Source organism: Enterobacter sp. 342 (genome assembly GCF_036663495.1).
GTDB lineage: Bacteria > Pseudomonadota > Gammaproteobacteria > Enterobacterales > Enterobacteriaceae > Enterobacter.
On record NZ_JAWUEI010000032.1, the window covers coordinates 1 to 57671 of the forward strand.

Genomic DNA, 57671 nt, shown 5'->3' on the forward strand with positions numbered 1-57671 from the left:
GGAACGGTCTGCGTTGTCGGGAAGATGCGTGATCTGATCCTTCAACTCAGCAAAAGTTCGATTTATTCAACAAAGCCTCATAGAAGTAAAACTCAGTTAAATGAAGATCGTTTTCTTTCACGTATGCCGCCAATTTGCGGATACGCTGTTCAAGCATTGTATCTATCCGTAAGGAAACACTCTGCGGAACGTCACTTGCAAATTCATTGATACAATCAACGGTAGAAACTATGAATTTATTGGTCATGGCAGGCTCCAGGCCACCGGGGAAACCGGTGGCTACGGTAATTGGCAGGCTTAAGCGCCGCAAAGGGTGTCAAGGGAAGGGAGAAGCTTGCTCAGCTTGTCGTAATCGAGCGGAGACAGTTCTGTAACGAGTTCGACCGAAAGACTAGTGTTGTCTTCTTCACACAGAATATAGATTCCGTCTTCTGGCTCTTTTCCGGCACATGCCTTCAGTCGTTTGTTAACGACCTCCTGGGCTGAATCCGCTACGTCGCAGCTCAGGACATAGCTTGCCACATAGCTGCTCTCACCGTGGTAATGCGTCACTTTACACAGAGCATACTGGATACCGGCTTTGTGAGCCTCATTCATGAGACGAGAAAACTGACAGCCATCCTGGTAATAGTGGGTATCCTTTGTGACCAGAATAGTCATACCCCCAAATTCATCTGTCCGGCTTTTACTGCATGTAAATGCAGCAGTAATTGTTACCATTTCCGAGAGGTCGAATACCGACAGCACGGCAGTTGTGAGGCAAATTGCATGGTCAAGATCAATGGTCTCTCCATGAAAAACTGCCAGCCCACTGCTGGTAACTTCTGTTGCGAACAACAGTTCATAATTGCAGTCTGGGCAGGATGGTTGCCCAAAGCTCGGCTCAGAAGGGTCATACTCAGGGTGGTTCTCGATAATACTGAGGATCAGCTTCTCAGTCAGAGAACAATCTGTCAGTGGCTTATCAAGCAAACGCTCACCTTCTGCAATTTCTGCTTCGGTAACGAATGTGATTGCTTCTTGTGCCATTTTTGCCTGCTCCTGAGTGCAGGGAATAATAAACGACGCCTGAGTATAATTATCTGCCACAGTTGACTCCTTGATTATTTAATTAATGTATTTGATGAGAAGATCATAACAAATACACTAATACCAACTAATAACCTGAAGGCGTTTTTTTAGAAAAAATATTAAGAAGAAGAATATGAACACTACCTCATCTTAAATTAATATCATTCAGGATTAATATTCATTTTTTGCAAATAAAAACCGCCAGACGGCGGCTTTTATAAAGAGGGAAATATCATTGGAAGTTGAAATTACTTCACGGCAGGCCGACAAATTACGCGACTGCTGTGAGCTGAAGCGAAACTTGTAGAGGAAACTATAATCACCTTTTCTAAGTCGTCGGCACTGTCAGCAATATGATGCCGGAAAGCCTCCTCTGCATCACCAGGGGAGTCGGCTTCGACCAGGTAGGCCTGATCATCATCATCAAACATAATGCGCCCGGAAATGAGATAAAGTCGGCTCAAATCTGGCGTTGCTGCGCTCGTGCTTCGTTCGTTCAGATTCATTTTTTCTCCGTCTGTTGCTCGTAAAAAGAATGACGCCGGTTTAAAAGGCGTCGCCAGGGTTCGGGCTAAAACGCAGGGTTGCCATCGAGGAAGCTCATTGGCTGGCCAATAGCGGATGCCACCCTGAGAATTTCACCTGGTGTGGCATAACGCAGCATTTCAGAGCGTCCAAATTTCTGATACTCATCTACTGACATCTTTCTCCACTCTGGGTGAGGATCTTTTCCGCACAGTGACCAGTTGCTTTCAGAGGAATCACGACGGAGAACGTACACATCAAGCGAGGCTGTAAGCCCACTTCCATATCCCCGCTGCGCTACAATACGAACCTGAGAACCATCGTCGCGTTGCAACGTCTGGGTTAATTTCGTGATAGGATCCTGAGAATGCATGCCATTTACCTCGTTTTCAAAAGATTTACCGTAAGTAAATGATACCGAATCGAGAATTCTGGCTAATAGGTCAGAAGAAAAAATAATGAATATTTTTGAAGTGTAGGATAATGATTAGAATAAAATGGCCTGAATAAATCGCTAGCGGTTAAATCCGCTTATTTCAGAGAAGCTCTGATTTAGTAGTTAGGGAAAACGATGCGGTGAAAAGTAACTTTTACACCGCAATTCAGAAAAAAGTTTCAATTAGTCACATTACGAATAACCCGGCTTACTTTCGCATGTGCGTTCCCCTGGATGTTAAAGTAAAGCCCCTCAGGCAGACTCGTCGCCCACTTAACTCCTCGCTCAGCCATACGCTTCGGTGTTTCCAGCCAACCACGAGGAATATTGCCCGTAACGTCACCGATAACCCGTGAAATGCATGCTGCTACCCGGATGCCGCCGGGAATATCGCATTCGGATTCAACAATATGCATAACCTCAAATAAAGCACCATGCCGCTGGACATGATCGCCAATGTGCAACTCGATAGGAGAAACCATTTCTGTATCTGACTTCATATCTGTCCACCTTTAATTTAGAAACCGTCTAAATTACCAATATAGTTAATGTACCGGATGTTAATTCAACAAGTTCTGTATCACAACCATCAGTTTTTTTTGTTGGGTCTATATCGGAGAAACAAGTGAATATTGAATACACTCGTTAATACAGACAACCGGAAATGAATGGCACCCTAATTATCTCTGCGGCGTATGCTAAGCCGTTAATATTGTCATTTTATGGTAGAAACAATGCAAAATGAATAAACCGCTTGTCGCTTCAAACCACTTTATCAAAACCGTTAACTTGCATTAAGCCCGATACAGTTCGGCGAGCTCGTCCAGCATGGGGTTACTCTTATATCCCGGTGCGGCCGTAAAAAGGTTTCGGGAAATCGCCAGCCATTCCATGATTTTGTCCGTCGCCAGCCAACGTCTGCCAAGTCGCTCGGCTGCGATGGGAACTTTATGCAGGCCAGCGAAGGGATCTACAACAAGATCTCCCGGCTCTGTCAAAAACTCAATCAGAAACGCTGCAAGCCTGGTAGGAGACGTTGCACCATGCAGCGGAAAACCTAGCTCGCGGGCAATGGAATGGCAAAATCTCGTATCAGCGCAGCTATTGCCGTAAAACAAAGTATTTTTGGGGATCGTTCCTTCTGTTTTATTTCCAAAGGATCCGCTTTTAAGCTGGTACGCCCCATCACCATAAAAGGTCGTGCGATTTTCACCGCCTGCTGCCTGCAATTTAAGATGCTGCTCTGAATGCGGTTGCAGTACACGTAAGTTGTTTGAACGAACCTTACTCGCATCATTGGTAAACCACAGCACAGGCTCATACGATGAGCAGAGCTGCACTCGTTGCTTACATGCCCAGTGCGTTGGCGATGGGGGCTTACTGCGATTCACCCACTGAAGCCTGTCCATGAGCTCAAGCCCCAGCTTGTCACATAATGCCAGTGTCAGACGCTCCAGATACAGAGAACGTGAAGGCCTGCCCCTATTAAAGCTATCTTGAGTGATATTCAATGCCACACTTGCGCCGGGTACAAGCTGTTTCACGATCGGTTCGAGGATACGCAGAAGCCAGTCAATATAAACCTGCTCGCCACGCCCCCCGCCATGCCCGTAGTCTCTTGAATTTCGAAGGAGGTAAGGCGGCGAGGTCAGGCAAAGATGAATTTGCTCTGTGATATTGCTGAAGAAGGCATAGGCGTTTCCAAAAACCGATGCCCCAAGAGAAGTTGAGAAACCGACAACACAGAGCTTTTCCCATGACTCGTGTAGGTTTGTTTTCGTCTTAGAGGAGTATCTCCAGACGCCCCGTTTTTCTGGAACGCGTTCGATGACTCCGGCCTGCCGAAGAGTCTGCTGAAACCAGCGTACTTTGTGTTTGACGCCGCTGGTTCTGGTTTTATCTGACCCAAATTCTTTCAGTTCGTGCAATTCGGCATCCGACATGCCAGTTTCACGCTGCACTTCGCGATAAAGCTCGTCGTTGCTCAACGGCAATTCGGAGGCTGCGTAGATCCGTGCAATTAAATCCGTAGAAATCGTGCTCATCAGCCATCCTTAATGGAGATGCAGTTTAAATATCGGCCTGATGGTTGGAAGGGGGATTACTAAATCAAACCGATCTGTTTATTTATAGGCTTTGTCAGGTCATGCAGCACAGCTGGGCATGCGCAAAGAGACCCAGTCTTCTTTAGCGGAGACACCTTCAAAAGTTGTACTCAATCAGCCCCAAGATTTTGAAACTCAATGTGCTTTTGCTCACACTCCTCCCTGCCCCACGAGCCCTGCCATTCACAGATGTCCCGGTACTTAATTTCCAGCTTATCCATCTGTGAGAGGTTAGCTGTTGCGAAGTCTGGCCATATGTCGTGCCAGCATGCGTTGTACGTGACGCCTGCTGGTGGGCAATACATCATTGCATCAGCATGGATAATTTCAACGCGAGGATCGTTTGCAAACGAGGCCGCAACGAGGTTAATAACGTCCTGTTCTTTTTCAATTACTGTTACATGGGTTACATCTTCTTTTTGAAGAATGGCGTGAAGCACCATCCCCAGACCAAGACCATTAATGAGCACGCGCCCGGTGGCTCGCTCTAAAAAATCCTGGCAGGTTCTGATCTCCATCGGGGTATTGGACATCACCACATCCCAGCCGTTGGACAAACGCCGATATCTACCGGGCGGGATAAACTCGTCTGTATTACCTGTATACTCGGCACGAAGGGCGAGGCTCATCGCCTTATCTGCGGTAATTTCGAATGTGTCCAGTTTCCAGGTTCCGGACGTGCCGTCTTTAACGGGTAAATCAGAAAAGCAGCTCTTCATCAAGGCAACCAAAATTCCAGTAATGTTGTTACGCTGAACCTATCACAAACCTGCTCTTAATACAGTTATCAGGAGTGACAGCGATCTTTGAGGAATCGTTTAAATCACGGGCATCCTGTAGCGGACGCCCGATATTTAATCAAATGTCGCAGGTGTTAAAGGAAGCGTTGCAAAGTTGCAACGTCTTCTGGAGCAACCTCCACGCAGCTCCTGACACTGTAGTGATTTTCGCCGTTGTAGTCGTAAACCCCACCGTCTTCAAAACTCAGCTGTTCAAGCTCGCCATGGCACTCTGAAATGAGTGCCGTCTGGCAAGCATTTTTCTCACAATCGCTGACGAGTAACCGAACATAGCTATTCTCATGGTCGCCGTTTCGGTTCTGGATTTTAACGATAAAGTGTTTTTCAGACATTTGTGCCTCCAGCACAGTTTGAGGTTAATTTAGCGTTGCCCCGGCTCACCGGGGCAAGAATAAATCAACCCTTAATGAAACTGTGCCCCCAGGTGTTAGGCTTAAATGCCTGCTCTTTGATATATGTTTTCATTACCTTGCAGGTTTTTTTCAGGGCTTTGGTATTGGCATCGGTTACTGAGATAAAATGGCGAGAATAACGGTTTTCCCGGTATTGCTTATCAGCGTTTGGGTCAATTGCTTCGCTTTGCAGGAGTCCTTCGTGCCTGCCAATTACTATTACGTAGTTCATTTCACCTGAAACACGATCCGTGAGTAATTGAATGGAAATATCAGTCGCTCGCGTGGCCTGGCTAGCAGAAATTTTTGCATGTAAGAAAGCTCCCTTTCGAAAGTTGGCCGGAGTCAAACCTGTAATATCCTCGGTGCTAAAATTAAGTGAAGATAGAGTTGAAAATAAATCACAGCTAATGACTTCAGTATTATTAGACATAACCCGGCTCCGCTCATATTCATGTTAAGGTAATTATATCAGGTTGATAGCATTACCTAATAACTTGGTGGCAAAAAGTTGTGGTTTTTGATTAACTAAAATTGATGTTCTCAATACTGCTCAAGAATTCTTTCTTTACACCCGGAGTAAAAGGTATACGTTCAATGTATTTATAAAGCGTCGCAAAGGTTTTGGTTTCAATGTTTCGTGAAATAACATCATCAATCGGGTCTTCGAACATATTAATAAAAACATCAATATGCTGCTCTCCGCTTTCTGAAGCTAAAGAGAGAATACAGACCACTTCAATGTAGCGGTTATCCTGCTCTGCAATGAACAACCAGTGCCCTTCGTTAAAGGCTGGTGCAGCACTGAAGCGTTTTACAATAATTTCTGAAAGAGCATATCCTGCCTGATCCAACAGATTAATAAAGTTGAGTTGAGTTGAAACCACGTCTAACGCTTTCATAAAACCTCCTTTTCATCTGTACTTATTATACTGTTACCCATCCCCCCAGCTAATAACCTCCCAGCAAACTTTCAAAAAAAATACCACCTTTAATTAGAATTGAACACATCCTTTTTAAATAACAAAAAGGATTATGAAACCCACAATGTTTGTGATGTGCCACCAAGGAAAAGTAACTTTTATGTGCTCATAAATCTTATTTCGTATTCACTTTCCTTTGTCTTTCGGTCGTAGATTATCAGGGGAAGCATAAGAAGAATATGTGAGGTTTAAGCAAATGCGGTGATCGGGCATTATAATTTGGTGAGGCTATTATAAGTGGATAAAGATAGTCGTAGGTATAGGATCAGGTTAAATTGCATTTTCCCGGTTGCCTTCCCTGGCCTACCGGTTTCAGCTCAGATACTAAGACCAGCGGTAATACTTAAAATATTCCTCATTTGCAGCTATAAACTCCCTCAAACCGTTCATTAATCCCTTCTCAAACGCTGTCACGATAAACCGGTAACCGTCCAGTGTTTCAATGTAGTAAATACCGCCTGGTGTAATTCCAACATGCAACACCTCGGCTGTCATCATAAACTGGCCTTCCGGAAAATCATGCGAAAGGTAAATGAAACCAGTAGTGGCCGATGCGGGTGTGGCATTCACTAAGACCCCGTTAAACTGCTGCCCGTGCCTCGCCGGTACAAGCTCACTTCCCCTGGTTGACTTATCAAGCAGCCTCTTAACATCTTTTTCTTCTTTTAACGAGGTATAGACCCGCACATCACTGTCATCACCTGGGCGAGAGCCGGTGCCAACATGAGCAAGACGACGGTAAGCACTGCGCATATTAACGTGGCAGGATGCCCCTGCTCTACCCTGAAGCCTTACGCCAAAGTCTTCGCAAAGTAACAAAATCTGACGTAGCTGGTTTTCATGCACGGACGCTGAGAGTGAAAGATTGAAACAGGAAAAGGTCAGTTCTAAAACCTTTTCGCGTTTGTCATTGAAATGAGCTTCCAGCCTGATGACTGGCTTTTCCGACATTGCAAAAGCTTTGTCCGTTACTCTGTACCGGCATTCATCTCCGAAACATTCTTTAACAACGCTGGCTATGACCGTGTCGTGTTCTCCATCTTCCGGAGCTGGCACAAAGATTTCAAATTGTGCCGGTGTATCCGGCTCAAGCAGAACGGGATAGAGACGCGGAGAATTAAGCAAAGCGCATTCAGAATTAATGAGCTTAACCCAGGCGCTTTTGTCGTCCGGATCCTTAAGCTGCTGTCCAAGGTTATCGCAAAAGTCAACTATCTGACGGGTATGCTCATCCGTGACTGCACAGATCAGGTTAAGACCATGCGTGGCCATACGCAGTTCCCGGGTTCGGGACTGGGAATTGATCGACCAGGGGTTAAGTGAAAGCGAAATAGGGCTTATGGAAGGGACGACCGTCTCATTCTGCAAATCTGTAAGCTGGCAGTTCGCAGTAGGCTTCGGGGAAAGGGTACTAAATATGTAACTTGCCTGTTGTTTAGTACTGGCCTGGATATAAAACATCGCGTCCATGCTTGTATCCCGGGATGAAATTGAAAATAGCTTCATTTTTAACCTTAATGGATGAGCGATTTATAGTCATGTGCAGACAAATGAACATTATGTGCGCCATCATTCCATTCAAAGAATAATCGATACTTAGAGTTTACTCGAATGGAGGAATAACGGTTTGACGTCATTCTTAAGCGTTCATAACGCAAGCTGTTGGATAATAACTCCCGCTCACTCTGGACATTATCCAGCGTTTCAAGTCGACACAGAATCGCGTTAATAATTTCAGAAGGAATACCTGCCGTTGTTTTTCCATTACGGAAGAACTTTTCAAGCCGTCTGTCTTTAAATGAATGGATCATAGTTCCTCCGTAATAATTGACCTTAAAATTAAATTAAAAGGGCTTTGAATTAATGAATACCTAAAATGCGGGCGGCAACTGCCAGCTGCTTATCACTTAACTGACGCTGGTGGGTTAAAGAAGACTTAAGGCTTTCCAGAAAATTATTACTACTGGATTGTTGGGTGATTGCATCAACCATTTTTTGATGAGACCTGCACCATGCTGTGAACGCAGAACTGTGGGCGCTTTCAGTCCTTAAACGCTCGTCTTGCAGGGATGCTGACACTTTGCGGGCAGCTTGCGCATTAATGCGGTACAGCGCATTCAGCGTGTAAGCAGTACGGGTCGTTTCGAGGCTGTAACCCGTGGCTTTACAAGCCATACAGCGACTTCTATAAAAATGCTTACGCTCTCCCCGCCCATTGCATTTATCGCAAACAATACGAAAAGTATATTCCGCAGTACCTTTTACAGAATCAACACAGCGGATTTTTGCGCTGGAGATTTCAATTCCACTGCGATCATAATATTTGGTCATAATGTGATTCCTCCGGTTAGTTCTGGAGTAATCATGACAGAATGAATCTACTGGCTAATAACCTGAGAGTAAATATTTTAAAAAAACATTGAGAGAGGGGCTGCAAATTTATACACGAAGGATTCAAATATAATTTGTTTAAAAAATTAAGAGCATTCTGAAGTAAAATTGCATCAAAAAGCATTCATGGATAAATCATGTACTGGTGCCAGCGATTTAAACGAGGACATTGTTCCGGTGTAATTACACAGTTTAGCATCATAGATTATAACCAAAAGGAAGGAGTCCTTCCCGTCTCGGGAATATTACTTTCCCGTTTGCAGTTTAAGAGACACTTAATGAGAAAGTAATAATTAAGTCATGCTCAACTCTACATTTTACATTGAGGATGGCGTAACAGGGTACGGCATACTACCGTACCCTTGTGTAGGGTTTATGTTTGAGGGAATTCTATAGTAAATGTGGCCGTGCCAGATTGACCACTTACAGCGGGAGTAACGGGATATGTGCGCTCTTCACCATTACCAAGATCCAGTGACAGCGATTTAGTTTCACCAGGCTGGACCGTAACTCCGGCAACCGTAACGCCGAACTGGGCGTTTTTCTGAACAGTCAGGGTTCCGTTTAACTGTCCGGTAATGATAGAACCGTCCTGACGACGCAACACACTGGTTCGGATGATGGCCAGCGGCGTGTTGTCCGTTGCTTTCAGTGCTACGGCTGTGGCCAGCGTCTTGAGATTATCCAGCATAATCAGGTTAGCTGGCTGGTAGGTAAAATTAAGCGTTTTAGTGGTCCGGTTACCTGATTCGTCAATAGCCAGAGCCTCCAGATGATACATCTGTCCCGATTCGTCAGTATTGGGGAAGATTCTGGGGTATTCAGGAATAAAGACATCCTTGGATAGCGGCGTGAATGCAAGGGTGACCTTTTCAGAGTTAGGTCCACCAGCGAGCTGAAGCGATATCAGGGAAGCATCCCCAGAGGCATCAGTAACGCTTATGCGTAGGTTCTCAAGCCCTTTAACCAGTTTTCCTTCTGCGTCTGCGCCATTAAAGCTGAACGCAATAACCGGAAGCGTTGAGTCAATTTTCAGCGGTGCATTAAGCGTTTTGGTTCCTGTGTTTCCAACAAGATCCGTGGCAGACACGCTAACAACCGTATAATCCCCGTCCGGTAGACCAGCGTATGAGAAAGTGGCGTTTTTGGTTTTATAATCGCTTTCACTGACAGTCACAGGCTTCAGGGTGAAAGTTTCCCCCCGGGCATTTTTAAGGGTGGCTTCGAAAACTTTGGTATCCCAGTAGCTGATGTTCCAGGCGTTGACGCGATCATTATCGGTGGCCGTCATAGTGATTGTCTTGGAGGCCTTGTTTACCTGAGCGACATTAACCACCGGTGGGTTGTTATCCCAGATAACCGTAAAATTACCAGCAAGCGCATCGAATATGCTGTCACCATCTTTTCCCGAGTAAAGATGCAGATACTCAAATCCTTTGTCACTGGTGTAGTTGAAGTTAACCGTCATCTCGCATGAACTTTGTCCGACAGGAATAGTGCAGAACCAGGCTGCATTTTTTACCGTTCTGAACTTTTGCACGTATGGTCGGGGTTCTGCGGTTACCTTTATGCGGCTAATGGTGGCGGTTTTAACGCTGATTGAGGCCTGAGTTAACCACTCACTGGTATCACTCCGGTACATCTCTTTAGCCACTATCTTCGGGGCTATTTCCATCGCCGGGGCTGGAGTGAAGTTGAGGGAGTTATGATGAATTCGTCTTACTCCTCCCGCCAGAGTCTGAAATTCATGATAAGTATCCCCCACATTTGGATATATGTATTTGAAAGTATAGATATTATAAGTGCTATCGGACGTCTGGAAATTCGAGTCCGCCCAGCCATATTTGGAACCGTTAACAGCAGTAAAGTCACTTTTCTTCCTTAATACCCGTACGGAAATAGGGTTCTGGAAGACGGTCATGCCAGACTGATAGGAGACCCATGATCCGGTAGTGGCGTCCTGCACCTGGATGATATCGTCAGGCTTAACCCGATCAATTACGCTTCGGCGGCTTAGTTCGCTCCTGTTTCCCGCTTTGTCATAAAGGTAGATCCCCACTTTATATTCAGAGCGGTTTTCCGGTGCCAGGGCATTGCTGCTTGCGTCGGCGACTTGAACGGTTACGCTACCTTCCACTGTATTAATTTCCGCTGGCTTTTTACGCTCCACTCCAGCGGCATCGGTTATGAAATATTCAGCATTAGCAAGCCCGGAACCTTTATCACTCAGTCCATTAAAGACCAGTGCCTGGACGCTGGCGTACTGCATACCGGCTGGTACTGAAGTGAAGATCGCTTCGCTGCCAAAGTTCCACCCATTTCTCGTATAACTTATGGTACCCGTTGCCGGAGGCGTTCGGTCAATTGCAAGCGGGTAATCCTGCCGGGAGACCTCCTTCCCTTGCAAGTCGGTAATCACCTCTCTGAGGGTGAAGCTATCTTCTCCCATCGCTGGTACGGTCAGAGTCTTGCCGTAATAATCAAAGCCTGTCGAAGATGTGGTACGGTCATCAACGGTAACCAGGCTGCTTTTCGTGCTCCAGATGAGGCTCCCGTCACTTTTCAGCAGACTGAGCGTAATATAACGGTCCAGACCGGAAATAACGGCAACGTCAAAGCTCGTTACCGGATTAATCCATACGGATGCAGGCGATACGGTCTTTTTAACGTTCAGGGTATCTTTAAAGCTGAATTCTGCGATTTCAGCGGAAGCTCCTGCGCTGAAACCTGCAAATGCAATAAGCAGGGCTAGTTTGATTTTCATGGGTTGTCTCCTGATCAGGTTCCCCATGATACTTTTTCAGTGTTCGTGATCTTTTCGGGAAAATAGCTATTTTTGATGTTTTTCTTTTCTGCCCGGCGGGACTTTTTTGTTTACGTGAATGCAACAAAACCAGAAAAGTTACTTTTTGATAGGGTAAAATTAGGTTTCCCTAATTTCCAGAAGCAAGCGAAAGCAGAACTAGCTTAATAGCCATTAAGAACGCCATACCTATTGATAAATAACGCTCCTTACATTTAATGATTTGAGCATTTAAAAATGAATTAGCGAAAGAATTTTGGTTTGCTTTTTATTGCATGAGTAAAACAGTATTAATAATCCGGAGCCATTAGAACGTACTCTAAAGACTCCGGTATACAGATATCTTGCCAGTAAAAATGGCCTTACTCCTCATCATCCCCCAGCGCTTTTTTGATGGCGCGGCGGCGGGCTGCATCACCTACACGATATCCGACTGAATATACGTCATTCAACCGGCGCAGAATAAGATTTATTTCCTCATCTTGAATGTAGGCAGGTAAACACAGAACCACGTCGCCATCTTCATCATAGACTCGAACAACTTCCTTCTGCCCATCTCGCTCGCGAATAATCTGGACATGCTGAACCCTGGTGTATTCTGGGTTTACGCTCATTTTAAGTATCTCTCTGTAATTGTTGTTACCAGTTAGCTATAAGCCGGATAATTCTGGTATTCAGTGTTCTGCACAGCAATCGCCTGCTCGTGGATCATTGACACTGCCAGGCGGGCTTTAACTCGCTTGCTGGTGAGAAAACGCTTCACTTCTTTAAGTTCGCTGCCAGCCGACAGCATATTGAAGACATGCTGTTTGAGACTGTTGTTATTTTTGGCCACTTGTTTCTCCATCATCTTTGTACATGGTTATTTCAGGCTGGCCTGCCAGATCACACACGTTATCCATATGCTTTTGGACCCAGTCTGTTAGACCCAGACCTTCGGCCTTTGCCTGATTGACGTAACGCAGTTTACGTTCAGGGGTAACCCGCATCTGTAGTTGTGCCGTCGCTGGAACCGCCTCTTTCAGGGCGTTAAGGCCCCTCTGATCACGGGCCTGAATTGATGGTTTACCGCTAGGCATCTGATGTATCGCTCTCCCGGCGAGCGGTGGACAGCTCTATTTCTTTTGCGATAGCTTTATCTATGGCATCCAGCTGCATGGCAAACTTGATTTCAAGCGAACAGCGTAATGCCTTCAGGGCGCGTTCTTTGGTGCTGTATTGTGGTATGCCGTTCTGGCTACCATTCATGCCTCGCATGCGGCGGGAGGTTGCATCGACAACCTCTCCCTCTTCCCGTGTGCCGTGAACCGTAGTTCCGCTCCATGTCGGATAAACAGTGCCAGTGGCGGTGTTGAAGCTCCAGCCGTTTTGGTATTCCCCCGAGACCTCTGGTACGGGCATATCGCGTTCAACGCCATAGTCAGACCAGCGTAAAGCGCGGTTTATTCTGGCCTGTGCCACCAGCTCATCATACGCGGCTTGTTCTTTTTTATTCATCGCCATTTAGGGCAATCTCCTTAGAGGGGAATTAGGTGTTATATCGGTACGTAAGTGCTTTTCAGGCCTAATCTCTGACAAGGCCTGATGTGCCAGACTGCCGTTGCATTCACCGTTTTATGGCGGTTGACAGAGCCTCATTAAGAGCCGCAATTAGCTCAGGCGAAGTCGGCTCCAGATTTTTGGAAGCGTTCAGCAGCTCCTGAAGTGAAGAGATTTCCTTTGGCTCCACCTGGTTTGTTTCAGGTGCCGTTTTTTGCACTTCATCCAGTGTACGCTGTGCACCGTTATCCAGCACCAGCACCCCCCCGGCACGAATTTCTGAAATGGTGCGCAACGTATACATCAATTTATCCCAGACACGGCTACCAACCTCGAACCCGGAATCAGCTACTTTTTCTTCATTATGCTTTTGAAAAATTTCTTCTAACCAAGTGGTGAAGCGCTTTCCAAAAGTATTGGCGGCTAAAGAAGTGCAGGAATAAACCTGTTCGACCTGTTTTGTTCCATTTTTATCAGTGAATGTAATGAGACCGATTCGGCCACTGTTAACAGTGTAAAAGCGAGGTTGAAAGCCAGCTTTGAGAAGGTTTTCAATAGCTGAAAAAAAATCTTTTTTGAGCATCGGTTTCAAAATGGTTTTCCTTTTATGCCCGGTGCCGCCGGGGCGGTGGCGTTAAATATACGCCATGTAAGTAAATTAATTTATACCCATTTGATTGTCAATACAAACAAAAAAACAAACCATGTTTATTATTTTATCAACGATGCTATTTTAAAGTCCGTCTAAAATAAAAAACCAAAAAGTTAAATTTGAAGCCGTCCTTCCTAAATTCATTTCTTGCGCATATTAGCACCCTGCTTTAAGTAAATAATTTTTGAAAAAGTTGTCTGGAGGTTATTAGCTCGTGCATCTGGATTGGTAATATAAAGCCAACACAGAAAAGGAAAACAAAATGTATAAATTAGTATCTCCTCGTGAACTGACTGAGATTATTACCGGTTTACTGCTTAAACCTGAACTCCTTGGTGAGCTGGACTCACCAGAAAAGCATCGGATGTTTATGGCAGATTTAGGCCGCGTGGTGGCCGAACATTGTGGAGGTCTGGTAAACAGCGTCGTCTTGCCAGGAACAGAAGTTACAGTGTCGGATGGGTTACCGCTTAATGGCCAGCCGGTACGTTATCTCGGAATCAAAGAGAACATCCCTCACCTCCTTGTAGAGCCTGATGCTTCCTTACCTTCGCTCGCTAAAAACGTCTGGATGTATGCAGATCCTGAAGGCTGGAAAGAACATTTTGGAGCTGAGGAAGACTGCCTTACTCCTGAAATGATGCAGCTGTTCCGTAAAGGTATCCAGGCTCTTCAGAAAGAGCATGACACCCCTGAAATTAGCCTCACACTTCAGGACTGGCGCCTGGAGGAGGAAACACTGCCAGAAGAGGACAGTCAGGCCTATCAGGTCAGCGTTACCGGCCAACATAACATCCACTGTGAAGTTGTTAACAAGGAAGGTAACCCCTGTTTTGGTGTCATGTTCGAAATCGATCAGGGTGTGCCTGCCTTACACATCAACACCGGCGGGGATATGTTGCTCCACATTCATTGCGCCCATAACGGACTCGTTCTGACCCCTGATGCAAGCGGTCAGCGATTTGATAAGGCTCCCGTTGACCGCTTCTCTTATAACAGCCCATCCCTGCTGTTGTCTGCCGACTAACCAAGGCCAAATCTGAATTGTCCCGTTTAAGTAACCAACCCGCTGCCGCCAGGCGGGTAAATCCTCTTAATGGAGTTTTAATGCAAATCTCAACTGAAGTTCTGAACGTCTTATCTCGCTGCCGTGCTGAAGGGAACTTTCTTTTCCTGGCCGACCAGCTCGACCGCAGCATTTATGTTAAGACAAACAAAGTGCTCGAAGCCGCCGGTGGCAAATGGAACCGAAAAGAGCAGGCACATATTTTTACGGCGGATGCAGCTGAGCGTATCGAGCAAATCATTCTGACAGGTTCGGTTGACATCCCACGAGATCTGTTCAATTTCTTCCCTACACCTGAGAATTTAGTCACAGATATGGTTCTACGCGCTGAACCAGCTGCCGGGGAGCGTGTACTGGAGCCAGAGTTTGGTGATGGCCGCATTCTGAAAGCCTTAAAACTGGCGGCTCCGGATGCATTGATTACCGGGATCGAATTGAACGATGAGCGATTCCTTGCAGTGAAGAACGATAGTGTCCTTAGCACAGGAGTCGAGCTGGTGCATACCGACTTTCTTGGGTACCAGCCCGATGAAACTTTTGATGTTATCGTTATGAATCCACCATTCCTTAAACGCTCTGACGTTAAACATGTCATGCATGCCATCGCAATGCTCGCTAAGCGAGGTCGCTTACAGGCCATTCTGTCAGCTGGGGTATTGTTCCGGGAAGACACACTGACAAAAGCGCTCAGGGAGCGAGTCAAACAACTTGGCGGACAAATTTCGCCTCTTCCGGATGATACATTTAGGGAGTCCGGAACAAAGGTCAAAACAGCCCGCCTTGAAATTGATCTTCGCCGCTAACTGACAAGCAACCGGAAAGAAATCTTAATACGAGTAGCCGGTTAAAGTTACCTGACCGGCTTAACTGACTAAATCAATAAAGAGTGAACAGAAATGACGCATACTGCCGTTTCTCAGGCTAATAGTGCTTTGCAGCTACCCACGGTGGAGCATGTCTACGCTCTTCTGAAAGCAAATTGTAAACCTGACCGCTTTGACGGGCGTGACGGACCCGTGTGGGGCCAGGAATACTCGTGGAATCTGGCAAAAGATCGCTTACAGGATCTGGAGAAATACGGTAAGGCATATGTCTCCCGTCATGAAGACCGTATGGGGGAAGGATTTAGTTTTGGTCCTGACCTGTTAATTATTCGCTAACGCTCCTAATGCCTGATGATATGGTAAGCACAACTGGAAAAATATGTTTTCAAAGCCTATGACCACTTTCACACCAGAACGTATTGAACAAATTTTGGAATTTGCCGAGGGTAGTAACCCAAGCGAAGCAATGAGTCTCAGAGCTGACGAAGTTGCTGTACTGGCACGTATTGGAAAGGCAGTTATGTCGATTGCGCCTGTTTATCAGTGCGAGTTTTGCCACCATGACGCAACCGGGCAACTTCAGTGGCACTGGGAAGATGTGAACAAAGCTTTTTATGATAAATACGATCCAGACAGACGCGGAAGACGTCGAATCCTCTATACCGCCCCGCCGATGCCTTTAGTTTCGGCTGACCTGCTTAACATGGCTTCATCTGCTATTGAAGACTTGCTCACTAACAAAGACAGAAGTGGTGCGGGAATGTGGAATGACATTCCAGAACAGCTACGACGCGCAGCAGAACTGGTAATGGATAATAGCCGGGCCGCTGAAACAGAAGCGATGCTGATGCGTCTTTATGTAGAATGTGACACAGGTGAGCGCAGGGGCAACGGCACTCAATCTGGCGTAGCAATGCCTTCTTGGCAAACCGTTGAAGAGGCACGTGTGTTGCTAGGGGTGAAATGATGCAGTTCTCGCCAGGGCAGTTTGTAATTCACAACAAGAAGCGCCTTGCGGAACGAAGGTAGACGTACTGACTGAGGTTCACTCCCCTCTCGACTGGTGGCGTAATGCCGCCAGGTTTTGATTCATATATGCCGTCCGTTAACGCATTTATATCTGACATACCTAATTTATCCTGATTCTTTTTTACACAAAGTAAAAGCATCACTTAATGCGATATGTGGATGCCGATAGTTTCAGGCTAATGTTATAAGTTTTGCAATCGTTGCCAGTTTGGACACCACAGAAATGTCAGATGTAATTCCAAAAAGAAAGATTTCCGTCCTGAACGCACAATAAGGTTTGTCGAAAGGCAAATTATAGATTTGTAATTTCGAGCACCATATGGAGAAGTTTTTTATACTTTTACGAACATAGTGACCTTTAGGAAAAGCTTAAAATAACACCAAACCTAAAGGGGAATAAGAATGAAACATCTCGCTTTTATTACTGCTGTAGCCGGACTCGGTATGTCTGTTCAGGCCCCAGCTCAGATATATGAATCGGCCTTTAAAGACACGAACGGTATTGAGATCCACGCCCCGTCTTCTCGTCTTATGCTTAATCCGGCATCACCGGTAACTTTGACACTTATTTCAGGTCTTGATCGTTTCGTTAATGTCAAAGTCACGAAAGACACTGGAACTGTCATTCTTAATACTACGACTACACGGACGGGTGTATCAGACCGACTAACAGCTGCTGACGGTAGTGAGTTCTACGGCAAAAAAGTAACTTTGCCTGCTTTGGGTGAAGGCAAATTTGTCGTTCAGATAAACGTGTTAGATCTCAATCAGAAGCCTGTAGCGACCTATAACTATAACTGGCTAATTGATGTCACCCCTCCAGCGGCAAATGCTCTTACCGCTAATACTGGTTCTGGCTCTACCGCTGGTGACGTGTGGAAGCTTGGATTAGAGGCAACGGGGCAGTATGACTTCACCTCTTCGGGCGTAAGTGATGCAAATGGTATTGATAAGGGCCTAATATATATTTACAGGCAGGACGGTAGCCTCTACAGCACTACACAGATGCAGTATGACGTATCCGGCCAAAAGATGTACCACACTTACTCTAAGAATTCAGTTAAGGGAACCGGAATACCAGACAGCAACCTGGATGAAGACTTTACTGCAAAAGTTGTTATCTTCGATAACGCAGGTAATAGCCGAACGCTGCCAACTCAAAAATTTCGCTACGACAACACGCTGGGTGAGATGACACTGTGGGCCGTTCATGATCCAAATACGTCTTCCAGCGTCGTACCCGGGGTTTCTAATTATCCGGCTTACAAAGCCGGTATGGTCGTTAACGAAAACCCTATTCGATTAGTCTACCGGATCCCAAAATCTAACTACCGTGCTTATTCAGAAGGTGGGCTTCAGTTCATCAATCAATATTCCGCCCCCAAAGAGATAGCTGTAGACAGCACTTATGCTTATGTTGAAATGACTCTTCCCTATGGCTCAATTAATGGGGATATGGCTCGTATGGCGAACTTTGGCCAGTGGGGAGGGTATTATCCGTCATACAGCCTCGTTCTAAACCCATCTGCAAACCAAACGCCTGCATTTGCGGGTACCTGGGTAGATTTCCTCGATGATAAGGGGAACTGGGTTAAGTGGAAGGATTTTGAGAGTGTGGCTTCATCACGACTGCCAATTAAAATTTCCCGACTTCGTTTTAACGTTGAAGCCCGGCCCTTTGCACAAGAGATCGGCGGTAAGGCGACCTGCACCATTCCGGCAGGAAAAACCTCGTGTGAAGCGCCTGAGACGTTTGATATGGCCTTGGGTACCCAGGGCTACAATAGGATCCTTTACTTCGTTCGCAGCATCAGCAATCCCATTTTGCGGTCTGAGCAATGGATTATGACACGCTGGAACAATAAACAACTGCCGGTAATAAACTCGATATCATATGACGAGACTAACAAGCAGCTGGATGTACTGGCGTCACTTGAAGGCGATGGTAACTGGTTCGACTCGGTCTCATTGAGGGAATTTTATCTTTCCGATAAGAACACCGGTACCCGGATGTCACCCACAGGCGTAATCAAATCTCGTATCTCAGGTAACTACACGATTGCTTATGATTTATCCCGTCAGTCTGAAGGAAAATACAACGTTGAGGTCAACATCAGGGACTTCTTCCAGAACCAGACCAATAAAACTTTCGGAGAAATTGCTCTGGATAACACTCCTCCGACAGTGGCCATAACATTCGACGGAAAGCCGGTAAAAGACGATACGGTAGTGTACGGCCTGGAGAACCTCAGGATCGCTCTGGCAGATAATCTGACAACCCCGAGGATAACCCGTCTTCAGCTCGTAGGTGGCCCCACAGCTGATAACGTTGAGCTTACGTGGTCACCGGCAGGCAAAGATACATACATGCCTGAGTATCCGAGGCTGTTCCCAAATTTCGAACCATCTGAAAATTATTCAATTAGCGTAACAGTTGCCGATAGTCAGTCGAATACCAAAACCTATACTCAGAAGTTCAGTTATCTACCGAATAACCTTGTGCAGTTACATAATCTACGCACATTATCGGTCAGTTCGCCTCTCAAAACGACAGATGGCGTACCCCTTGCGTACCTGTCCACTAACGTTCTGCGTAAGACAAATGGAGAAATTGCTAAAGGGGTCCAGAACGCAACGCTGACTGTGCGGAAGGATGCAGCCTTCGGTATTAAATTTAACGGGGCACAGGCGGCTCCAGGTGAGTCAGTTGAGGTGCAAATAGATATGGGCCAGGGGGATAATCTTCTGTTACCCGTTTATCCTTCCGAAAATGGGAAAGTTGGCACCTCAGAATTCATGATTCAGATCGACGAGTTGAAGTAACTACCCGGAGCCGACAGTAAAACTGACGGCTTCAATTTTACTGCCCTCCTTGACTCCGATCAGCCAGTACGTCTTCAGAGATTCGCAAGGAAGAACCGAAAGAAAAGTTACTTTAATCGTACGTTTCCAGCGATGCTTTTAAAAGACAATGCACACTCGTTGATTACGACAATGGGAGTGAGTGTCGAAACCCTTGAGTAAGGATACCCGGTAAATATACAGCCCCGGGGATCCTCTTCCTTCAACCGGGGATGACAACGGTAGTGAGTCCGGCAACTCACTCCCGTTGTCACTTCTCTGACATATCGTCATACGAGCTTACTCAAGTGCATCCACAAAGATGGGATCGTTTTGAATCTAAACTGGTACTGGTTAGCCAGTCACTTGCATCTATTCCCCCGTCGATACTTAAGTGACAATTGTAGTGATCTGCAATACTGGTGTCTCAGAAACACTGACGACGGTAGAGACTCAATACCCTAACCCCTGACAACAGGAGTGAGCTTAGAGGTGTTACGCTGCTGTCACTTAATGCTTGGGAATTGCCTGACTCACAACCATTGTCATCCGGAGCTACTGATTAACGTTGAACCGCTGGACTTTAATGACAGTGGTAGTGATGGATAGGCTCATTTCCATTGTCGTCATTTTATCGGACAAGCCTCTTCGTCCTACAGGTTTAAGCTGACAATGGTAGTGATTGGATGATCTCACTACTGTTGTCACTCAGTTCTTTGAGCGGACCCTTCCCTCGGTTGGTCGGCATTAACAACGGTAGTGACTCGATTGGCTCACTGCCATTGTCATCGTGTAAATGACGTACCTTATCAGCTCAGCTGAAAGCAATGACAACGGAAGTGACTCTAATTGCTCACTGCCATTGTCGTCGTGTCTATTGAGAGCCTTATCAGTGCACCTGAAAAGCAATGACAACGGTAGTGATTCTAATGGCTCACTACCGTTGTCACCGTGTGTATTGAGAGGATGGTCCACTTAACTGGACGTCTATGACAATGGTAGTGACTTTAATAGCTCACTACCATTGTCGGCGTGTGAATTGAGAGGATGATCAGCTCAGCTGTACGGCCATGACAATAGTAATGACTTAATGAGCTCACTACCGTTGTCACCCTGTTAATTAAGAGGCTCATCTGCTCTTCTGGAAGGCTATGACAACGGAAGTGACTTGCTGGGCTCAGTGCCATTGTCGCCGTATGAATTGAGAGGATCATCCGCTCTTCTGGATGGCAATGACAACGGTAATGACTTAATAGGCTCACTACCGTTGTCATCCTGTAAGTTAAGAGGTTGATCTGCTCAACGGGACGACTATGACAACGGTAGTGACTTGCTGGGCTCACTACCATTGTCACCCTGTGAATTGAGAGGTAGATCCGCTTAACCAGACGTCCATGACAACGGTAGTGACTTTCTGGGCTCAATACCGTTGTCACCCTGTGATTTAAGAGGTTGACCCGCTCTACTGGACGGCCATGACAACGGTAGTCACTTTCTGGGCTCACTACCGTTGTCGCCACATAGAATGAGAGGAGCATCAGCTCAGCTGAACGGCAATGACTACAGTAATGAGCTGGATGAAGCATAACCATTGACATCTGGCCCAACCGGAAGCCGTATTCGCCAATCCAATCGAGATTCACAATGGCCGTGACTCGCCGCATTAAGTTCCGGTGTCCTCCCAAAGCTGAACGCACACTCGGAGGACAATGACAATGCCAGTAAGGTACACATCATTACCATTGTCACTATAGCTACCAGAGAAGCCGGGATTTGAATGTCGATGGTAGTGAGTGGGTCAACTCACTGCCATTGTCACCCCGTTACGATATTTTCCGTTGGATGTACTGGCCAATGAAGTAAAGCGTAGAAACCGGGTGTTAACAGGTGACTCAGGAGAAAGCGTTGAATTCGCAATCTCGATCTACATAGGGTGGTAGAGAACAATGACAACGGTAATGACTTTTGACTCATTACCGTTGACGTGAAAGAGCGGGCTGGGACTAACGAAAATCGAAGAAGTAATTTAGCACCCGGAGCCTGAACCGCCGGGTTAACTTTAGCTGGCGTTGCTGTTCTTTTTCTGGCTTCGAAGACTACGAATATAGCGCAGTTCTTCAGCGGTTAAATCATGGACGGTAAGAACATCATCGCCGTCTATCGGGTCAGCTGGTGGGCATAACTCACCTTCTAAAACAGAAGACCCTGAGTTCTCTTCTTCATCTTCAACCACTTCTAAAGGAGGCTGAGTATTGTTCAAATTCAGATCGGGATCCCGCTTATGAATCTGGAAGTATACTTTTCCGTCTTTCTTAATTTCGGTGTACTGGAGGTATCCTATCGATGCCAACTCTTCAAGAGCCTTTCTCACGGTAGCATTCTGACTATTTGCTCGTGTTTTGAGGTTCAGACGATTTTTCAGCCGAGTAAGGGATATCGGTATAGGATTTGGCGGTAATGACTCTATGAACGTATAGAGAGCCTGGGCGCTTTCCTTCTTGGCCAACTCCTTAATTGCCTTCAGCTGCATCAAAACCTTATGATCGTATTGATAGAGCTCGAAAATCTTAGGATCAACCTGAAGGACAACCTGATCTGATTCCGGGTCTAACAGGGCAGACTGTACCAGATGCGTTGTATAGACTTTGGACGAGTTATTACTGGTGAACGACAAGGTAACGGATGCTAACCTGCGTAAGGAGGCGTCTATACGTTTTCTGGACGCTGTAGATGAGCGATAATTTTCAGGCGTACATAGCTTGAGGAATTCAGTGAATTTTAAGCTTATCGTGTCATTGTTAATCGGATGATTGGCATAGGTTCGAATGATGCCCATCCACGTCTTAAAATCTACTGACATATCAAGACGCTCACCGACAATTGAAATATTGGTGAACCCCTCGCTCTCCATTAAAGAGAGCGTCTGTAACTCTTTCGTTGCGTCAAAGCCAACCGTTTTATATTCCCGATTTTGACGCCCCACACTCTTTGGTGATGGGACGAACAGCCCGAGCCGCATCAAAGCAATAGACTGCACCGTACGGTTGCTGTTAGGACGCAAAATGATGTCTTTACCTGATTCTTTCTCTCTAACAGAGAAAGCCCTGGTGACCAGGTCCTGCTGCTCAGTATCTTTCTCTTTAGTCATAATAAGTTATCACTGAATGTGTAAACAGATTGGTGAATAGTAAGCCCCAGCGAACTCTATGTCACTGGATGGATCATTGTGATGATCCATATCTGTGCATAAGTTCTACCTAAAAAAACGACTCCACTCATTAAAACTTGGCAAAAACTCTTTGCATACAATGACCTGCAACTCTTATCAACAACGGATCAGATCAAGTTAAAAAGATCTAATGAAAAGTCACTACTATTGTCGCTCTGATCACTACTGATGTCAAAAAACTCATTACCAACGTTATAATAATCACTACCAATGTCAAAATAATCACTACTGTTGTCACTGATCACGTCTCAGGCCTTGTGCCGTCTGGCCTGGAGGCAGCGGGGATCTCTTTTGATCTATCAGGAACACTAAGGTACTAATTATTGGAACTACCTTGTGGAAAATGGGGATAAATAAATGCTTAGTTCTTATACAGGTCTCAACTTGCCTCCCTGATAAAAACTGTCGTCAAAGCTAAATCACAGCCACAGGCATTTTCGGTGGATAAATTTTTGAGAAATAGAAGCATACATGCAGACTCGTGTCGCAAGTAATTGAAAGTAATAATTTATTTAAATAATGCGAGTCACCTTACCTTACAGTGGAAGTTTAAGTCTAACCTCACTACCATTGTCACTTAAAATCATTACCAACGTCGAAATAGTCTCTACCATTGTCTTTTAAGTCACTCCCGTTGTCACTTATGTCGCTACTGTTGTCAGTGACAATGCTCCAGCCCAGTAACCATGCGGCCTACAGCGTACCGGGATCTTCTTTGTACTCTCTGGCACCTTTGGGATCATTTATTGGATCTACATGAGGGATAAAATCTTTTGACGATTTCGTAGTGCAGTTATACCAGCGACTTAGCAAGACAAAAGCTGCAATTTAGTGACGAGTTACTAGTCTGCCCAACAAGAGCAATGCAGAGAAGATATGTGGTGAAATGACCATGGTAGTGAGTCTAATCACTACCATGGTCCGCAGTAAGCGTTACTTACGCAATGAACGTCGGACTGATTTGCAACAACATGGGCTACGGCGCATCAGAAGACGGCCGTTGTGCTTCAGCAAAACAGCCCTGCTTTATTTTAATTCTTCAATGTTAATCATGAACTCAGATCTGCCTGTAAGGCCGGATACAGCAGGGAAAATAGGAAAGCTACGGCTGTCCCCGAGCCCCAAATCCAGTTGAAGCTCTTTGCTTTCACCTGGCATCGCAGAAACACCATTTACAGTCACGCCGAATGCAGCGTCCTTACGGACAGTAAGCACTGCGTCCTGAAGCCCTGTAGCGATTGAACCATCCTTTTTACGCAGCTGGCTGGCATACAGAACAGCCAGAGGAGTATTGTCAGATGTTTTGAGAGAAGCATTGACAGCTAAGGTTTTCAGATTCTCTAGCCTGACGAGATTGTTTGGAAGGTAGTTAAATTCGACTGAGCTTTCTTTAACGTTGTTCATCTCATCTTTGGCCTGAACTGTGAGAGTGTATGTTTCGCCTTCATTAAGAGACGGAAAGATCTTGGGATAATTAGGTGCATACAGGTTGTTTCCCAGATTCACCCAAGACAATTCCACCGCATCAGAAACAGGGCCACCGCGAAGAGTCATACGGCTTAAGGATGGTTTAGTTAGAGCATCGGTGAGCTGTATACGGACGTTCTCCAGCCCATATACTGTTACGTTTTTGCTGATCGGTTTTCCTTCGTAGCTAATACTTACAGATGGTGCTGTATTATCAACGACAACAGTTTGATAAGGGAGGTTACCGGTATTGTTGAATGTATCTTGGGCATTAATTACCACGTTATAACTGCCTTCTGGTACCTCTTTCATGTTGAACTCATACGTGTAGTTCCCAGACGCCATATTTCTACCTGTTTGTTTGCCGGTTACGCTTATTTCTGCGTTGTTACGGTTTTTATCTGACAACCAAACTCGATTTACATAAACATGGTCGAAATATGAACCATCTCCAGGTTGATTCACGTAAACCTGGAGAATGTTGGTGGTTTCAATGTAATCAAATCCAGTGACGGAGGGACCCAGTGTATGCCAGGCTATATTCTCCCATATAGGGGCAAAGAAGGTTGCTTCGGTGGTTGACCTTACTTCATAGCCACTATGAAGATAGCCGGTAGTGCCATTTATAATATCCTGGGGCAAAGAGACGGTACAGGTTGTTGAGCCAGCTGGAATACTGCATGTTGCTCCGCCAGTGATTTTTTGATCATATGGCCTAGCCTGTACATTGAACCGGATATTAGTAAGTTTTATAGGCATATCAGATGCCTTGAACAGGTTCCAGTTTACGCTGTTGAACCATGTTCCATCAGCCTTTTGTCGTTCTATGGGTGAACTTCCCCAAGCCGGACTCTTTACAGAGGCAGGATCCCAGTTGAGCCAGCTGGCATACTGACCAAGATCTCCTCCAGACCATTGATATGTATTCACAGGTCTATAGTAGTTTCCATCTAAGGCACCCTGTGGCAGCTTAACTTCCACGTAGACATAGGTGGCATCTTCGGAAAGGACCTGTACTCCGCCATAGTTATTGGTAATGCTCATGCCACCATTTCGATATGGCTTCCAGTTAGTTCTTGGGATACGTATAACCAACTTGTAGGGGTTTTCCAGCACTGTAAGGCCTCGTTTAAACGGGACGTATCCCGAAGAAATGCCGGGTACAACACTGGTGCTTACACGTGAGTCATGAACTGCAAATGGCGTAAATTCTCCCATTTGATCGTCATATAAAAACCGCTGGGGAGGAATGTTAAGCGTATTTCCTGCCAGGTCCGTAACGATGAAATTGAAGGTGAATTCTTCATCAAGATCACTTGAGGGCATGCCAGCCTGGGTGTTCATATCTTTAATCCACGGATAGAACGCACGTTTATTGGCTGTGTCATAACTCAGGTTATTGTCGGAGACCACAGAACCATTACTTCGTTTAATGACAAGACGGATCTTGGCAATTCCACTAGCATCCTCAATACCGTCTGCAAATATAGAAAACTGGCCACTACCGCCTCGGCCCAACTCCCAAAGTGGCCCAGAAAGTACCATGTCGTAACCTGCGTTTTGACTCGGATAAATACTCTTATAGCGTGGAGGAGTTGTATCAACGATGAAATGATAAGTAGATGTGCTCACTACAGTCTGGCGAATATCCAGAGTTTCATTGACTACAGTAAAGGTCCCTTCTCCGAGCGCCGGTAGAACCATATCCTTTCCATAGTATTCTGTTCCATCGGCAGCAACGATACGATCTGCAACGCTCGTTTTGGTCGAGACGGAGGAATACATAACCTTTTTATCGCTGTCTCGTGTGACCGTCACTCGCTCGTACCGATCAAGACCCGATATCAAGTTCAGAGTCAAAACACCAGCGGGATTAAGATATGTTTGTGTTGCAGGCTTAATATTCCGAACAGCCTTATTGGTATCTGTAAATGAGTAGCTAAATACCTGAGCATGTGCCGAAGATACAGTAGCAAGGGCAGTTGCAACCATGCAGCCAATTAGAGTTTTACGCATATGATGCTCCGGGAATAGGTTATAGCCTTATTCTACGGATTCAGCCTACAAGGTCCGGTCGGATAAAGTGATAATTTGCCTGTTAAAAGAGACATCAAGTGAGAAAGCAACCAACGTACAGAATGCAAAATGGCGGCAGTGCATCTGGATGACGCAAAAGTAACTTTTTGTACCCACTTTTTTGGATTTTAGCCTTCAAAATGAGTATTCAACCAATCATAAAAGTAACTTTTGATAGACGCTGCTCCTTTATGTTTGCCAATTGTGCTGATATGTTTTTAAATTCAAGGAAGCGAGATTTTAAAAGCATCTGTTGAGTCAAATTTATGTAAAATAACAGGGTAACCATCACTTCTAGGTTGAGGAAACCCAATGTTATACATGCTCTTATGCTGTTTTCTGATGCTCAACAGTACATTCGTTATGTTCAGAGCAATGTCTGCAATAAGTAAAGGATCCGCTAAAGAAAACCGGTCTGAAATATCGCTGATAGTCCTAGCAACACTTGGAATTGCATCACCATTCATTGTCGCAATGATTACTATTAATGAAAGTATGACATCTAAAACAGTAACAGATTTTTCTTTGGGTGCTCAGTGGTCCGGAATGGTTTCAGCGGTAGCGCTAATGGGGTTATATGCTCGACGCGTTTGGAAAGAGAAGAAGTCCTTATTTACTGGCGCTTTCCTGGCCTCTTCCTTAATGGCCTTTATTTTTACTGACAGCCTTGTTTTCGTATCCCAGAAGGACACCGGCGTTCTGGCTACTTTCGTACTCGATAAAAACGCTGGAGATATTGATTGTAGTCGCCCGGCTATGATTGTCCATTACAGTAAAGGTGTTCCAACGGACTGGCGTTGCCCAACCAGTATCATGTTGATGGCGTATTCTTCATATCCTTTTTTACCTTGGCCTGAGTATAGCCATGGTACCAGCCAGTCTCTTACGGTTGTTATTGATACATTTATGGAAAACGCTGTTAATCTCAGTCAAAAATAATAAATAAACCTCTCTAGTGAGAGGTTTTATAAACCTGAGCCACCAATCTAATTAACTCTATATTTTTGTTTTAGCTTTTTTAAAGGTAGACTTACCGAATAAAACAGCAATTATAGAGCAAAGGCCTGGCGTTAGGACAAAAGCTAATAATGCACTGCCAAAACTTGTCATTTCAGGCACCACGAACCAGCTGATAGGCCACGTCAGGGCAGGTAAATTTAGCGGATCATAAAGCGCATGTAGAGCGCTTAACACACAGTAAAGTGCTAAAAAGCAAACTAGATAAACAACGATCCACATTTTAATTTGCTCAGCAATTTCAAATTTAGGACTGCCCATGCTTTACCTCAGTGGCTGAATATTGATGGTTAATATCTTTAATCACCCGTAAGCACTTAGTGCATACCTTAGTTCGATTTGTCTGCTTGTCCAGAGTGTATTTAACTTCAAGTTGACCTCCAGCATTAAGCAAAGTGAGCATCTCATCTTCTAACACGCTTCGGTAAATGGTCTTGTCCGAGAGTGTGCCCGGTAACGAGTACTCAACATAATTGTTTGAAACTCTTACCGATTTAGGGATTTTACCACTGAGCTGGATTTCATTCGTTGAAGGCATTACAGTTACTTTAATCACAGTTGCCGGTGACCAGAAATCCTGATAACGCACTTTATGAATTTTATCAGCTCTAAGGCCTAACCACACATTTCCGGCGATAAGAACAATAAGCAATCCATAAACTGATCGTCGAATGTTACGCCTTTTAATCACAATGTCCCCCATCCCTCAAATATCATTCTAAATAACTGCACCAGGATATCATGAGCGTAATTAAAAGAATTCTTCATAACCGGGGTTTTCAGTTGAGTTTGCGGACTCTTTACTTTGCGGTTTCTCGCCCTCTATTTGAGTATCCCTGACAGGTTTGGATTTACCCATGCTCCTCTGAAAGGTATCCATAACAAACTCAATATCTTCTTCTGGCAGGCTGGTGGGTTGGTTGCTCATAGGACTTCCTCTTGTTGAATACGTTCGGCGTACAGGATGCGAACCGAAACGGTCGTGTTTTCAAACTCGTTCTCAAAAACGTCCATCCATTCCGTCCGGAATTCTTCCCCCAGAAGGTTATCGAGCCCCTGAAGAGATAATGGAAGAACGGCTGCTAGAGATCCCCCGGCTGCGAGATGAGATGCAGCTGCCTGGAGATGCAGCCTGGCCCGGTTATCGGCAAAAGGTGGGTTCATCACGACATAATCAAACTTCTTCTGTTGATTAGACTTAGACCATGTGAGGAAGTCAGCTTCTGTCGTATCGTATCCCTTAGCCCGGGAGATAAGGCAATTCAAAGTATCAAGCTCGATGCCAGTAACGATCACACCGGCAGGGAATGATTTAAGCAAATCCGCATGGCCAATATTAGGCTCCAGGAGGGTATCCCCTTCCCCTGCACCGAGCAGGGAATATACATATTCGCTGATTCGGCAAGATGAAGGGTAAAACTGATGCGATACAATATCAGGCATCTCCCCTATCTGGCCGATGTAACGAATAACCTCACACGGATCATAGGAAAATGTCACATCGTATTTTGTTACTGTTGCCCCTAAGAACCGAAGGGTGTCAGCGGCAACACTCGAAGATTTGCGTTCGGCGAGAGACCCTAAAGATGTCCAGCAACTCCATTTATTGTCCCCGTCATTTTTAAACATTAGTTCAGAAAGCTGCATCCGGGTATCAAAGTCGATGCACTGCTTAAGTACAGGGAATGCCTCCAAAGATTTCTTGCTATGAGCCATGCGGTCGGCAGGTAATGCCAGCGGTACGATAGCTGATAAAATATTGTTAAGCCGCTCGGCGATATCAGGGTGGACGTCAATATGCATTGATCCATTTTTGTAAACCCTGAAACGAATACTGTTGCCATCGATGCAGATCCATTTTCTGAACCCCTCATGTTCGACCAACGCCTCAACCAATGATTTGGTGTTATGGATCGCCTTCACCTGTTCGCCACGGAAGAATGCGCATATAACGCGGAGCTCGCTCAGTGGTGAAATGCCAGACTCTTTAAAATCCACCCTTAATTTCTGCCAGGGGTATTTAGACGGCTCGCAAACTCCGGTAGTGATCATGCGGGTGGAGAACCCAAAAGCTTTGTTTGTCTTATGACTGCGGCTCAGAGACTGGAAGACGTCGTAAACCCTTTCTTTAATAAATTGATTGCGGTCATTAAGCAAAGCAACGACTGTGCCTACTACAGCGTCAGCTGTGAAATCAGGGATCACCTGAGGCGGCATAATATAGCGGTCGGCCGTAAACTGCTTATCCCATTCGTTACGTTTGGCATCCGACATGATAGGCAAAACATCAGTGAGTGCCATAACGCGTTTCCAGTATTCAGATCTCAGAGCGTTTTCCGCGAACAAGGCATCCGCTTCAGAGATACTGTGGTTGTAGCCTGAGAGATAAGAATAAAGTTTCTGGTGATTGTGGGTTTTGAACTGGACAGCCATGTGTTTCAACAAGCAGAGTTCATCATTATAGGACTCAACAAGATCCGCGATAATGCCGAGCTCTTTGCGCATATCTGGAAGAAATGTTTCAGAAGAGCTAACCACCAGGCTATGAGAGGTTGTTAAAGCCAGTACGCTGTGACCTGCATTATCGGGTTTAGCTTCAGAATCAAGAGATGACATTTTACCGGTCCTTTAGAAAAAACTTTTACCAGGATAGCAACGTCGCTCTGTAACCTAATAGGTTCAGTGACACGAAAAAGTTTTTTATGTCTCTGAATAAAACTTAAAGATGTCAACTCATAGAAAGAAGCAAAAAAAAAGCCCCGCATAAACGGGGCAAGAACGATACATGGAGGTTTAAAAAAGGCGGGCAAAAAGCCTGAATCCTTAATGACTCTGACAAAACCAACACTTTGCCAAAAGTAAATTATTCTGCGTCCGGCTGTGGGTCAGTATCCTGATCGGTCTCTTCCCCTGCCTTCTTAGCATTTTTTTTACGTGGGTATTTTGGCTTCTCACCATTAAGTTTTGCCTGACGATTCTCCGCACGGCGAAGCTGCTTGTTCTCTGATTCTGTGATCTCTTTTGAAAGATTTCTCAGCATCTCCAGAGTACTGCGGTTCAACGTAATGTTGATTTCTTCGTCAGCACTTGAATCTGTCATCTCCGGCAATTCAATATCCCCCAGTTTCTGTAATAAGCTGGTGGTGATGAGTTTGACGCCTTCTACGGCTTTTGTGGCAATAACCGGCGGAATCCGTGCTGGCTTGAAGTCTGAAGGTCTGACTCGTACCTGACCATGTTGGGTTTTTTTCACCGTGATGCCATTCGCATCGGCCTGCTCAAGTTCCGCGATCATCTTCTTGATACGTGAAATTGCTTCTGTTTCACCGAGCTCATCGATCAGTGAAAGCACGTTAACATACGAAATAGCGTCAGCATGAATCCATTTCTTGATAACAACAGAACAGGTTGTCAGGCGGATAAGAGAACTGATGGTCGTCGGGCTTTTATTTTCACGTTGAGCAATTCGTTCGAGTGACCAGCCAGCAAGAGAATGTAGGCGACGATAGGACTCGCCAAGCGCAACAGGAGAAAGCGCAAGACCACGGTTACCATCAATGGTCGCGAGCTCACAGCCAATTTCATCTTCTTTAATCTCAACGCAAAGGATTGTGATGTCATGATCTTCATCACATGCCATCATTGCGGCTTTTAAACGGCAGTGCCCCTGGCGAACAAAAGGTACCCCATCAATGACACGTACTCGGATAGGGTCTACATAGTCACCTCGAATGTAGGCATTCTTGATGTTGTAGATGTGTTCTTCAACCTCAGGGAGCTTATAGTAATCGTCACCCATTCCCATTTCGCGGGAGTTGAAGCCTGGCGTGACCTGAATTACTGAAGGGTGGATAGCCCATGCTTTCTGGTCACTTACTTCAGTACAAAGTTCAGGGTTTGCATCACGGAACTGTTTAAGCCCAGTGACGTAACGACCTGTGCCAGTAACTACTGAAAAGGCAACATGGGCCGTTTTAAAGACCTTGTCATTAGCTTGCTGTGTAGGTTCTGTCAGTAAAACACTCATAGGGGCTCCGTTACATTTTTCTGCTTACTTTCTGCGTAGCGGGGATACTACCGAAAAAAAAATCCATAATTTTTCGCAAAAAAGGTACTTTTTGAGCCTATTCTGATTTTTCACAAAAAAAGAGGGCTCCCCATTTCTTGTGATGGCATCAAAATCGCTTCATAAACAAAGACATAAATCCAAAACATAAAGTTCAGGTATCAGTGAGGAAAAATCTTATAAATCCGCAATGCTGAAAGTCAAAACTGTGCGTCTTAAACAACTTTTTTTTGCTCCCTAAGTTATTAGTTAAAGCCCGTGGTTAGGTACGATACCAGCACCTAAATTTCTCTCTCAGGTATAGACACTTTGACTCGACATCTCAGACACATGCCGATAATCAAATGGGCTGGTGGAAAAACGAAACTGATGCCTTTCATCAGCCATCACTACCCACACGATCATAGTTGCCGGTGGGTAGAACCCTTTATAGGCGGTGGTGCCGTTTTTCTGAACATGTTTGCACAAAATGCATTGCTTGCAGATAGCAATCCAGACTTGATCAACCTATACAGGACTATTCAAAGACAGAAAACTAACTTTATAAATCAGGTCCAAAACCTAGCGGATAAAACCTTTGTCGAAAAGGACTACTATGAGATGAGGGACCGTTTCAACAAAACCTGTATTTCTGGTCAACCGCTTCAAAGAGCGGCTTTGTTTTACTCCCTGAATCGCCTGGGCTATAACGGTATGTGCCGCTATAACTCAGAAAGAATCTATTCAGTGCCCTGGGGGAAACATACAGAACTGAAGCTTGACTTCAATAAAATAGACTACCTTTCATTTCGTCTTTCAGGTATTGAACTGATCACCGCTGGTTTTGAGGAGACTCTGGCCGCAACCGGCGAAGGAGATCAGATTTATTGTGATCCGCCATATGACAAAACAAGCAAAACTAGTTTTGTCAGTTACGATGGTAAACCGTTCAGCCAAAGCGACCACGTGCTGTTAGCAAATATGCTCGTTGACGCTCACAGAAAAGGCGCTGCTGTTGCGATATCAAATAGCCTGACACCATTCACTTTGGGCCTCTATGAAGAGCGTGGATTCGTCATACACAGACTCAGCGCTTACCGATCCGTAGGAAGTAAGCCAAATACACGGAAAACGGAAACAGAAATACTGGCCGTGCTGAAATAGAGTTAATTCTAATCAACGGGGCTAATCCATTCCTGAAAAGTTAATACCTCAGGGTGAGTTCGTTGAACATAAGGTATAAACTGAAGCTCTTCTATTCTCCGGTCGCCCCTCTTTCCTTCGCAAATAAATGAAATGAGTCCTTGCTGAGAAAGCCCAGTAAGGACGCTCATAAGTCTTATATTTAGAGTTTTAAGCTGTAAGTCGTTATTAATGTCCTCCACTTTATGAGAGCTCTGGCCTGAACGTTTAAGATACTCGTAAACCATGAAATTCGAATTTCGTCGTTTTAACAATTTTTCGGTTATGCATTCCTGAATGAAACCGCCAAGAGCATCTAAAAGCGGACTGAGAACTACCGGGAAAGTTAATGTGTAACTTTGAGAAGTTTTAGACAAAGTAAATGAATTTAGAAAGCTAAAGTTAAGTCTCTTTTTTGAATATGGAGCGTAAGCGACAAGAGTAGTTGACATAACAGTAAGTAAAGCTTCAAGATGTTCCACTGTTATTAATGTGGTTTTATCTGTATTTCTTAGATTATGGAAATCAATAAACGCTACTCTTGAACGGCTAAGCCAATCTTGTACTTTAATGTCGATAGAAAATTGCGATATATGATTTGAACATTCATTTTGGTTGATAGGGCATGCAGACGAAAGATGGTTATGGATTATCATGCATAGCACAAAAAAAGGAAATCGGCAGGCTGTGGGGCATTGAAAACCGGTTAAAGAAAGCTTAGACGTTTCATATGCGCTTACCGGAAAAGTAACTTTTCTTAACGTTGGCTTTGACGATGTTCTTGCATTTTTACAAATGAAACCGAGACCCAGATCATTGTGCATTTTAAAGTCCATCTCCATCATCACCTTTTAGCCTTAACTGTATGGTATTGGTATACAAAAAATTAAAAATTATAATTAATAAGATTATCATTTTTTTACTATTGAAAAGGTTGTGATAGAGGGGAATTTAAATGTAAAAGATTTATACTCGCAGATCTTTATGAGGGATAAAACCCATTGCGTAAGCAACAATATTACGTGAGTGAGTCCTAACGACAGTTTAAGTCTTGGCTCTATATTTAAGCAGTAAAACATTTAACTGTCTTGGAGTTTACTTAACTTAAAAACTGTTATTGCAGCATAATTTTTCGAATCAAAATCATAGAATTTTCTGACTTTTCCAGTCAAATGATAACGTTCACCCAATAAAATGTGATCCTGTTTATCGGCCGTTAAAGCGATCCCGTCATTTCTAACTTTACCAGTAAATGTAAAAAAATAACTCCCTTTACTTTTTGCGTACGCGGCCCTGACTTCAGTAAATGTTAGTTCAATGCTTATGACCTGGCCGATATTGTAGCTATGTTTTAAAATTTCTTGTTCATTTTCCGGAGTTTCAGACAACATCACATCAAAGGTTGTAAAGAAACAATCCAGCTGGCGTTCTGTCAAAAAACGGTTATTGTCTAGTTGCGCCAATATACTATTAGAAAACTTAGTGTTAGCCTTTTTTGCTTTCTCAATAAGTACGTGGTTTCTGGATTTCCATGCTTCGAGTGTTGGGTTAACACGCAGTTCCGGAATGTTATCGAGAAAGGTAATTGGCTCTAGTACCACTAATTTTTCAATAATGGGTCCAACTGTTTGCACCCCATGACACTTTTCACATACATCAGCCCCTTTGTGGCCTGTGCCCGCACATTCGTTACATTCTCTTTCGATAGGTGCATAATAATTTCCATCTCCGTTAAGGGATACATTCACTGAGGCTGGTACCATATGACCATCAAGAGTAAAGAAAAGAGATTTCATTTTCGAAACACCTCCAAACGTGCCTCTACGATTGCTACAGCTTCTTTCACAGTTTTTTCATAGTGGTCATGCCCTTCAGGAAATTGGTCAAAACGTTTACCGTGTTCTAACTCTTCCATGTTGCGTTTAAGGACTTCATGAGTTAGAAGCAAATCATTATAATTATCGATAAGAGTCAGCTTTATAGGTTTAATCACTCAACTAATCCTCGGTTTTTTATTCCTTAAGGAGATCTCGAATTTCCAGAAGCTCTTCTAATTTTGGTTTAGAAAGAATGATTGCTGTATTTTCGTCGTTAAGTAAAGACAATAAAATATTTAGCTTTTCATCATTCAAGATTATTTGAACACCATCATCAGAAAATATTACATTTTTACTATCAACATTTTTGAACAAGTGTGCACTATCTCTACCAAATTTTAGTTCTGTTTGAGTATTCGTTATAGATTCCGTATGTGTACTTTCCACAAGCTCAAGAAATTCAGATTTTAGCCGTTCTGTTTTCTTATGCGAGAGGCGCTTAATACCCAAAGTCTTACGTGTGACTGCCGAATTTTTCTTTTCTGGTCCGCCTTTATTTAAGGTGTCTGGTCCTGCTCCAGCTGCATTGTGTTCAGGTATGCCTACAATTTTGCTCGTTGTAGTCTCAATATTCTTAACGCCAGGTAAGAAACCTTCTATATGTTTTAAAACCATTTTGTGATCGTTGGAATATTTTAACATTATTTCAATGGCGAGCGTTTTTTTGATTAGATTTAGGCTAATCAAACGTTGAAGCTCTAATGGCATATCAAGGATTTTTAGCATATTACGAATTGCGGTAGTTGATCGTTGATATCGCATTGCTAGTTCTTCAACCGAATACCCGAGACTAACAGCATGAGCTAATGCATGAGCTTGCCCAACCGGATTTAGCCCATTGCTTCTGTTACCATCGAGGTTCTCAAGGTATTCTTCAATTTCGTTTTTATAATCGATTAAGATAACAGATAATTTTGGAATATTAGCACCTTCAGAAATTGCTAATTTTAAGCCATGAAAACGAGTATGACCTTGACGAACTAAATATTTACCTTTTCTTTTTACGACCTTGATCATATCAACCTGCCTTCCTTCCTTAAAGGCTTGTTTGATTGACACAATCATCGATTTGACAGGTTCTTGTTCGTAACACAAATCTCCGATTACCGCCTCTCGGGGATTAAATCCCTTTTCAATTTCAACTAGATTAGTATCCACTTCAATGACTGTATGTTTGCTGTTGTTCATATCTTCCTCCTGTTTACTACATGATACATGAACCTCAAATTTGCCAAATAGGGCTGATACATCTAAAAGGTAAACTCAAAAAATTTGCTTAATAAAATTAAAATAAAAACTGTCTTGAATAAAACAATGATAGTAAACCCACTTTCATTTCCGTTTGCGATCTGTAGATATTGATAAAGGAGCGCTATTCCTTGTTTTATATGGACTTATCATTGTTTTCAACAGGTTAGATCAATTCTTTAGATCACTAAAGATCAATAGAGTTCAAGTAAAGATCACGGCATCTTTAACTCATTGATTATAGTAACTTTATGAAAGGATCCGGCATTCGGATGCATGCGAAAAGCATTTGAATGAATAAGGAAGGCATTTACTGGAATGCTTATGGCATTTAGGTAAATGCGTAAAAAGCATTTGCAAGAATATGTTATAAACAGTTTGCCAAATGAAAATCTTATCACCGACGAGTTAAGTTAATGATTAAAAACAACGAGTTAATCCATCCTTTTGACGTAACCAGTAATGAATCAGGTAAGACTTATCAACTGACGCCTAACTCGTCCAAGTCGGTTCAGCCCGTGGCCCTGCTGAGATTGAGTGTATTTACCCCTGTCGGCACAAAAGAAAACCGCGACCGAAACTTTGAAGTTGATGCCTCTGATGAGCTTTCGTGTATGGAAATTGCAAGATCGGAGGGTTATGACGACATCAAGATAACTGGTGTCAAACTATCTATGTCTACCGACTTTAAGTGCTGGCTCGGGATCATCATGGCTTTCAGTAAATATGGTTTTACTTCCGAGAAGATTAGCCTGACTTTTAACGAGTTTGCGAAGATGTGTGGTATCAGTTCAACAAACATCAACAAACGAACTCGTGCGCGCTTTAAAGAGTCATTAATGAACCTTGCATCGGTAGTGCTTGCCTTCTCAGACTCTCGTAGTGGTCGGTTCACAGTAACGCATCTGGTGCAGAAGGCTATGATTGATCCAAAAAGCGATACTGTTGAGCTGGTTGGGGATCCTTCTATGTGGGAACTGTATCGTTACGACCATAAGACATTGTTAAGCCTTCAGGTTCTATACATTTTGGCTAAAAAAGAAGCTGCGCAATCTCTCTATATTTATTTTGAAGCAATGCCAGCTGGTACGTTGTTCGTTAATATGAAACGGTTGAGGGAAAGGTTGCTTCTTACAACCCCTATTCGTACGCAAAACCAGATAATTCGTAAAGCAATGCGGGAACTTGAATCTATCGGATATCTCGATTATCAAGAAGTTAAGAAAGGTCGCGACATACAATTTCAGATCTTCAAAAGAAGCCCTAAGCTGGCCCTTGCCAAACAAGGTTGAAAGCTATCTGGTATGCACTGGTTATAACCTGCTGAAAAATAAGTTATTTATCAGTGCTATGCTTAGTGCTTCTTTTACTACTGGTCTTACATCTCGGCTTAATGTGCAAAAAAGTAACTTTTCAAACGAACTCCTGACTATTCATCTGTATGCCTTTCTGACTCAAGCGTACATGCTAGCCCATTCATTAAATGCCGTTGAGCAAGATGGTTTCGTGCGCACTCTATTCACGTGAATGCCTTTTGTGGATTACGCCTCTTACATTCATACAAATGCTTTTGATGTCGGTATCCCAAAAATTCATTCATTGAAATGCTTTTGTTTGCCACTGTATCCCGAGCATAGCTATGCAGTGGTATAAAAAGGCATTTTGGTGAATGGCATTAGGTCGAATGACACACAGTTCAGCTTTGTTAAGAGCGAGAATGGTCCAAGACATCTATGACATTGGGCATCAGAAGGACTATGTGCTTGATATGAGATCAAAAAAATATCAGAAGCATCACAACTCCAATGGCATTCAAAGAAATGCCTTTGTTTTGTTAGTACACCAAACAACCCAAAATTCATGCAGTTATATCAAAGACTCATTCGCAAAAGGACTCAGCCAGAAAGCATTTGCTTAAATAGCATTGGCCAAAAGCATTCGAATGAATGATGTTCGTATGGACAAGACAAAGTCCCACTCACGCCCAGAGGTGTAAAAGGCATTTAGATGAATGACGCACCGGCCCGAGGATTGTATGTAGTTTCTCCAACTGATAGTTGCCGAACCAGGGAGCACAGTGATATGCGGCCTTCTCAGAATCAAGAGATAGATAATAAGGGAACAAAAAAGATTAGATATGAAGCTTAGTTACCTGCCCGATATCTAGTTAGAGCTTTTCAAACCATCAAAAGTGACTTTTATGCTTGAGGAGTCTCATCAGCTTCAGGATTGAGCTTAACGTAATCTTACCCCCTCCCCTCTTTCAAACTTTTACTAAGCGTTCACTGGTACCTTTCAAAGATTATGCTTTAGGCCCTTTGCTTAAAAATTCACCAATCGCTAAACGTTAAAAAAAGGGGGTTTATGCGAACGGAAGGATCGGAATAAAAAAGTATTATTCATTCGCGTTTACGTGAACTCAAATCTACACGGAGTAATTATGGAACTTTCTTTAAATATTGGCCTTAGTGAAAAGAAATCTAACACGGCTGCACTTTTTAAAACAAAAAGCGCAAAAGTGATTTTGTTTGTTCTGCTGACCGTGCTTTTTTGCGGTCTGGCATATGCGGGTTCAGATGATGGGGCACTGGGAGATATTTGGTCATACATGAGTGAAAGTATGACTGGAGCTCCGGGCAAAATTCTGGCAGCCGCGATGTTGATCTCAAGCGTATATTTCTCTGTCCTTAAGCCTAACCCGGGCCTGGCACTGGTTTCATTATTCATGATGCTGGTAATGGCCAACGGCGAGAAAATTATCAGCACCTTTATGGATGCTGGCGTACCGCTGTAATTTATTGTTAATCATGCATGAGGGGGTTCATCCCCCTCTCTGGATTTTTAATGAGTAAGCAGAACGACGTTCCTCAGCATACCTATAGATTCCCTTTCAGGATCAACATGCCTCTACTGATTTTGTTTTGGGATGCCAAAAAATTAGGGCTTGCATTCATTCTGGTTGCATTTGGGAATATCTTCGAATGCTTCGGGTTTTCTGTTGTAGCAGCGGTTGTGTATTGGATTGCGTATAACAAAGCAGCTGAGTCAGGAATAAGAGGATTGCTAAAACACAAACTCTGGTGGCTCGGTTTTTTGCCAGGTAAAGCAGTTTTTAGTAGCCGTTATTTCAACGATCCATTTATCAGAGATTTGTATTCTTGATGGAGCTATGAATGAAAATGCTAAGTGGCATTAACATCCCTTTTTTCAAAAAATCTAAAAAGGATGAAAACGGTGATCTTGAACAGTCATACGTAAAGAAAGATGAAAGTGCTAAGGGACGTTTTTTGGACATTAAAAAACGATTTAGCCCACAAGCTGAAGCGTCAGGTGCTGGAATTACATACAGCGCCCTGATTAATCGTGATACAAAACTTATCCGCATTAATACTGTTTCAATAGCCGTCATTGGGTTATTGGTTGCAAAGATTCTTTTTTTCACTGACCCAGTGACGATTGTTACCCCTCCAAACATGAATGAAGAGATCACGGTTGTTGGTAACAAAGCATCGGAATCTTATAAAACACAATGGGCTCTCTTTTTTAGTACCCTTTTAGGGAATATTAATCCAACTAATATTTCCTTTGTGACGGCCTATGTCCTCGATGCCCTTTCACCTGAACTACAGGCTAAAACGAGTGAGTCTTTACAGGAGCAGATAAATATCATGCAGGCTCGTGGTGTTGAGCAGACCTTTAAGCCTAATGATATTTACTTTGATCCAAAAAATGACATGGTCTATGTCTGGGGTACCAAAACGACTCGACTTGTAAATGTTCCGGACAAAACTGAATCATCGAAATGGACTTATGAATGGGTTCTCGGGATGAAAAATGGTCGCCCAAGAATTGCATATGTAAATCAATATTCCGGAACACCGAATATTAAAAAAATTACGATAAACGGCAAAGAGCAACTGGCAACGCTGGATAATCCGCCACCGTCTACAGGTAACAAGTGATGATTAAAAAAAAGGGCTTAGGCTTCAACGCAATTACAGCATTGATCATGCTCACGACTTCGAACTGCGTAATCGCTGAAGAATACCAATTGCCAGCAACAATTAATAACCCGGTTGTAATGCCAGTTGGTGCTGACGGATTTCAGAATGGAGCTGCAAAAGCCATTATTCCGGGTCAAGCTGGTTCTGAACAGTCAGGTGCACAAACAAACCTTAGTGAAGCCGGTAATGCGCAGGGACAAAAACCTACAACTGATCTCCCTACCGTGCAACTTTCCCCAGCCAGCAATGCTTCGCCTGCGGTAAGCGCTATTACTGGAGCATTATCAAATAATCCTAGTCTCCCCGGATTTGACGCACAGACCCGATCTGGTGCAATTGATAGCTATGGGAGACCAACAGGTACCTCTTCCCAGCAGAATGCAACCAATGCGACCGCCACGTCAAAAGCCGATGAACTTTATGTCGAAGCTCGTAACCGATATAAAGAAGTTCAGCGTGTAAATGTGCCGCCTGGTGGGAATGTGGTACTGCCAGTTTCACGAGGACTTCAAAACAGAATATCGACCAGCTTCAAGAATGCTTCTGTCAGTACTTCTACCCCTGCTGAAGAGGCAAGCATATTTGTTAATGGTGGCGATGTCTTTATTTCAACTAATACCGATAAACCAATCGGGATTATGTTGTCTGAAGATCAGGTACCTGAATCGACCTATAACCTGACCCTGGTACCGCTTGATGTTCCCGGTGCGATGATTTCAGTTACTACATCTTTAAGCCCATCTATGCAAGCCAAACGTGAAACCTCATTGGATAAGCAAAACTATGAGGAAATGTTGGCCCGCTCCCAGTCAGAAGAACTGGCTCCAACGGATCCAAAACAAGACGATCATAAACAAAGAATCATTGATTTATTGACTCCTGTGGCTCTTGGTGAGGTCCCTTCAGGATTCAGTTTACAACAGGACCGACTTTCTCGTATTCCTGCGCCAGAGCAGTCACCATGTAACTTTAATATGTATGCAAAGCTCGGTCAGAGACTGGTTGGCTCACGTGAACTTATTGATGTAATTCTTGTGAAAAACGATAAACCATACGGTCAAATCGTTGCTGATCAGCAGTGTATGGCAGAAGGCGTTATTGCAAGTGCTTTATTTGATAAAGCATACCTGCAACCGGGAGAAGAAACAGAGCTTTACATAGTCCGGGATAAATTGTTCAAGGAACGCGAGGCCCGGGTTACAACCAGACCAAGTCTAATCAGAAAATAATATGGGAAAAGTTACTTTGCCTGCTCTGCTTGGGGCCACCGTGATTGGTTTTGTCGTATTTGCTTTAACCAGCTTTTACTACAGGTCAGAATATATACCAAAAAGGAGTGTATTAATCGTTCCGGACGCACCCATTAGTATCGAAGATGGCAGTAACGCTTTTCCCGTTCAGACAGTAATAATGAACGATCCAACTCTTATTGATAAATTTGTAGGAGAGGGCAATATTAATGAGGAGAATGCTTTTGACTATCACAAAAGTAACGTTTTGGAACCTAATTACAAACATGAAATATCTAGAACGAGCCAGATAGATAAAGCTGAAATGAATCATCCATCTGTTCGTGAAAACTGGGCCAGAGCAGGTGAACCCTATATCGTTCCTCAGATGTCTGACAGCGAACGAAATCTAAAAATTAAACGATTCCAGAAACCTACAAGTGGAGCTAATCATGGACATTAAAAAGGCCTGGGAAAATAAGACCGTCAGACTTTCTGTTATTGGCGCTCTGCTGGTAGTGATTGTTTATATTATTAGCCAGTCTATTTTTTCCACACCAGTTAAGAAAGAAAAGAAAACACAGAAAAAAGACATGCAGACCAATTTGTTGTTAGATGATTCGCAAATGAACAAATTGAGTAATGAAGAAAGCCAGAAAGTATATAAAGAAATGGTTAAGCAAAACCGACTTGACCAAAATGCGGCGAAAGAGGACCGCGAAAAAGCAGAAAAAGCCCAACAGGAAACTAAAGCCCAAGTTGCAAGTTTAACTTCTCAACTTCAGCAGCTGTCTCAGCAAATTAATGATATGCAGACAAATCGAAACGGCAATCGTAACTTGGATGCTGGTAGTTCGCGTAAAACGATTAATGAGCAGGCACCGGCAGCTCCTTATCAGCTTAATGCTAATGCGCCGATTAATGGCGTAAACCCTAATTACGCTTCTATCACACCTACGCGTAATAGCCCAATGAGAACAATCACACAAAGTTCCATTAAGACTAATGGTACCGATGGTGTCATTCAGGTTATGCCCGTGTCTGAAAACAGAATCAAGGAAGGCAGAGAGGTCATTGCAGGAGATAAAGCGCCAACTCGGACTGTACGAGGTGATGGTACTGCGCCAGTTGATAGCAAAGCGCGGCATGCTGCCCGAAAAGATGAAATGTTTCTTCCGGCAACATCTATTATCACTGGTGTTCTGATTACCGGGCTTGAAGCGCCTACAAGCCTTTCTTCCAAATCAGAACCAATGCCAGTAACGATGCGTATTAAAAAAGATGTCATCATGCCCAATAATTTCACCATGGATTTGCGTGACTGTAACCTTCTGGGTTCAGCTGTTGGTGATCTGGCGTCACAGCGTGCTTACATACGTGCCACTTCTATCTCTTGTGTTAATTCAAAAGGGAAAGCTTTTGACGTAAAACTGGAAGCATATGCTGTAAGTGAAAATGACGGAAAAAATGGGATCCGAGGCACGCTTATCAGCCGAAATGGTAACGCAATTGCAGGAGCTGCATTTGCCGGTGGACTTTCTTCACTTGCCGGTAGCTTAAGTCCCAGTAAGGTATCTTCACTTAACATCGACCCTAATTCACAGGCTCAGTATCAGTCCCCTAATTTTGGTGCACTTGGGGCATTAGCCGGGGCTGGTGCAGCTCAAGGTGGTCTTAATCGACTCGTCGATTACTACACCGCAATTGCAGAACAACAGTGGCCAATCGTAGAAATTAGCCCTGGCCGAGCTATTACATTTGTCGTTCAGACCGGAACTACAATTCCAACGAATCTGACCAGTCGCTGAGGTTTAAATGGATAGTTTAGAAAAAAAAGAATCGCCTGAATCAGCTGGACCTGAAATCACTAAAAAAATGGTGCGAGAAAGGACAACAAAAAAAATTACCTTCGAAATTGATATTGAAAAAATATTGAAGTATTTATTTTTCTTCGCCTTTGCCGTATTGGTCATTATTTATGGTTATAAAGGCTTTATGAATGTTTACGATTACTTCAATAAACAATCCCAGCCTTCGTACAAGATTGCAGTGCTTGACATGCCTGAATTACGTAAGGAATTTTTCAAGCATCACGGAGGCCGTACTGCTGACAATGATAGATCTCAATTCGAAGAATATTTCAGAACATTAATGAAGATCTACCGTGACCGTGGCTATTTAATTATTGATGCAACGCTTGCCGTTACTGTACCGGATAGTGTTGAAATCGTCACTTATATGGAACTTGAAGATAGCTCTGAAGCGGTACAATCAAGTTCTTATAATGCAAAGAAGTAGAGGGCACCCAATAGTGAAAAAGTTACTTTTCCCTTTAATGGCGGCTTTCGCCATTATGGCGAATACGGTCACTTATGCTTCAGAGCAGGTCCTAACTAATAGTGATGCTGCTGCGTTAATGGCAAAGGCAAAGGAAGGTGGCGTTTCACCCAGTCAGATCTCGGGTGTGTTATCAAAAATGAAAGGATATAAACCTAAGGATGCCATATACATTCCTTCTGGTGGGCTATACCTCTTTCAGGACGAACGTTCGCAGCTAATGGCAGTAACGACCGATGGCCGATACTCCCTTACTGGGGGAAGCCTTGTTGATGTAATTAAACGTAAACCTGTTCTGACTGTAGAAGAAATCAGGAATTCCTATTTTATTAGTCTTGATGAGGCCCCCTTCCCTCTGGAAACTGTAGCGTCCATTCCTCTGGGAAATTCAAAGCTTAAAAGACAAGCAGCCATTTTCATAACACTTGATTGTGACGGTTGCATGGAACTTGTTAAGAAATTCTATGCAGATCGGGACAAGTATCGGATAGATATTGTTTTAGTTCCCTCACCCGGTGAGCCAAAAGAAGAGCTTAGAAGGCTCTGGTGTAGTAAAGAAAAAGGAAAAATAAACAACCTCGATATTCTTCGTTGGCTAATGGGAAGCAAATCCGACATTGAAAAAAGATTGCTCTCTCAAAAAGAAGCAGAAGAATGTCCGGCGGAACCTTTGGTAGCGTCATTGATGCTCGCAGGAATTTATAAATTGCAGGGTGTACCTTCAGTTGTCAGACAGGATGGTTTGGCTGGTAATGGCATTCCAAAAGATTTCGACTACTGGTTGAACCAAAGCGTTGAACCTCTCTTAAAAAATCCATTTGAGACAAATTAAGGCTAGTTTATGAACATCAAAAGATTGGTACTCAGTGCTCTGGTTGTAGGTACATCCTCATATCTTACGGGGTGCTCCATCGGTAGTTCCGAATCCGAATGTCCAGGCATTGAAAAGGGCGTTATCTGTAAAGGTCCTCGCGAAGTTATGGAGTTAACTAATAATCGAGATGATCTGTCTGCACTGGCGGGGGAAGAGTCGGAATCGGGAAAGGAGAAATCGGCTGTCAATGACAGCCGTTATCCAACTGAAATTAGCCCTCCAGGGGAAGTCAAATATCCACAGTCTACTACCCTTAAAAATCAGCCTGTGGCTTATTCAAAAACCGAAATTAAGCCAGTTGGTCAGTTACCTGTCATGTACGATAAAACTTTAAAAATGGGTGCCCCTACTTCATCCATTGGACCACGGCCTATTTCTGGTGTACCGGTTAATTCAAACGTAAGGATGACTAGCAGTTATAGCACTGCCTCTTCAACTGGTAACCCTTTCGTTCATCCGGCTGCGGAAGTCGTTAAACAAACAAGCTATCCGGTTTCTGCTGGAAATGCCCCACGCTACGTTGCACCTAATTCTGATATCAGCCCTGGTAAGGATATGTACTCTCTTTACAATGGCCAGCCCGTTAACCCGACTCTCAACCCTGGGCAGATCCAGCAATACCGTTCGCAAGGTTATAAACAAGCTGTAGTGGCTCCTGAACCACTTGCTGTTCTGCAACAGGGGAAAGTAATGAGAATTACTTTTGCACCTTATACCGATGATAACGATGCGCTTAATCTTCCCGGCTACGTTTATGTCAACGTAAAACCGCAAACATGGATTGCTGGCAAGAATTCGACCTCAAACCCAGCTCGCATAGTTCCTTTAGAAGTACAGGATGCGGCCCGGGAAAATATGCAGCAGCAACAAAAAGCAACTAAAGCTGTCTCTTCGAACGGCATTGTTAGACAACTGTAAGGTCAAATATGGAAGCTATCAATAATTACAATAGCGGTTTAAATCGCCATCAATTAGGTGGGTTTATCCCTGTTTACGATCAATTAGCAGGGACTCACTATTTTTTGATTGATGGCAACAGATTAGGGTTTATGTTTATCTGTAATCCATCCCCTGGAGTTTTTGATAATCAGCAAGATGTTCTTGCTGAAATGTTCAAAATGGATTTCCCTACAGATACTGTCTGTCAAATATCTCTGACTGCATTGCCAGACCTGACTTTACAGCTTAGTGCTTGGTCAGCTGTGCGAGGTGGGCGTATGACTGGGAACGATAAGCTTAAAGCAGATCTGCTTAATGGTTATCAGTTGGACTACTACGACAGAAGTATGCATAAGCCTTTAAAACCTGATCATGATAACCTTATGTTGAGGGATTTTCAGGTATGGATCTCGCTATCGATTCCTTTACAGTCTGCCCTTCCTACCGAGCTGGAACATTCGCGTATCGATTCACTTTACTCTGAACTTGTAAGTAAGTTAATTACGATTGGATTGCATCCGTTTAAGGTCGATGCAGAAAACTGGCTCTATTGTATAGATAAGGTCGTAAACCCCGGAAAGAACTCCCGGTGGGCTGAAGGTTTCATAGACGTTAACACTATGAAAAGGCTTAATGAACAAGTTAACGTTCCCGGCCGTAAGTATACAGTCACAGAAAATCATTTCTCATCAGTCACACAAAGTGACGACGAATCTGAGCATCGTTACTTCAAACAACTTTCCGTTGTAAAGTTTCCTGAATACGTCAATTTCGGTTGTATGTATGAGTTAGTAGTTAACTGGATGCATGGACGTAAGACAATTTTCAGCCCATTTATGATCACTCAGACTGTTCAGTTTGCCGATCCGCTCAAGTTGTCAAAAGAAAACGTCCGCTACAAAGCAATCACTAATAAACAGGCAAGTATACCTTCAGTTGTCACATTCTGCCCTCGCCTGCGGGATATGGATAATGACTACATGGCCGTAACTCGCGAGCTTGAGGATGGCGCAAAGCTTTTAAGAGGGTATCTTACTTTCACTGTTATGGGTAGTAATGCCAATTCTGTGCAGACAGCAGCTAACGATCTCAAATCCTTTTACCTCGAAAGCCGGGTCAAAGTAGCAGATGATTCCTTTATCGTTTTCCCGTCATTTATGTCATGTCTGCCAATGTGCAATGACCCAAAGACAATTTTCGACCTTGACCGTTCCGAAGTAGTGAGCAACACCGGAGCGGCTCATATGACACCGATCTTTGGGCCCTGGAAAGGTAATACAGATAGACCAGTACTGAGTTTAGTTTCTCGTGAAGGTCAACTCATGGGACTTGATATTTTCAAGACTTCTGCAAGCTATAACATGGTTATTGGTGCAACGTCAGGTGCAGGGAAGTCATTCTGGACAGCATATCTAATCAATAACTATCTTGGAGCTGGACCGCGATCTAATAACCTCGTTCATTATCGCTCAACATTTAAGCATTTTTTAGAAAACGAATACCCAGATGATGATCCTGACGGTGCTCAAGTATTTGTTGTGGACGTGGGCCGTTCTTACCAGGGGATTGCGGAACAATATACAAACAGTCAATTTATTGATTTCGGTAAAACCCCTGACTTCACCCTAAATCCCTTTGCCTTCCTAACTGACATCACTGTTAACGACGATGTATTTAACGAAGCACCTGAATTTACCGGTGAATCAACTTCAAACGATGCAGAAAAAGACAAAGTTGCTCAGACCATAATGGTTTTGAATCAGCTAAAAATTATGGCTTCAGAGAAAGGCCTTATCGATGATTATCAACAATCAGTGATGCTTCAGCTTATTGCAGAAGAGTACCAAGAATCCAGAAAATCAGGTCGGACCGGTTCAATAACCGGCTTTGCTCTGCGTTGCAAGAAGCATGAAGACAAACGTATAAAGGATATTGGGGAGCAACTCGGAGCATGGTGCGAAGGTGGAATTTATGGGCACCGGTTTACCGATACGTTGCCTCCAATCAACTTCGACAGCAGATTTATTGTTTTGGAACTGGAGGAGCTAAAAGGCACCCCCCACCTTCAGACAGTTGTATTAATGTCTATCATTCAGGCTGCTCAGCATGCAATGTTCATCAAAAAAGATGGGCGTCGTCGCTTGTTCATCCTTGATGAAGCATGGGAGTACATTCGTCCTGATAATTCATCAGGTGCCGGAAATCAATCAAACCAATTCTTCTCTTCCTTCCTCGAAGCGGCATGGCGTAGGTTCAGGAAAACAAACTGCGCTGGCATCTGTATCACACAGTCGTTTGAAGATTATTTTACTTCTTCTGTTGGCCGGGCCCTGACTGCTAACTCGCCTTGGAAGATAATCATGAAACAAGAAAAAGAAAGCATTGAAGCAATGAAGGCTAATAAATATTTTTCTACTTCAGATGCAGAATATGAACGTATGAAAAATATTCGTACAGTCAAAAAGGTGTTTTCAGAGATGTTAGTCAGGTTCGAAAACTTCCAAGAGATCTGTCGGTTATACGTAGACCGGAAAATGGAGCTTTGTTTTACTACGGATAGTGCTGACAGGAGTAAATTATGGGAAATTCAAAGCCGCGAGAATTGTAGCTATGGCGAGGCAATAGAAATTCTCTATGCTCAAGAAGTAGCAGCGGGTTTGGCCGCGTAGAGTAAATATCTTCAAGCAAAAATAATTAAACCAGATGTCTCATAAGAATCTGGTTTTTTATTGTATGCCTTAAGTAAACAAATGAGGTTGTGACTTAATGAGTTCATCACTGTGCTGCAAATTTTGGTTTTATAATTAATGTGGTGTAAAAACAGTGACATAAATACAAATCGCAGTTAGGTTGTGTACGCATTAAGTAAACAAAATTTATAACTTCAATACTGACATTATAAGATGAAAATCACGTAAATTACATTTTTGTTTACCAAAGGTAATCAAAGTAGCGCGGCATTATTAGTGAAAACAGATCACTGGTGTCATTTTGAATACAAAACTTAATATCCTTTAATCATTCTTCTAAAAGTTTATTATTAACGGTTTGGTTTCTGAAAATTTATCCAATTTGCTCACCGAAGACTTTTAACTTATTTAACCCCCTTTATCGCCAAACTGTGATTTTCTAATGTTAGTCTACAGTTCTAGGGCCCTTGCTCCCATGATGCGAATCCTGCCACCTAATAAAGATTAACGCCTCATTCCTGTATGCCGGTCTTACGACGCCAGTGCACGGACTATTTTTGGTCATCACAAGGACAGGCGGGAGATTTAATCAGGGCGTGGTGTTGCTGAGCAGCAGCTGCGGCACTGTAAGCCGAAGGCGGAATTAACTCCTTTATCACCATCTGGGGACGTCATTATGGGTAGCCCTTTTAACTTACTCAGGACCATTAAGCTAAAATTCCGGATAGCGATTGACGTAAGATTTAGGCTAAGCAGGTAAAGTGATCCCCGCTCCCGGGGTGACAACTTTATACAAAAGGCCGAGCGGAAGATTGTCCTTAGGGAATATTTCTTTAACACAGCACGGGCACTTACTCACGCTGCCGGATTTAACCCCCTTAATCGCCAAACTGGGGTTCTGTCCTCATGCTGGCCTTCAGTTCTGGGCGGGGTTGCTATCACTTGCTCCCTAATGCGAGATGTACCTGCTGATACAGATTAACGTCATATTCCTGCGTGCCGGTCTGCCGACACCAGTGCACGGGCTTTTTTCGGTCATCACATTACCGGGCAGGAGATTTTATCAGGACGTGGTGTGACTGAGCAGCAGCTGGGGCACTGTCATCCGCTTGCAGATTTAACCCCCTTAATCGCCAAACTGGCGTTCAGTCCTGATAGTGTCCTTCCGTCCTGGGCAGGGTTGCTAACACTGGCTCCCTTAATACGAAATGCGCCTGCTGATAAAGATTAAAGTCACATCACTGCATACCGGTTTGCCGACTCCGGTGCATGGCCTTTTCCGATAATCACAAGGACGGACGGGTGATTATATCTGTGCATAGTATGTCTGAGCAGCATCAGAAGGCACTGTCAGCCACTGGCAGATTTAACCCCCTTAATCGCCAAACTGGCGTTCAGTCCTGATAGTGTCCTTCCGTCCTGGGCAGGGTTGCTAACACTTGCTCCCTTAATACGAAATGCGCCTGCTGATAAAGATTAAAGTCACATCACTGCATACCGGTCTGCCGACTCCGGTGCATGGCCTTTTCCGATAATCACAAGGACGGACGGGTGATTATATCTGTGCATAGTATGTCTGAGCAGCATCAGAAGGCACTGTCAGCCGCTGGCAGATTTAACCCCCTTAATCGCCAAACTGGGATCAGTCCTGATAGTGTCCTTCCGTCCTGGAGAGGGTTGCTAACACTTGTTCCCATGATACGAAATGCGCCAGCTGATACAGATTAACGTCTCATTGCCCATGCCGGTCTGCCGACACCGGTGCATGGCCTTTTCCGATATTCGCAAGCACAGATGCTTGATTTTTTCAGGGTGTAATATACCTGAGCAGCATCTGAAGGCACTTTCAGTCGCTGTCAGATTTAACACCCTTAATCGCCAATCTGGGATTTTATGATGTTAACCTCCAGTTCAAGACCCTTGCTCCCATGATGCGAACCTTGCCACCTGATAAAGATTTACGCCTCATTCCTGTATGCAGGTCTTACGACTCTAGTGCACGGACAATTTTCGGTCATAACAAGACCTGGCGGAAGATTTAATCAGGCGTGGTGTGACTGAGCAGAAGCTGGGGCAATGTCAGCCGCTGGCAGAAAAAACCCTTATTCGCCATCTCAAACCGTCATTATGGGTAGTCCTTTTAACTTTCTCAGGACCATTAAGCTTAAACTCCGTTTAGAGAATGACGTAAGATTTAGGCTAAGCAGGTTAAGTGATCCCTCTCCCGGGTTGAACACTATATTCATCGTACGAGCGGAAGATTGTCCTTCGGGAAATATTTCTTAAACACCGCTCGGGATCTTATTGCCACTGGCGGATTTAACCCCCTTAATCGCCATACTGGGGTTCTGTCCTGATGCTGGCCTTCAGTTCTGGGCTTGGGTTGCTATCGCTTGCTCCCATAATGCGAAATGTGCCTCCTGATACAGATTAACGTCATATTCCTGCGTGCCGGTCTGCCGACACCAGTGCACGGGCTTTTTTCGGTCATCACATTTCCGGGCAGGAGATTCTATCAGGGCGTGGTGTGACTGAGCAGCAACTGGGGCACTGTCAGCAGCTTGCAGATTTAACACCCTTAATCGCCAAACTGGGATTCTGTTCTGATGTTGACCTTCCGTTCTGGGCGGGCTTTGGTTTACTAACACTTACTTCCATAATACGAAATGTGCTTGATGATGCAGATTAAATTCACATTACTGCATACCGGTCTGCCGACACCGGTGCATGGGCGATTTCCGACGATCTCAAGAACATATGGGAGATTATATCAGGGAGAGTAGTATGCCTGAGCAGCATCTGAAGGCACTGTCAGCCGCTGTGAGATTTAACCCCCTTAATCGCCAAACTGGGGTTCTGTCCTCATGCTGGCCTTCAGTTCCGGGCTGGGTTGCTATCACTTGCTCACATAATGCGAAATGTACCTGCTGATACAGATTAACGTCATATTCCTATATGCCAGTCTGCCGACATCAGTGCTTGGGCTATTTTCGGTCAAAACAAGACCTGGCGAGAGATTTAATCAAGCGTGGTGTGACTGAGCAGCAGCTGGGGGCACTGTCATCCGCTTGCAAATTTAACCCCCTTAATCGCCAAACTTGGGTTCAGTCCTGATGTTGGCATTCCGTTCTGGGCGGCGTTGCTATCACTTGCTCCCATTATGCGAAAAGTGCCTGCTGATACAGATTAACGTCATATTCATGCATGCCGGTCTGCCGACACCAGTGCACGGGTTTTTTTCGGTCATTACAATACCGGGCAGGGGATTAAATCAGGGCGTGGTGTGACTGAGCAGCAGCTGGGACACTGTCAGCCGCTGGCAGATTTAACCCCCTTAATCTCCACACTGGGGTTGCCTCCTTAAGTTGGGTTTCATTTCGGGGTGAGGTTGCTAACTCTGCTCCCATAATTCGTAGTGTGCCTCCTCAAGAGATTAACACCTCATATCTTTAGACTGGACTGACGACAACGGTTCACAGTTAGGAAACGTATATCAGCACACCGGTGAGATAGATTTTAGGGTCTAAGCAAGAAATAGGGTAGGCGTGAAGATTCATTAATGGAGCTCTTAACTTCAAAGCGTAGAGAAGGAGACAAGAATCGTGGTTTAAACAGGTTGTGCATTAGGTATGGACTAGAGAGTCTGAGCTCACATCTGCAAGTTAAGCTCACAAAAAATCATAAAAAAGTAAACAAACATTAGCTTAAGATTGAAACTAAGGATAGAATTGTACGCATAACAAGGAAATGGACGCATTATACGTAAAGTTTACATATATGCGTAAAAGTCGGTTTTCAGTGCAAAAAGGTCATAACCATGAATTTACTTGAAAAGATCGCCCTCGTTGGTCAGCGCATGAAAAGCGAGCAGATTTCTCTAAAGGAATCTCTGATGGCTTCATCAAGAGTATCTGTTTCTGATGATAGTGTTGATGGTGTTGATAGACTGATCTATAACCACTGTTTGAATAAAAAAAATCTCTCTGATTTTTTTGGGAAGTCACGAGTAACGTTCAATAAAATACTTTCGGACTTAGAAGAAAAAGAACTTGTTGGTGCACCTATTTATCAAAACAAAAATCATCTTTACACCCGCTGGGATGTTCAAAAAATAATGGATGCCCTGGGTTATCCCAAGTACCGCGATCATTACTTTAGCAGAGCTATTGTTACTCAGAATCATAAAGGCGGTACAGGGAAAAGCACTACATCTGTAGCTTTAGCAGTAGCAGCTGCTTTAGATCTACAACTCAATGCACGTGTATTAATGATCGAATGGGACCCACAAGGTTCGATTGGAAGCAGCATGATTCAAAGTGTCTCAGAAGATGATGTCTTCCTTACAGCAATTGATGCAATCCTTGGAATTTATGAAGAAAATTCTGAGTATAAAAAATATTTAGATTCAGGATTCTCTGAAGAAGAAATCATCACTAATATGCCTTTTTCAACGCATCTGCCAAACTTGGACGTAATAACGGCTTTTCCGACAGATGCTCGTTTTAAAGATAAATACTGGCAATGTTCTAGAGAAGAACGTACGTCTTTGTTACTACGTTTCAAGGAAGTTATCTTACCGGTACTGAAGCAGAACTATGATTTGATTATTATAGACACTCCACCTGAAGATTCACCTTTGATCTGGGCTGCTGACGAAGCGGCCGATGGGATTCTTGTCGCAGTGTCACCACGTGAATATGATTACGCCTCTACTACAGACTTCATGCTTACAATAAGTGAAAGGTTTAAACAATCACCAAGTAAGGGCGACAATTTAAAATGGTTCAAAGTTCTTGCTGTCAATGTAGATGACAAAAGTCCATATGAAAGAATAGTTTTGGATAAATTAATCAGAACTGTTCAGGACCTTTTGATGTCCGCTAACATAAAAAATTCTGAAGCATTTAAGGCAGCTGCTTCCAAAGGGCGTACAGTGCTTGATATCAAAAAATCAGAGGAACTTTGTTCCGCAAAGCAGCTTGATGTCGCAGAAGAATCTGTATTACAGGTATATCAGCAATTTATAAATGAAATAAAAAGTTTTTCAGCTAAGCAAGGAGTTAACGCATGAGCGATGAGCAACATATCGGGAATGATAAATCTCGATATTTAAACGCACCAAAGCGGACAGAAGTCGGTCACCGTTCAGGTCTTGCGGGTTTGAAAACAGCACCTCGCATAAAAAAGTTATTCACTCTTCATAAGGGCCGGAGACTTGAAGCGGAACATGTGATTGTTCCAGCCCAGAGAGTGGAGAAGGAGACCTTAGTCCATCCAGCGAACCCACGAAATCAAGAAGCCCTTACAGATTATTCTGTTAGAGATATTCTTAAGCAGATTGAAGAAAGAGGGGTCGATACCGAAGGGATCGCTGTAAAAAGAGATGGGGTTTATTTATTAATAGAAGGAAGTCGCAGACGTTTCTGCTGTATAAAGGCAGAAAAGGATCTCCCCCTGTGGGTTCTTCCGGATGAACTAACCGAAGATGATATAAATTCAATTATATCCGCAGCACAAACATCTCGAAAATTTTCATATAGAGAAGTTGGGTTTCAATTTATCAAAAAAATGGAAGAAAAAGGATTTTCTACTAATGAAGAACTCGCAGCATATCTTGGGATTAGTCATGTATCGGTAGCCAAAAGAATCCAGGCGGCCCGTATTGACGAAACATTGATCTCTTTATTCCCGGATTATGAAGGAATCCCGAACTCCTATTATAGTCGCTTGTCTCGTTTACAGAAATATGTGCAAAAAAATCTATTTCCTTTAGATGAAGTAATAGATAATGTTAAAGAGGAAACAAAAGATTTAGACATTGGAGATCTCCAGGTTGCTCAAAAAGTTGTAATGGAAAAAATCACACAATCTGTGGAAAGTGTTTGTGAAAAAACTTATTCCACAAAATGGGAAACAAGTGATCTTATTACTTTTGATAACAAAGATAAGTATGCAAGAATCAGTAAAAACAATACTGGTAGAAAAATTCGCTTTGAATTCAATAGGATAAATGCGGGTTTTATTAAGGAACTAGAGGAGTTCATAAAAGAAAAATTAAAAGTATCAGAATAAATATTGAACTGCATCTTTATGATGCAGTTCATATGATTTATATTTTTAATTTCTTGTTATATTAATATGGGGTGTGCGCAGGTTCAGACATATAAGGTCTTAGTTCTATATGAACAGAAGCGCCATTCCCATCATTTACTACGTTTAAAGGTGCTTTTCCCGGCAATGACATAGTTGCAACGTCAGGTCCAGAAACAGCAAAATTATTTTCTGCTGAAGGCATTACTGTAAAAATCTTTATAGCAACATTTTCATGTCTAAATAATGAAATCCCAAAAGTAGAACCAGCTTCGGTATTGCTCACGTCCACAACCACAGGGGTTTTTCCTAGATATTCATTAGTTAGTATGTTTTTTACTAATGCCCCTTCCGGGACAGTATAGATACGGTATGGATATGCTAAAGCCGTGTGACAAAAACATATTAAAATAACAATTAATGTTTGTTTCATAGATTATCCTCATTCAAAAATAAAAGATATAACTCTTGAAAATCGTGGTTAGTAATTAGGTCCGCTTTTCCGGGAAAATCGTAACTAACAGAAAATAAAAGCGAAAGCGAATCTTTTCCTTTTGCTTTGGGAGAGATTCTGCTAAAAGCACGGTTAATAAACATAAGTTGATCTTCATTGTTGAAGCAAAGTCCAAGCATTCCAACCGTAGGAACTACGAATGTGCTTACGCTGCCTGGGGGCAAAAGTTGCTTACTACGGGCATTGTAAGCACAACGACTACCACCTAGCGTTAGGCCTGAAAGCTCAATAAAACTTCTGGTTCCATTCTTGGCGACAAGCCAAACATCAGTTCCTGAACTTTCGACACGTAAAGTAACTTTTCCGTCAGTAAAGGCCTCACTTTTATTGTATAGAATAGGGTCAAAACCAACTGTCGGGAGTTCTTCGATTTTACTTTCTACTGACTGACAACCAGTCAGTAATGCAAACAATAAAAGTGTGATAACTTTAATCATCCCGCTTCCTTAGATTGTTTTTGGCGCTCGTTATAAAAGATAATGATTCACCGGGGTAGAGAATTGTTTCTTTCGTCCAATAACCATAACCACCGAGGATATTTTTTCTTTTCTCAATATAAACGGGTTCAGAAAATACTAAATGTTGATATTTAGGAAGAGATAAGATTTCATATTTTCCTTGTCCAACTAAGAGGTAATTCTTCTCTTTAGGATTGATGGTTACTGGATTACCAACACTTTGAGGTATGTTAAGTTTTTTTATATTTAGGTCAGAATAGTCAGGAACGGACACTTGATCATTAGACGTATTTCCGGGAAGAGTAAACCCTTTACCCTGATCCGGTCCAAAGATGGCAATTATATCTTTGTTGTTTCTTGTGATCGAAACGATAGCCTGAAGGGGCGTATTAGCAAGGTCATTTATAAACGATATAGTTAGACTTGATTTTGGCTCGACCCAAACAATGCTTTTTCCGGATGTGCCTTCGCTTAATGCAATTTTTTCATTTAGTAAGATTTTATTTTTGGCAATGATATTATACTCAAGTTTTGGTATCACAATAAAAAGTGATTCTTTATTTGAAACATTCATGATTTCTAAGAAATTGGTTTTGGTCATGCTGGTCTTTAGAACAGGCCTATATTTACCATTTATAAACCACCTTCCGTTTATAAGCTCCGCTTTAGCAGATATAAGTGAATCACTTTTCTGTGCGGCAGAAGAAAAAGCATCTTTTCTATGCTCTTTCTCTTGATGTGGTGCAGCTGCTGCGTGAAGATGCAAAAGTAATGTTGAAATTGAGATAATCTTCCAATTTATCTTCATCTTGTTACCTCAATGTTGTTTTCAATCGAATCGAGTTCTAAAGGATAGGTTTTAAGTGAATAAAACTTGTTTGTTGTTTGTATTAGCTGATGACACAATAAAACTGGATTGTTCTTCATGATTATTTCTACTAATGTAAGTGCTGGTGAGTCAGTTTGCGGTATACCCGGAGCAACTATTACCTGGTCTTCTAATTTTGACATATAGAGTGATCCAGTATTTATATGCAAACAATTACCGATCAGTACTGGAAGATTGTTTTGAGTACGACCATGGGCTTTTCGAATGCTGTTTACAGGATTCCTACCTAGGACCATAAGGTTGACGTCATTTATCATCATTGGTATTACGGCATGGTCCATACCGAATAGAAACTGGCTCTGAAAAATATTCACATTGGCATAGTTGAATGCTTGAAGCGCATTATAAGTATCAGTGAATGATGTGCGGATAGGGGCGTAATCAGAAGGGCAAACCCCAATTTTTATATCGCCTTTTAGTAAAATCTGCATCATCGTACCAAGCTGGGTATTAAGAAGTTTTTTTACCTCTTCCTCTAAATAGTAACGATTCACAGCTTTATGCCACTTTCCGCCCATTACACACCATCTCTCATTGAGGTATGTGCTGGGGTAAAATGTTCTCCGGTCTTTGTTTAATGGTAACAATTTTTTTAACATTTCTTCTCCGGCTCCGGCAGCTGAGAAATGCCTCACAAAACGTCCATCGAAAAAGCCACTGTTTATCGCCTTCATCAATTCTATGGGTTCCGGCCCATAGTCAAACAAATTTCCAGTAGAGAAAATTACTATCTCTTCTTCTGGCTTTGTAACTGATTGGATCAAGTTGCACAGCGCAGAGTAATGTCCATGAGGATCTGCCAGAAAGAAAATCCTTCCGGAGAAGTTTGTAAGGTCTATAGTTTGGACGTGCTCAGCTGCCATAAATTCCTCTACGTATGTTTACATCGATGATACGGTATTTCGAACTATGATTTTTTTACAAAAAGGCGTCATTTTGGATTCTAAGCCTAAGGACCTTTGTTACTTACAGGTAAAGGCCCCAGTCCTGGCTCTCAAACAGTTCATACTTAGGATGCAAAGTAACTTTCTGATTATAATTGGCTCCTTTATAAACATGGTTAATACATGAATACAGGAAATTTAACGGTAAGGTATTTAAAATGGAAGGATGCTGAAATAACATAGACTTACGTATTTTTTTAATAGTGTTAATGTTGATAATAGGTCACCATTAATGTATAAAGTTAATATCTAATATGGTCCTATTAATAAAAGAGAGTTTTTATGGCTGAACTATTAAAATCTGAAAGTCCTGTTTCACCATCAGTGCAGGATATCACTGAAGCTTTAAAAATCGTTGTCGATGATGGAAGTAAAGCTGCAAAACTGGTTTGTCTTAATGAAAGAAACGAATTAGTTCCCTTGCTTACACAAAATAGTTTTGTTCCAGATTTCCGTGTTCGCCATGAGGGTCTCAATCCTTTTAACTATCTTATTGATGGGCTGGAAAGGTTTTCGCATCACAGCGAATCTAGTAACTCACTGGAATCGACTGATGTATCTCACCAATACGATGAAATTAGCCGGTTAAATGTTCACCATGCACTTCATGCTTCTGGTTTAGTTCCTCAGGATGTTCACCTCTTTGTTACTTTACCACTTAGCCAGTTCTATACTGCTTTAGGGGAAACGAATATTGAAAATATTCAGAGAAAAAAAGATAATCTGATGAAACCAGTAGAGCGTTATCTTGACGGTAAACGCTATTCTTTTAACGTTTTGTCTGTGACTGTTTTCCCTGAATCTTTACCAGCTGTGACCCGGGCAGATGAAATTGAGGATATTGCTTCATTTGAATCAAGTTTGGTAATTGATCTTGGTGGTACTACTCTTGATGTTGCAAGTATTACTGGGCAATTAGAACAGATTTCGAAAGTAAAAGGTTTTGACCGTATTGGTTGTTCTATTGTTTACGATGAGATCAGCAGGTATCTTGAATCTGAGAAACTGAATACGAGTAATGCTTACATTCATCATCTTGTTGATAATCGTCATGATAAATCAGCTTTGAAGGTTGCAGAGGACAAGCGTGACGGTGTTTTTGATG

At 43.3% G+C, this 57671-nt stretch carries 54 protein-coding genes and 1 pseudogene (1 of these 55 running past the window's edge); 23 read left to right on the plus strand and 32 right to left on the minus strand.

Annotated features, from left to right (window positions below):
• Positions 1-210, plus strand: a pseudogene (locus V6E55_RS20240) (hypothetical protein); the annotation flags it as partial.
• Between the two features lie 87 nt (positions 211-297).
• Here the strand turns inward: V6E55_RS20240 and V6E55_RS20245 are convergent.
• From V6E55_RS20245 to V6E55_RS20325, 17 genes are all read right to left on the minus strand, one after another.
• Positions 298-1089, minus strand: a complete 792-nt coding sequence (locus tag V6E55_RS20245; protein ID WP_000774871.1) for a hypothetical protein — start codon at positions 1087-1089, stop codon at positions 298-300.
• Positions 1090-1319: 230 nt separating this feature from the next.
• A complete protein-coding gene (locus V6E55_RS20250) occupies positions 1320-1577 on the minus strand; it encodes a hypothetical protein (protein ID WP_001052325.1) in 258 nt (85 codons plus the stop codon).
• A gap of 65 nt (positions 1578-1642) precedes the next feature.
• A complete protein-coding gene (locus V6E55_RS20255; protein ID WP_000556022.1) occupies positions 1643-1969 on the minus strand; it encodes a hypothetical protein in 327 nt (108 codons plus the stop codon).
• A 242-nt stretch (positions 1970-2211) separates the two neighbouring features.
• Positions 2212-2532: a hypothetical protein gene (locus tag V6E55_RS20260; RefSeq protein WP_000834113.1), complete on the minus strand. Its 321-nt coding sequence runs from the start codon at positions 2530-2532 to the stop codon at positions 2212-2214.
• Between the two features lie 294 nt (positions 2533-2826).
• The gene (locus V6E55_RS20265) at positions 2827-4077 is read right to left on the minus strand and encodes a site-specific DNA-methyltransferase (RefSeq protein WP_000104393.1); all 1251 of its coding nucleotides are present in this window, start codon (positions 4075-4077) and stop codon (positions 2827-2829) included.
• A 170-nt stretch (positions 4078-4247) separates the two neighbouring features.
• Positions 4248-4856, minus strand: coding sequence for a hypothetical protein (locus tag V6E55_RS20270; protein ID WP_000833775.1), 609 nt, complete (start codon positions 4854-4856; stop codon positions 4248-4250).
• 155 nt (positions 4857-5011) lie between these two features.
• Entirely contained in the window at positions 5012-5269 is a 258-nt protein-coding gene (locus tag V6E55_RS20275; RefSeq protein WP_001290639.1) for a hypothetical protein, read from the minus strand.
• Between the two features lie 64 nt (positions 5270-5333).
• Positions 5334-5762, minus strand: a complete 429-nt coding sequence (locus V6E55_RS20280; protein ID WP_000069824.1) for a hypothetical protein — start codon at positions 5760-5762, stop codon at positions 5334-5336.
• Between the two features lie 91 nt (positions 5763-5853).
• Positions 5854-6231, minus strand: a complete 378-nt coding sequence (locus tag V6E55_RS20285; RefSeq protein WP_044704553.1) for a hypothetical protein — start codon at positions 6229-6231, stop codon at positions 5854-5856.
• Positions 6232-6636: 405 nt separating this feature from the next.
• Positions 6637-7782, minus strand: coding sequence for a hypothetical protein (locus V6E55_RS20290; protein WP_000339750.1), 1146 nt, complete (start codon positions 7780-7782; stop codon positions 6637-6639).
• 44 nt (positions 7783-7826) lie between these two features.
• Positions 7827-8123 carry a type II toxin-antitoxin system RelE/ParE family toxin gene (locus V6E55_RS20295; RefSeq protein ID WP_000581857.1) on the minus strand — a complete coding sequence of 99 codons (297 nt, stop codon included), beginning with the start codon at positions 8121-8123 and terminating at the stop codon, positions 7827-7829.
• A 49-nt stretch (positions 8124-8172) separates the two neighbouring features.
• Positions 8173-8643 (minus strand): hypothetical protein, encoded by a 471-nt coding sequence (locus V6E55_RS20300; protein ID WP_000170639.1) that lies wholly within the window; start codon positions 8641-8643, stop codon positions 8173-8175.
• 433 nt (positions 8644-9076) lie between these two features.
• Complete coding sequence (locus V6E55_RS20305; protein WP_000694552.1) at positions 9077-11467, minus strand: Ig-like domain-containing protein; 2391 nt, start codon at positions 11465-11467, stop codon at positions 9077-9079.
• A 401-nt stretch (positions 11468-11868) separates the two neighbouring features.
• Positions 11869-12120, minus strand: coding sequence for a hypothetical protein (locus V6E55_RS20310; RefSeq protein ID WP_000115760.1), 252 nt, complete (start codon positions 12118-12120; stop codon positions 11869-11871).
• Between the two features lie 32 nt (positions 12121-12152).
• On the minus strand, positions 12153-12341 hold the full coding sequence (locus tag V6E55_RS20315; RefSeq protein WP_001107529.1) for a hypothetical protein: 189 nt from the start codon (positions 12339-12341) through the stop codon (positions 12153-12155).
• Positions 12342-12577: 236 nt separating this feature from the next.
• On the minus strand, positions 12578-13009 hold the full coding sequence (locus V6E55_RS20320; protein ID WP_001251242.1) for a hypothetical protein: 432 nt from the start codon (positions 13007-13009) through the stop codon (positions 12578-12580).
• Positions 13010-13112: 103 nt separating this feature from the next.
• Positions 13113-13628 carry a hypothetical protein gene (locus tag V6E55_RS20325; RefSeq protein WP_012695482.1) on the minus strand — a complete coding sequence of 172 codons (516 nt, stop codon included), beginning with the start codon at positions 13626-13628 and terminating at the stop codon, positions 13113-13115.
• Between the two features lie 331 nt (positions 13629-13959).
• On the opposite strand from V6E55_RS20325, the gene V6E55_RS20330 reads away from it, so the two are divergent.
• The 5 genes from V6E55_RS20330 (at position 13960) to V6E55_RS20350 (ending at position 19439) form a co-directional block, all read left to right on the plus strand.
• The gene (locus V6E55_RS20330) at positions 13960-14724 is read left to right on the plus strand and encodes a hypothetical protein (RefSeq protein WP_000277498.1); all 765 of its coding nucleotides are present in this window, start codon (positions 13960-13962) and stop codon (positions 14722-14724) included.
• 80 nt (positions 14725-14804) lie between these two features.
• Positions 14805-15566, plus strand: a complete 762-nt coding sequence (locus tag V6E55_RS20335) for a methyltransferase (RefSeq protein WP_001447802.1) — start codon at positions 14805-14807, stop codon at positions 15564-15566.
• 93 nt (positions 15567-15659) lie between these two features.
• Entirely contained in the window at positions 15660-15923 is a 264-nt protein-coding gene (locus V6E55_RS20340) for a hypothetical protein (protein ID WP_000149862.1), read from the plus strand.
• 43 nt (positions 15924-15966) lie between these two features.
• Positions 15967-16554 (plus strand): hypothetical protein, encoded by a 588-nt coding sequence (locus V6E55_RS20345; RefSeq protein WP_000491820.1) that lies wholly within the window; start codon positions 15967-15969, stop codon positions 16552-16554.
• A gap of 464 nt (positions 16555-17018) precedes the next feature.
• Entirely contained in the window at positions 17019-19439 is a 2421-nt protein-coding gene (locus V6E55_RS20350) for an Ig-like domain-containing protein (RefSeq protein ID WP_000681217.1), read from the plus strand.
• A 2077-nt stretch (positions 19440-21516) separates the two neighbouring features.
• Here the strand turns inward: V6E55_RS20350 and repHI2 are convergent.
• Both repHI2 and V6E55_RS20360 read right to left on the minus strand, forming a co-directional pair.
• Entirely contained in the window at positions 21517-22605 is a 1089-nt protein-coding gene (repHI2, locus tag V6E55_RS20355) for an IncHI-type plasmid replication initiator protein RepHI2 (protein WP_000159528.1), read from the minus strand.
• 1107 nt (positions 22606-23712) lie between these two features.
• Entirely contained in the window at positions 23713-26169 is a 2457-nt protein-coding gene (locus V6E55_RS20360; RefSeq protein WP_001232713.1) for an Ig-like domain-containing protein, read from the minus strand.
• Between the two features lie 372 nt (positions 26170-26541).
• Here V6E55_RS20360 and V6E55_RS20365 point away from each other — a divergent pair, with 372 nt between their 5' ends.
• Complete coding sequence (locus V6E55_RS20365) at positions 26542-27168, plus strand: hypothetical protein (RefSeq protein ID WP_000966518.1); 627 nt, start codon at positions 26542-26544, stop codon at positions 27166-27168.
• 57 nt (positions 27169-27225) lie between these two features.
• Here V6E55_RS20365 and V6E55_RS20370 read toward each other — a convergent pair whose 3' ends face one another.
• The 5 genes from V6E55_RS20370 to V6E55_RS20390 form a co-directional block, all read right to left on the minus strand.
• Positions 27226-27507 carry a hypothetical protein gene (locus tag V6E55_RS20370; RefSeq protein ID WP_000535423.1) on the minus strand — a complete coding sequence of 94 codons (282 nt, stop codon included), beginning with the start codon at positions 27505-27507 and terminating at the stop codon, positions 27226-27228.
• A complete protein-coding gene (locus V6E55_RS20375) occupies positions 27494-27937 on the minus strand; it encodes a hypothetical protein (RefSeq protein ID WP_001805248.1) in 444 nt (147 codons plus the stop codon). The genes V6E55_RS20370 and V6E55_RS20375 overlap by 14 nt, the downstream gene beginning before the upstream one ends.
• 60 nt (positions 27938-27997) lie before the next feature.
• Positions 27998-28174, minus strand: a complete 177-nt coding sequence (locus tag V6E55_RS20380) for a hypothetical protein (RefSeq protein WP_000070862.1) — start codon at positions 28172-28174, stop codon at positions 27998-28000.
• Positions 28171-29862, minus strand: a complete 1692-nt coding sequence (locus V6E55_RS20385; protein ID WP_000096325.1) for a DUF4942 domain-containing protein — start codon at positions 29860-29862, stop codon at positions 28171-28173. Before V6E55_RS20385 ends, V6E55_RS20380 begins: the two co-directional genes overlap by 4 nt.
• Positions 29863-30109: 247 nt before the next feature.
• Complete coding sequence (locus tag V6E55_RS20390) at positions 30110-31273, minus strand: hypothetical protein (protein WP_000114860.1); 1164 nt, start codon at positions 31271-31273, stop codon at positions 30110-30112.
• 369 nt (positions 31274-31642) lie between these two features.
• On the opposite strand from V6E55_RS20390, the gene V6E55_RS20395 reads away from it, so the two are divergent.
• Positions 31643-32455, plus strand: a complete 813-nt coding sequence (locus tag V6E55_RS20395) for a DNA adenine methylase (RefSeq protein WP_001121574.1) — start codon at positions 31643-31645, stop codon at positions 32453-32455.
• An 8-nt stretch (positions 32456-32463) separates the two neighbouring features.
• Here V6E55_RS20395 and V6E55_RS20400 read toward each other — a convergent pair whose 3' ends face one another.
• The 4 genes from V6E55_RS20400 to V6E55_RS20415 all read right to left on the minus strand — a co-directional run bounded on the left by V6E55_RS20400 (position 32464) and on the right by V6E55_RS20415 (position 35538).
• A complete protein-coding gene (locus V6E55_RS20400) occupies positions 32464-33318 on the minus strand; it encodes a hypothetical protein (protein WP_000970401.1) in 855 nt (284 codons plus the stop codon).
• Between the two features lie 234 nt (positions 33319-33552).
• Positions 33553-34269, minus strand: a complete 717-nt coding sequence (locus V6E55_RS20405; RefSeq protein ID WP_000838219.1) for a zinc finger-like domain-containing protein — start codon at positions 34267-34269, stop codon at positions 33553-33555.
• Positions 34266-34466 (minus strand): hypothetical protein, encoded by a 201-nt coding sequence (locus V6E55_RS20410; protein WP_000594930.1) that lies wholly within the window; start codon positions 34464-34466, stop codon positions 34266-34268. Before V6E55_RS20410 ends, V6E55_RS20405 begins: the two co-directional genes overlap by 4 nt.
• Before the next feature lie 19 nt (positions 34467-34485).
• The gene (locus V6E55_RS20415; RefSeq protein WP_001065778.1) at positions 34486-35538 is read right to left on the minus strand and encodes a hypothetical protein; all 1053 of its coding nucleotides are present in this window, start codon (positions 35536-35538) and stop codon (positions 34486-34488) included.
• A 476-nt stretch (positions 35539-36014) separates the two neighbouring features.
• Here V6E55_RS20415 and V6E55_RS20420 point away from each other — a divergent pair, with 476 nt between their 5' ends.
• The 14 genes from V6E55_RS20420 to V6E55_RS20485 all read left to right on the plus strand — a co-directional run bounded on the left by V6E55_RS20420 (position 36015) and on the right by V6E55_RS20485 (position 53743).
• Positions 36015-36890 (plus strand): RepB family plasmid replication initiator protein, encoded by an 876-nt coding sequence (locus tag V6E55_RS20420; RefSeq protein WP_000594611.1) that lies wholly within the window; start codon positions 36015-36017, stop codon positions 36888-36890.
• A gap of 1148 nt (positions 36891-38038) precedes the next feature.
• The gene (locus tag V6E55_RS20425) at positions 38039-38392 is read left to right on the plus strand and encodes a hypothetical protein (protein WP_000423602.1); all 354 of its coding nucleotides are present in this window, start codon (positions 38039-38041) and stop codon (positions 38390-38392) included.
• Positions 38393-38409: 17 nt separating this feature from the next.
• Positions 38410-38760: a type IV conjugative transfer system protein TraL gene (locus V6E55_RS20430; protein ID WP_001447770.1), complete on the plus strand. Its 351-nt coding sequence runs from the start codon at positions 38410-38412 to the stop codon at positions 38758-38760.
• Between the two features lie 11 nt (positions 38761-38771).
• Positions 38772-39560: a TraE/TraK family type IV conjugative transfer system protein gene (locus V6E55_RS20435; protein ID WP_000783153.1), complete on the plus strand. Its 789-nt coding sequence runs from the start codon at positions 38772-38774 to the stop codon at positions 39558-39560.
• On the plus strand, positions 39560-40831 hold the full coding sequence (locus V6E55_RS20440) for a TraK domain-containing protein (protein ID WP_000592092.1): 1272 nt from the start codon (positions 39560-39562) through the stop codon (positions 40829-40831). The genes V6E55_RS20435 and V6E55_RS20440 overlap by 1 nt, the downstream gene beginning before the upstream one ends.
• A gap of 1 nt (position 40832) precedes the next feature.
• Entirely contained in the window at positions 40833-41294 is a 462-nt protein-coding gene (gene htdO / locus V6E55_RS20445) for a plasmid transfer protein HtdO (RefSeq protein WP_000521242.1), read from the plus strand.
• The gene (trhB, locus tag V6E55_RS20450) at positions 41284-42639 is read left to right on the plus strand and encodes an IncHI-type conjugal transfer protein TrhB (RefSeq protein ID WP_000351841.1); all 1356 of its coding nucleotides are present in this window, start codon (positions 41284-41286) and stop codon (positions 42637-42639) included. Before htdO ends, trhB begins: the two co-directional genes overlap by 11 nt.
• Positions 42640-42646: 7 nt before the next feature.
• Positions 42647-43129 carry a hypothetical protein gene (locus V6E55_RS20455; protein ID WP_000377632.1) on the plus strand — a complete coding sequence of 161 codons (483 nt, stop codon included), beginning with the start codon at positions 42647-42649 and terminating at the stop codon, positions 43127-43129.
• 118 nt (positions 43130-43247) lie between these two features.
• Positions 43248-44000, plus strand: a complete 753-nt coding sequence (htdT, locus tag V6E55_RS20460) for a protein-disulfide isomerase HtdT (protein WP_182911723.1) — start codon at positions 43248-43250, stop codon at positions 43998-44000.
• Between the two features lie 9 nt (positions 44001-44009).
• Positions 44010-44960 carry an IncHI-type conjugal transfer lipoprotein TrhV gene (gene trhV / locus V6E55_RS20465; protein WP_001022588.1) on the plus strand — a complete coding sequence of 317 codons (951 nt, stop codon included), beginning with the start codon at positions 44010-44012 and terminating at the stop codon, positions 44958-44960.
• An 8-nt stretch (positions 44961-44968) separates the two neighbouring features.
• Positions 44969-47650 carry a TraC family protein gene (locus V6E55_RS20470; protein WP_000387412.1) on the plus strand — a complete coding sequence of 894 codons (2682 nt, stop codon included), beginning with the start codon at positions 44969-44971 and terminating at the stop codon, positions 47648-47650.
• Positions 47651-50198: 2548 nt separating this feature from the next.
• On the plus strand, positions 50199-50360 hold the full coding sequence (locus V6E55_RS20475; protein ID WP_001371949.1) for a hypothetical protein: 162 nt from the start codon (positions 50199-50201) through the stop codon (positions 50358-50360).
• Positions 50361-51488: 1128 nt separating this feature from the next.
• The gene (locus V6E55_RS20480; RefSeq protein WP_001050364.1) at positions 51489-52742 is read left to right on the plus strand and encodes a ParA family protein; all 1254 of its coding nucleotides are present in this window, start codon (positions 51489-51491) and stop codon (positions 52740-52742) included.
• Positions 52739-53743: a ParB family protein gene (locus V6E55_RS20485; RefSeq protein ID WP_001278838.1), complete on the plus strand. Its 1005-nt coding sequence runs from the start codon at positions 52739-52741 to the stop codon at positions 53741-53743. The genes V6E55_RS20480 and V6E55_RS20485 overlap by 4 nt, the downstream gene beginning before the upstream one ends.
• Positions 53744-53804: 61 nt before the next feature.
• Here the strand turns inward: V6E55_RS20485 and V6E55_RS20490 are convergent, their stop codons facing one another.
• From V6E55_RS20490 to V6E55_RS20505, 4 genes are read right to left on the minus strand one after another with little or no spacing between them, the layout of a single operon-like run.
• A complete protein-coding gene (locus V6E55_RS20490; RefSeq protein WP_000815011.1) occupies positions 53805-54194 on the minus strand; it encodes a hypothetical protein in 390 nt (129 codons plus the stop codon).
• Entirely contained in the window at positions 54191-54712 is a 522-nt protein-coding gene (locus V6E55_RS20495; protein WP_000598517.1) for a hypothetical protein, read from the minus strand. Before V6E55_RS20495 ends, V6E55_RS20490 begins: the two co-directional genes overlap by 4 nt.
• Positions 54705-55541 (minus strand): hypothetical protein, encoded by an 837-nt coding sequence (locus V6E55_RS20500; RefSeq protein ID WP_000700976.1) that lies wholly within the window; start codon positions 55539-55541, stop codon positions 54705-54707. Before V6E55_RS20500 ends, V6E55_RS20495 begins: the two co-directional genes overlap by 8 nt.
• Complete coding sequence (locus tag V6E55_RS20505; protein ID WP_000718595.1) at positions 55538-56485, minus strand: metallophosphoesterase; 948 nt, start codon at positions 56483-56485, stop codon at positions 55538-55540. Before V6E55_RS20505 ends, V6E55_RS20500 begins: the two co-directional genes overlap by 4 nt.
• A gap of 363 nt (positions 56486-56848) precedes the next feature.
• On the opposite strand from V6E55_RS20505, the gene parM reads away from it, so the two are divergent.
• Positions 56849-57671: the 5' portion of a plasmid segregation protein ParM domain-containing protein gene (gene parM / locus V6E55_RS20510; RefSeq protein WP_000818954.1), read on the plus strand. It continues 215 nt past the right edge of the window; the window shows 823 of its 1038 coding nt (coding positions 1-823); its start codon is at positions 56849-56851; the stop codon falls past the right edge of the window.

What these genes read in the sequence shown, in the direction of transcription:
- V6E55_RS20250 (WP_001052325.1), bottom strand. Translation starts at nt 1,577, where the DNA reads ATGAATCTGAACGAACGAAGCACGAGCGCAGCAACGCCAGATTTGAGC.
- V6E55_RS20255 (WP_000556022.1), bottom strand. Translation starts at nt 1,969, where the DNA reads ATGCATTCTCAGGATCCTATCACGAAATTAACCCAGACGTTGCAACGC.
- V6E55_RS20260 (WP_000834113.1), bottom strand. Translation starts at nt 2,532, where the DNA reads ATGAAGTCAGATACAGAAATGGTTTCTCCTATCGAGTTGCACATTGGC.
- V6E55_RS20265 (WP_000104393.1), bottom strand. Translation starts at nt 4,077, where the DNA reads ATGAGCACGATTTCTACGGATTTAATTGCACGGATCTACGCAGCCTCC.
- V6E55_RS20270 (WP_000833775.1), bottom strand. Translation starts at nt 4,856, where the DNA reads ATGAAGAGCTGCTTTTCTGATTTACCCGTTAAAGACGGCACGTCCGGA.
- V6E55_RS20275 (WP_001290639.1), bottom strand. Translation starts at nt 5,269, where the DNA reads ATGTCTGAAAAACACTTTATCGTTAAAATCCAGAACCGAAACGGCGAC.
- V6E55_RS20280 (WP_000069824.1), bottom strand. Translation starts at nt 5,762, where the DNA reads ATGTCTAATAATACTGAAGTCATTAGCTGTGATTTATTTTCAACTCTA.
- V6E55_RS20285 (WP_044704553.1), bottom strand. Translation starts at nt 6,231, where the DNA reads ATGAAAGCGTTAGACGTGGTTTCAACTCAACTCAACTTTATTAATCTG.
- V6E55_RS20290 (WP_000339750.1), bottom strand. Translation starts at nt 7,782, where the DNA reads ATGGACGCGATGTTTTATATCCAGGCCAGTACTAAACAACAGGCAAGT.
- V6E55_RS20295 (WP_000581857.1), bottom strand. Translation starts at nt 8,123, where the DNA reads ATGATCCATTCATTTAAAGACAGACGGCTTGAAAAGTTCTTCCGTAAT.
- V6E55_RS20300 (WP_000170639.1), bottom strand. Translation starts at nt 8,643, where the DNA reads ATGACCAAATATTATGATCGCAGTGGAATTGAAATCTCCAGCGCAAAA.
- V6E55_RS20305 (WP_000694552.1), bottom strand. Translation starts at nt 11,467, where the DNA reads ATGAAAATCAAACTAGCCCTGCTTATTGCATTTGCAGGTTTCAGCGCA.
- V6E55_RS20310 (WP_000115760.1), bottom strand. Translation starts at nt 12,120, where the DNA reads ATGAGCGTAAACCCAGAATACACCAGGGTTCAGCATGTCCAGATTATT.
- V6E55_RS20320 (WP_001251242.1), bottom strand. Translation starts at nt 13,009, where the DNA reads ATGGCGATGAATAAAAAAGAACAAGCCGCGTATGATGAGCTGGTGGCA.
- V6E55_RS20325 (WP_012695482.1), bottom strand. Translation starts at nt 13,628, where the DNA reads ATGCTCAAAAAAGATTTTTTTTCAGCTATTGAAAACCTTCTCAAAGCT.
- V6E55_RS20330 (WP_000277498.1), top strand. Translation starts at nt 13,960, where the DNA reads ATGTATAAATTAGTATCTCCTCGTGAACTGACTGAGATTATTACCGGT.
- V6E55_RS20335 (WP_001447802.1), top strand. Translation starts at nt 14,805, where the DNA reads ATGCAAATCTCAACTGAAGTTCTGAACGTCTTATCTCGCTGCCGTGCT.
- V6E55_RS20340 (WP_000149862.1), top strand. Translation starts at nt 15,660, where the DNA reads ATGACGCATACTGCCGTTTCTCAGGCTAATAGTGCTTTGCAGCTACCC.
- V6E55_RS20345 (WP_000491820.1), top strand. Translation starts at nt 15,967, where the DNA reads ATGTTTTCAAAGCCTATGACCACTTTCACACCAGAACGTATTGAACAA.
- V6E55_RS20350 (WP_000681217.1), top strand. Translation starts at nt 17,019, where the DNA reads ATGAAACATCTCGCTTTTATTACTGCTGTAGCCGGACTCGGTATGTCT.
- repHI2 (WP_000159528.1), bottom strand. Translation starts at nt 22,605, where the DNA reads ATGACTAAAGAGAAAGATACTGAGCAGCAGGACCTGGTCACCAGGGCT.
- V6E55_RS20360 (WP_001232713.1), bottom strand. Translation starts at nt 26,169, where the DNA reads ATGCGTAAAACTCTAATTGGCTGCATGGTTGCAACTGCCCTTGCTACT.
- V6E55_RS20365 (WP_000966518.1), top strand. Translation starts at nt 26,542, where the DNA reads ATGTTATACATGCTCTTATGCTGTTTTCTGATGCTCAACAGTACATTC.
- V6E55_RS20370 (WP_000535423.1), bottom strand. Translation starts at nt 27,507, where the DNA reads ATGGGCAGTCCTAAATTTGAAATTGCTGAGCAAATTAAAATGTGGATC.
- V6E55_RS20380 (WP_000070862.1), bottom strand. Translation starts at nt 28,174, where the DNA reads ATGAGCAACCAACCCACCAGCCTGCCAGAAGAAGATATTGAGTTTGTT.
- V6E55_RS20385 (WP_000096325.1), bottom strand. Translation starts at nt 29,862, where the DNA reads ATGTCATCTCTTGATTCTGAAGCTAAACCCGATAATGCAGGTCACAGC.
- V6E55_RS20390 (WP_000114860.1), bottom strand. Translation starts at nt 31,273, where the DNA reads ATGAGTGTTTTACTGACAGAACCTACACAGCAAGCTAATGACAAGGTC.
- V6E55_RS20395 (WP_001121574.1), top strand. Translation starts at nt 31,643, where the DNA reads ATGCCGATAATCAAATGGGCTGGTGGAAAAACGAAACTGATGCCTTTC.
- V6E55_RS20400 (WP_000970401.1), bottom strand. Translation starts at nt 33,318, where the DNA reads ATGATGGAGATGGACTTTAAAATGCACAATGATCTGGGTCTCGGTTTC.
- V6E55_RS20405 (WP_000838219.1), bottom strand. Translation starts at nt 34,269, where the DNA reads ATGAAATCTCTTTTCTTTACTCTTGATGGTCATATGGTACCAGCCTCA.
- V6E55_RS20415 (WP_001065778.1), bottom strand. Translation starts at nt 35,538, where the DNA reads ATGAACAACAGCAAACATACAGTCATTGAAGTGGATACTAATCTAGTT.
- V6E55_RS20420 (WP_000594611.1), top strand. Translation starts at nt 36,015, where the DNA reads ATGATTAAAAACAACGAGTTAATCCATCCTTTTGACGTAACCAGTAAT.
- V6E55_RS20425 (WP_000423602.1), top strand. Translation starts at nt 38,039, where the DNA reads ATGGAACTTTCTTTAAATATTGGCCTTAGTGAAAAGAAATCTAACACG.
- V6E55_RS20430 (WP_001447770.1), top strand. Translation starts at nt 38,410, where the DNA reads ATGAGGGGGTTCATCCCCCTCTCTGGATTTTTAATGAGTAAGCAGAAC.
- V6E55_RS20435 (WP_000783153.1), top strand. Translation starts at nt 38,772, where the DNA reads ATGAAAATGCTAAGTGGCATTAACATCCCTTTTTTCAAAAAATCTAAA.
- V6E55_RS20440 (WP_000592092.1), top strand. Translation starts at nt 39,560, where the DNA reads ATGATTAAAAAAAAGGGCTTAGGCTTCAACGCAATTACAGCATTGATC.
- htdO (WP_000521242.1), top strand. Translation starts at nt 40,833, where the DNA reads ATGGGAAAAGTTACTTTGCCTGCTCTGCTTGGGGCCACCGTGATTGGT.
- trhB (WP_000351841.1), top strand. Translation starts at nt 41,284, where the DNA reads ATGGACATTAAAAAGGCCTGGGAAAATAAGACCGTCAGACTTTCTGTT.
- V6E55_RS20455 (WP_000377632.1), top strand. Translation starts at nt 42,647, where the DNA reads ATGGATAGTTTAGAAAAAAAAGAATCGCCTGAATCAGCTGGACCTGAA.
- htdT (WP_182911723.1), top strand. Translation starts at nt 43,248, where the DNA reads ATGGCAAAGGCAAAGGAAGGTGGCGTTTCACCCAGTCAGATCTCGGGT.
- trhV (WP_001022588.1), top strand. Translation starts at nt 44,010, where the DNA reads ATGAACATCAAAAGATTGGTACTCAGTGCTCTGGTTGTAGGTACATCC.
- V6E55_RS20470 (WP_000387412.1), top strand. Translation starts at nt 44,969, where the DNA reads ATGGAAGCTATCAATAATTACAATAGCGGTTTAAATCGCCATCAATTA.
- V6E55_RS20480 (WP_001050364.1), top strand. Translation starts at nt 51,489, where the DNA reads ATGAATTTACTTGAAAAGATCGCCCTCGTTGGTCAGCGCATGAAAAGC.
- V6E55_RS20485 (WP_001278838.1), top strand. Translation starts at nt 52,739, where the DNA reads ATGAGCGATGAGCAACATATCGGGAATGATAAATCTCGATATTTAAAC.
- V6E55_RS20490 (WP_000815011.1), bottom strand. Translation starts at nt 54,194, where the DNA reads ATGAAACAAACATTAATTGTTATTTTAATATGTTTTTGTCACACGGCT.
- V6E55_RS20495 (WP_000598517.1), bottom strand. Translation starts at nt 54,712, where the DNA reads ATGATTAAAGTTATCACACTTTTATTGTTTGCATTACTGACTGGTTGT.
- V6E55_RS20500 (WP_000700976.1), bottom strand. Translation starts at nt 55,541, where the DNA reads ATGAAGATAAATTGGAAGATTATCTCAATTTCAACATTACTTTTGCAT.
- V6E55_RS20505 (WP_000718595.1), bottom strand. Translation starts at nt 56,485, where the DNA reads ATGGCAGCTGAGCACGTCCAAACTATAGACCTTACAAACTTCTCCGGA.